57 protein-coding genes, 1 pseudogene and 1 riboswitch are annotated in these 57,671 nt (G+C 44.1%); of the genes and pseudogenes, 34 read left to right on the forward strand and 24 right to left on the reverse strand.

The genetic code is table 11. The features are described from left to right. Nucleotides 1–28 precede the first annotated feature (28 nt). On the reverse strand, nucleotides 29–1,717 hold the full coding sequence (locus CA598_RS12800) for a methyl-accepting chemotaxis protein (RefSeq protein WP_094876746.1): 1,689 nt from the start codon (nucleotides 1,715–1,717) through the stop codon (nucleotides 29–31). 343 nt (nucleotides 1,718–2,060) lie between these two features. Continuing rightward, nucleotides 2,061–2,106, forward strand: a riboswitch (PreQ1 riboswitch). 10 nt (nucleotides 2,107–2,116) lie between these two features. On the opposite strand from CA598_RS12800, the gene CA598_RS12805 reads away from it, so the two are divergent. From CA598_RS12805 to CA598_RS12850, 10 genes are all read left to right on the forward strand, one after another. Then, on the forward strand, nucleotides 2,117–2,830 hold the full coding sequence (locus CA598_RS12805) for a queuosine precursor transporter (protein WP_094876747.1): 714 nt from the start codon (nucleotides 2,117–2,119) through the stop codon (nucleotides 2,828–2,830). Between the two features lie 209 nt (nucleotides 2,831–3,039). Continuing rightward, nucleotides 3,040–4,521, forward strand: coding sequence for an AMP-binding protein (locus CA598_RS12810; RefSeq protein WP_094876748.1), 1,482 nt, complete (start codon nucleotides 3,040–3,042; stop codon nucleotides 4,519–4,521). Beyond that, on the forward strand, nucleotides 4,518–5,669 hold the full coding sequence (locus CA598_RS12815; RefSeq protein ID WP_094876749.1) for a thiolase family protein: 1,152 nt from the start codon (nucleotides 4,518–4,520) through the stop codon (nucleotides 5,667–5,669). The genes CA598_RS12810 and CA598_RS12815 overlap by 4 nt, the downstream gene beginning before the upstream one ends. Continuing rightward, nucleotides 5,666–6,067, forward strand: a complete 402-nt coding sequence (locus tag CA598_RS12820; protein ID WP_094876750.1) for an FAS1-like dehydratase domain-containing protein — start codon at nucleotides 5,666–5,668, stop codon at nucleotides 6,065–6,067. Before CA598_RS12815 ends, CA598_RS12820 begins: the two co-directional genes overlap by 4 nt. Then, a complete protein-coding gene (locus tag CA598_RS12825) occupies nucleotides 6,042–6,383 on the forward strand; it encodes a MaoC family dehydratase (protein ID WP_094876751.1) in 342 nt (113 codons plus the stop codon). The genes CA598_RS12820 and CA598_RS12825 overlap by 26 nt, the downstream gene beginning before the upstream one ends. A gap of 2 nt (nucleotides 6,384–6,385) precedes the next feature. After that, entirely contained in the window at nucleotides 6,386–7,207 is an 822-nt protein-coding gene (locus CA598_RS12830) for an SDR family oxidoreductase (RefSeq protein WP_094876752.1), read from the forward strand. Continuing rightward, complete coding sequence (locus CA598_RS12835; protein WP_094876753.1) at nucleotides 7,208–8,008, forward strand: energy-coupling factor transporter ATPase; 801 nt, start codon at nucleotides 7,208–7,210, stop codon at nucleotides 8,006–8,008. It abuts the gene before it with no gap. Beyond that, nucleotides 7,993–8,850: an ATP-binding cassette domain-containing protein gene (locus CA598_RS12840; RefSeq protein ID WP_094876754.1), complete on the forward strand. Its 858-nt coding sequence runs from the start codon at nucleotides 7,993–7,995 to the stop codon at nucleotides 8,848–8,850. The genes CA598_RS12835 and CA598_RS12840 overlap by 16 nt, the downstream gene beginning before the upstream one ends. After that, nucleotides 8,843–9,649 carry an energy-coupling factor transporter transmembrane component T family protein gene (locus CA598_RS12845; protein ID WP_094876755.1) on the forward strand — a complete coding sequence of 269 codons (807 nt, stop codon included), beginning with the start codon at nucleotides 8,843–8,845 and terminating at the stop codon, nucleotides 9,647–9,649. Before CA598_RS12840 ends, CA598_RS12845 begins: the two co-directional genes overlap by 8 nt. Before the next feature lie 6 nt (nucleotides 9,650–9,655). After that, entirely contained in the window at nucleotides 9,656–10,621 is a 966-nt protein-coding gene (locus CA598_RS12850; protein ID WP_094876787.1) for an NAD(P)H-dependent flavin oxidoreductase, read from the forward strand. A 54-nt stretch (nucleotides 10,622–10,675) separates the two neighbouring features. Here the strand turns inward: CA598_RS12850 and CA598_RS12855 are convergent, their stop codons facing one another. Next, nucleotides 10,676–11,455 (reverse strand): alpha/beta fold hydrolase, encoded by a 780-nt coding sequence (locus CA598_RS12855; protein WP_094876756.1) that lies wholly within the window; start codon nucleotides 11,453–11,455, stop codon nucleotides 10,676–10,678. Nucleotides 11,456–11,893: 438 nt separating this feature from the next. Between CA598_RS12855 and CA598_RS12860 the strand changes: the two genes are divergently transcribed. The 3 genes and pseudogenes from CA598_RS12860 to CA598_RS12870 all read left to right on the forward strand — a co-directional run bounded on the left by CA598_RS12860 (nucleotide 11,894) and on the right by CA598_RS12870 (nucleotide 17,059). Next, the gene (locus CA598_RS12860) at nucleotides 11,894–15,019 is read left to right on the forward strand and encodes a hybrid sensor histidine kinase/response regulator (RefSeq protein ID WP_179283665.1); all 3,126 of its coding nucleotides are present in this window, start codon (nucleotides 11,894–11,896) and stop codon (nucleotides 15,017–15,019) included. Nucleotides 15,020–15,050: 31 nt separating this feature from the next. Beyond that, a pseudogene (locus CA598_RS12865) lies at nucleotides 15,051–15,331 on the forward strand (DNA alkylation repair protein); the annotation flags it as partial. A gap of 54 nt (nucleotides 15,332–15,385) precedes the next feature. Then, complete coding sequence (locus CA598_RS12870) at nucleotides 15,386–17,059, forward strand: DUF6138 family protein (RefSeq protein WP_094876758.1); 1,674 nt, start codon at nucleotides 15,386–15,388, stop codon at nucleotides 17,057–17,059. A gap of 711 nt (nucleotides 17,060–17,770) precedes the next feature. Here CA598_RS12870 and CA598_RS12875 read toward each other — a convergent pair. Further along, nucleotides 17,771–18,865 (reverse strand): M24 family metallopeptidase, encoded by a 1,095-nt coding sequence (locus CA598_RS12875; RefSeq protein WP_094876759.1) that lies wholly within the window; start codon nucleotides 18,863–18,865, stop codon nucleotides 17,771–17,773. Nucleotides 18,866–19,157: 292 nt separating this feature from the next. Here CA598_RS12875 and CA598_RS12880 point away from each other — a divergent pair, with 292 nt between their 5' ends. Both CA598_RS12880 and CA598_RS12885 read left to right on the forward strand, forming a co-directional pair. Then, nucleotides 19,158–20,000, forward strand: coding sequence for an SDR family oxidoreductase (locus CA598_RS12880; protein ID WP_094876760.1), 843 nt, complete (start codon nucleotides 19,158–19,160; stop codon nucleotides 19,998–20,000). Nucleotides 20,001–20,025: 25 nt separating this feature from the next. Then, nucleotides 20,026–20,529, forward strand: a complete 504-nt coding sequence (locus tag CA598_RS12885) for a GNAT family N-acetyltransferase (RefSeq protein WP_094876761.1) — start codon at nucleotides 20,026–20,028, stop codon at nucleotides 20,527–20,529. Nucleotides 20,530–20,547: 18 nt separating this feature from the next. Here the strand turns inward: CA598_RS12885 and CA598_RS12890 are convergent, their stop codons facing one another. Beyond that, a complete protein-coding gene (locus CA598_RS12890) occupies nucleotides 20,548–20,892 on the reverse strand; it encodes a winged helix-turn-helix transcriptional regulator (RefSeq protein ID WP_094876762.1) in 345 nt (114 codons plus the stop codon). Nucleotides 20,893–20,983: 91 nt separating this feature from the next. On the opposite strand from CA598_RS12890, the gene CA598_RS12895 reads away from it, so the two are divergent. The 10 genes from CA598_RS12895 (at nucleotide 20,984) to CA598_RS12940 (ending at nucleotide 29,165) form a co-directional block, all read left to right on the forward strand. After that, complete coding sequence (locus CA598_RS12895; protein ID WP_373455824.1) at nucleotides 20,984–21,244, forward strand: YqkE family protein; 261 nt, start codon at nucleotides 20,984–20,986, stop codon at nucleotides 21,242–21,244. 233 nt (nucleotides 21,245–21,477) lie between these two features. Continuing rightward, nucleotides 21,478–22,425 carry an ABC transporter permease gene (locus CA598_RS12900; RefSeq protein WP_094876763.1) on the forward strand — a complete coding sequence of 316 codons (948 nt, stop codon included), beginning with the start codon at nucleotides 21,478–21,480 and terminating at the stop codon, nucleotides 22,423–22,425. A 2-nt stretch (nucleotides 22,426–22,427) separates the two neighbouring features. Further along, nucleotides 22,428–23,372, forward strand: a complete 945-nt coding sequence (locus tag CA598_RS12905; protein WP_094869908.1) for an iron chelate uptake ABC transporter family permease subunit — start codon at nucleotides 22,428–22,430, stop codon at nucleotides 23,370–23,372. Beyond that, nucleotides 23,366–24,121: an iron ABC transporter ATP-binding protein gene (locus CA598_RS12910; protein ID WP_094876764.1), complete on the forward strand. Its 756-nt coding sequence runs from the start codon at nucleotides 23,366–23,368 to the stop codon at nucleotides 24,119–24,121. Before CA598_RS12905 ends, CA598_RS12910 begins: the two co-directional genes overlap by 7 nt. A gap of 123 nt (nucleotides 24,122–24,244) precedes the next feature. After that, nucleotides 24,245–25,237, forward strand: a complete 993-nt coding sequence (locus tag CA598_RS12915) for a siderophore ABC transporter substrate-binding protein (RefSeq protein WP_280788796.1) — start codon at nucleotides 24,245–24,247, stop codon at nucleotides 25,235–25,237. Between the two features lie 160 nt (nucleotides 25,238–25,397). Beyond that, nucleotides 25,398–25,901: a sigma-70 family RNA polymerase sigma factor gene (locus CA598_RS12920; protein WP_094876765.1), complete on the forward strand. Its 504-nt coding sequence runs from the start codon at nucleotides 25,398–25,400 to the stop codon at nucleotides 25,899–25,901. Beyond that, on the forward strand, nucleotides 25,894–27,087 hold the full coding sequence (locus CA598_RS12925; protein WP_094876766.1) for an anti-sigma factor: 1,194 nt from the start codon (nucleotides 25,894–25,896) through the stop codon (nucleotides 27,085–27,087). The genes CA598_RS12920 and CA598_RS12925 overlap by 8 nt, the downstream gene beginning before the upstream one ends. A gap of 259 nt (nucleotides 27,088–27,346) precedes the next feature. Then, nucleotides 27,347–27,853, forward strand: coding sequence for a metallophosphoesterase family protein (locus CA598_RS12930; protein ID WP_094869912.1), 507 nt, complete (start codon nucleotides 27,347–27,349; stop codon nucleotides 27,851–27,853). 100 nt (nucleotides 27,854–27,953) lie between these two features. Next, nucleotides 27,954–28,418: a GNAT family N-acetyltransferase gene (locus CA598_RS12935; RefSeq protein ID WP_256990488.1), complete on the forward strand. Its 465-nt coding sequence runs from the start codon at nucleotides 27,954–27,956 to the stop codon at nucleotides 28,416–28,418. A 36-nt stretch (nucleotides 28,419–28,454) separates the two neighbouring features. Further along, entirely contained in the window at nucleotides 28,455–29,165 is a 711-nt protein-coding gene (locus CA598_RS12940) for an HAD family hydrolase (protein ID WP_094876767.1), read from the forward strand. Between the two features lie 72 nt (nucleotides 29,166–29,237). Here the strand turns inward: CA598_RS12940 and CA598_RS12945 are convergent, their stop codons facing one another. The 3 genes from CA598_RS12945 to CA598_RS12955 all read right to left on the reverse strand — a co-directional run bounded on the left by CA598_RS12945 (nucleotide 29,238) and on the right by CA598_RS12955 (nucleotide 32,463). Further along, the gene (locus CA598_RS12945; protein ID WP_094876768.1) at nucleotides 29,238–30,089 is read right to left on the reverse strand and encodes an RCC1 domain-containing protein; all 852 of its coding nucleotides are present in this window, start codon (nucleotides 30,087–30,089) and stop codon (nucleotides 29,238–29,240) included. 153 nt (nucleotides 30,090–30,242) lie between these two features. Further along, on the reverse strand, nucleotides 30,243–31,349 hold the full coding sequence (locus CA598_RS12950) for an FAD:protein FMN transferase (protein WP_094869916.1): 1,107 nt from the start codon (nucleotides 31,347–31,349) through the stop codon (nucleotides 30,243–30,245). Nucleotides 31,350–31,530: 181 nt separating this feature from the next. Further along, nucleotides 31,531–32,463, reverse strand: a complete 933-nt coding sequence (locus CA598_RS12955; protein ID WP_094876769.1) for a glycosyltransferase family 2 protein — start codon at nucleotides 32,461–32,463, stop codon at nucleotides 31,531–31,533. Nucleotides 32,464–32,735: 272 nt separating this feature from the next. Between CA598_RS12955 and CA598_RS12960 the strand changes: the two genes are divergently transcribed. Next, on the forward strand, nucleotides 32,736–33,458 hold the full coding sequence (locus CA598_RS12960) for a DsbA family oxidoreductase (RefSeq protein WP_094876770.1): 723 nt from the start codon (nucleotides 32,736–32,738) through the stop codon (nucleotides 33,456–33,458). 141 nt (nucleotides 33,459–33,599) lie between these two features. On the opposite strand, the gene CA598_RS12965 is transcribed toward CA598_RS12960, so the two are convergent. The 10 genes from CA598_RS12965 to CA598_RS13010 form a co-directional block, all read right to left on the reverse strand. Next, on the reverse strand, nucleotides 33,600–35,180 hold the full coding sequence (locus CA598_RS12965) for an oleate hydratase (RefSeq protein WP_094876771.1): 1,581 nt from the start codon (nucleotides 35,178–35,180) through the stop codon (nucleotides 33,600–33,602). Nucleotides 35,181–35,336: 156 nt separating this feature from the next. After that, nucleotides 35,337–35,906 carry a TetR-like C-terminal domain-containing protein gene (locus CA598_RS12970; protein WP_042125036.1) on the reverse strand — a complete coding sequence of 190 codons (570 nt, stop codon included), beginning with the start codon at nucleotides 35,904–35,906 and terminating at the stop codon, nucleotides 35,337–35,339. Nucleotides 35,907–35,926: 20 nt separating this feature from the next. Beyond that, the gene (locus tag CA598_RS12975; RefSeq protein WP_094876772.1) at nucleotides 35,927–36,322 is read right to left on the reverse strand and encodes a hypothetical protein; all 396 of its coding nucleotides are present in this window, start codon (nucleotides 36,320–36,322) and stop codon (nucleotides 35,927–35,929) included. 47 nt (nucleotides 36,323–36,369) lie between these two features. Next, entirely contained in the window at nucleotides 36,370–36,891 is a 522-nt protein-coding gene (locus CA598_RS12980; RefSeq protein WP_094876773.1) for a hypothetical protein, read from the reverse strand. Nucleotides 36,892–36,987: 96 nt separating this feature from the next. Then, on the reverse strand, nucleotides 36,988–37,407 hold the full coding sequence (locus tag CA598_RS12985; protein ID WP_094876774.1) for a GNAT family N-acetyltransferase: 420 nt from the start codon (nucleotides 37,405–37,407) through the stop codon (nucleotides 36,988–36,990). Nucleotides 37,408–37,516: 109 nt separating this feature from the next. After that, entirely contained in the window at nucleotides 37,517–38,497 is a 981-nt protein-coding gene (locus CA598_RS12990; protein ID WP_094876775.1) for an RluA family pseudouridine synthase, read from the reverse strand. Between the two features lie 93 nt (nucleotides 38,498–38,590). Beyond that, on the reverse strand, nucleotides 38,591–38,779 hold the full coding sequence (locus CA598_RS12995; RefSeq protein ID WP_094876776.1) for a CLC_0170 family protein: 189 nt from the start codon (nucleotides 38,777–38,779) through the stop codon (nucleotides 38,591–38,593). A gap of 24 nt (nucleotides 38,780–38,803) precedes the next feature. After that, on the reverse strand, nucleotides 38,804–40,027 hold the full coding sequence (locus CA598_RS13000; RefSeq protein WP_094876777.1) for a Ger(x)C family spore germination protein: 1,224 nt from the start codon (nucleotides 40,025–40,027) through the stop codon (nucleotides 38,804–38,806). Then, nucleotides 40,020–41,123, reverse strand: a complete 1,104-nt coding sequence (locus tag CA598_RS13005) for a GerAB/ArcD/ProY family transporter (RefSeq protein WP_094876778.1) — start codon at nucleotides 41,121–41,123, stop codon at nucleotides 40,020–40,022. Before CA598_RS13005 ends, CA598_RS13000 begins: the two co-directional genes overlap by 8 nt. Then, entirely contained in the window at nucleotides 41,116–42,729 is a 1,614-nt protein-coding gene (locus CA598_RS13010) for a spore germination protein (protein ID WP_256990489.1), read from the reverse strand. The genes CA598_RS13005 and CA598_RS13010 overlap by 8 nt, the downstream gene beginning before the upstream one ends. A 170-nt stretch (nucleotides 42,730–42,899) precedes the next feature. Here CA598_RS13010 and recQ point away from each other — a divergent pair, with 170 nt between their 5' ends. Then, nucleotides 42,900–44,735, forward strand: coding sequence for a DNA helicase RecQ (gene recQ, locus CA598_RS13015; protein ID WP_094869927.1), 1,836 nt, complete (start codon nucleotides 42,900–42,902; stop codon nucleotides 44,733–44,735). Between the two features lie 15 nt (nucleotides 44,736–44,750). Further along, complete coding sequence (locus CA598_RS13020) at nucleotides 44,751–46,658, forward strand: B12-binding domain-containing radical SAM protein (protein WP_094876779.1); 1,908 nt, start codon at nucleotides 44,751–44,753, stop codon at nucleotides 46,656–46,658. 293 nt (nucleotides 46,659–46,951) lie between these two features. On the opposite strand, the gene CA598_RS13025 is transcribed toward CA598_RS13020, so the two are convergent. From CA598_RS13025 to mnmL, 4 genes are read right to left on the reverse strand one after another with little or no spacing between them, the layout of a single operon-like run. Continuing rightward, a complete protein-coding gene (locus CA598_RS13025; protein WP_094869929.1) occupies nucleotides 46,952–47,902 on the reverse strand; it encodes an alpha/beta fold hydrolase in 951 nt (316 codons plus the stop codon). Between the two features lie 27 nt (nucleotides 47,903–47,929). After that, entirely contained in the window at nucleotides 47,930–48,898 is a 969-nt protein-coding gene (locus tag CA598_RS13030; protein WP_094869930.1) for a type I phosphomannose isomerase catalytic subunit, read from the reverse strand. A gap of 46 nt (nucleotides 48,899–48,944) precedes the next feature. Beyond that, the gene (gene mnmM, locus CA598_RS13035; protein ID WP_094876780.1) at nucleotides 48,945–49,547 is read right to left on the reverse strand and encodes a tRNA 5-(aminomethyl)-2-thiouridylate-methyltransferase MnmM; all 603 of its coding nucleotides are present in this window, start codon (nucleotides 49,545–49,547) and stop codon (nucleotides 48,945–48,947) included. Continuing rightward, entirely contained in the window at nucleotides 49,547–50,503 is a 957-nt protein-coding gene (gene mnmL / locus CA598_RS13040; protein WP_256990491.1) for a tRNA modification radical SAM protein MnmL/YtqA, read from the reverse strand. Before mnmL ends, mnmM begins: the two co-directional genes overlap by 1 nt. 322 nt (nucleotides 50,504–50,825) lie before the next feature. Between mnmL and CA598_RS32280 the strand changes: the two genes are divergently transcribed. Then, a complete protein-coding gene (locus CA598_RS32280; protein WP_179281578.1) occupies nucleotides 50,826–50,996 on the forward strand; it encodes a hypothetical protein in 171 nt (56 codons plus the stop codon). A gap of 212 nt (nucleotides 50,997–51,208) precedes the next feature. Further along, nucleotides 51,209–51,925: a tRNA (guanosine(46)-N7)-methyltransferase TrmB gene (gene trmB / locus CA598_RS13045; RefSeq protein ID WP_094869933.1), complete on the forward strand. Its 717-nt coding sequence runs from the start codon at nucleotides 51,209–51,211 to the stop codon at nucleotides 51,923–51,925. Between the two features lie 86 nt (nucleotides 51,926–52,011). Here the strand turns inward: trmB and CA598_RS13050 are convergent, their stop codons facing one another. Beyond that, on the reverse strand, nucleotides 52,012–53,127 hold the full coding sequence (locus CA598_RS13050) for an MGDG synthase family glycosyltransferase (RefSeq protein WP_094876781.1): 1,116 nt from the start codon (nucleotides 53,125–53,127) through the stop codon (nucleotides 52,012–52,014). A 49-nt stretch (nucleotides 53,128–53,176) separates the two neighbouring features. Continuing rightward, complete coding sequence (locus CA598_RS13055) at nucleotides 53,177–53,704, reverse strand: phosphatase PAP2 family protein (protein ID WP_094869935.1); 528 nt, start codon at nucleotides 53,702–53,704, stop codon at nucleotides 53,177–53,179. A gap of 403 nt (nucleotides 53,705–54,107) precedes the next feature. Here CA598_RS13055 and CA598_RS13060 point away from each other — a divergent pair, with 403 nt between their 5' ends. The 4 genes from CA598_RS13060 (at nucleotide 54,108) to rplT (ending at nucleotide 56,775) form a co-directional block, all read left to right on the forward strand. Further along, on the forward strand, nucleotides 54,108–55,346 hold the full coding sequence (locus CA598_RS13060) for a glycosyltransferase family 2 protein (RefSeq protein ID WP_094869936.1): 1,239 nt from the start codon (nucleotides 54,108–54,110) through the stop codon (nucleotides 55,344–55,346). Between the two features lie 279 nt (nucleotides 55,347–55,625). After that, nucleotides 55,626–56,123: a translation initiation factor IF-3 gene (infC, locus tag CA598_RS13065; RefSeq protein ID WP_042125071.1), complete on the forward strand. Its 498-nt coding sequence runs from the start codon at nucleotides 55,626–55,628 to the stop codon at nucleotides 56,121–56,123. A gap of 60 nt (nucleotides 56,124–56,183) precedes the next feature. Continuing rightward, the gene (gene rpmI, locus CA598_RS13070) at nucleotides 56,184–56,384 is read left to right on the forward strand and encodes a 50S ribosomal protein L35 (protein ID WP_036679507.1); all 201 of its coding nucleotides are present in this window, start codon (nucleotides 56,184–56,186) and stop codon (nucleotides 56,382–56,384) included. Nucleotides 56,385–56,415: 31 nt separating this feature from the next. Next, nucleotides 56,416–56,775, forward strand: a complete 360-nt coding sequence (rplT, locus tag CA598_RS13075) for a 50S ribosomal protein L20 (RefSeq protein ID WP_042125073.1) — start codon at nucleotides 56,416–56,418, stop codon at nucleotides 56,773–56,775. A 139-nt stretch (nucleotides 56,776–56,914) separates the two neighbouring features. Here rplT and CA598_RS13080 read toward each other — a convergent pair whose 3' ends face one another. Next, a complete protein-coding gene (locus CA598_RS13080) occupies nucleotides 56,915–57,457 on the reverse strand; it encodes an acyl-CoA thioesterase (protein WP_256989794.1) in 543 nt (180 codons plus the stop codon). Nucleotides 57,458–57,671 lie beyond the last annotated feature (214 nt).

The following is a 57,671-nucleotide window of genomic DNA, read 5'->3' on the forward strand; positions in this document are numbered from 1 at the left end:
GGGGGGGGGGGTTATATAAGCCTAAGCTTTAGATCTTAAATTGTTGCACAGCTTCCTGAAGCTTCTTAGCCTGCTCATATAGATGCTGCACGGTTACTGCATGTCCTTCAAGCTCTATACGTTGACGCTCCGAGTTCTCGGATAGTGTGTCCGCATTTTCTTGGGATCTTGAAGTAATTTGTGCGGTTTCCTCAACGGAAGCACTAACTTCTTCTGTACTTGCTGAGATTTGCTGCGTCGCCGCAGATACAGATTGAATATTCTGATTGATGCTTTGGATCAGAATCAGAAGGTGATTGAAGGCGTCGCCCGCTTCTGAGACCTTACCAACCCCGGAGGCTACCTCAGAATTCACATGGTTCATCTCAGTAACGGAGCGATTCATATCTTCCTGAAGTCCGAGTAGGAAATCACGAATCTGCTCATTCGCATTACGGGATTGTTCGGAAAGCTTGCGTACTTCTCCGGCAACAACGGCAAAGCCGCGTCCATGTTCTCCTGCACGTGCTGCTTCGATCGAAGCATTGAGCGACAGCATTTGGATTTGCTTCGTAATTTCAGTAATACTATGAACGACTTCTCCGATCATTACTGAACGTTCGTTCATAACCTGTAATTGCTCCAGCGACTGCAGGGAGGCGCGTTCAACATGGCGCATTTGCAGAACAGCGCTTTGGGCAATCTCATTACCGCCAATCGCTTCAGCGGAAGCTTCACTAATTTGCTCAGTGACTTCGGTGGCTGCTGAAGCAATATGCTGAATGCCGAAATTGATTTCTTCCATAGCTTTTGAATTATCTAGAGCGCTGCTCGCGATGGTTGTACTACCTCTTCCAATTTCTACAACAGAAGTACTAGAGTGGTCTGCCATTTCATTTAAGACCTCAACACGTTCTCTTAAAGAATTGGAATCGGTGACCACGGTGTTTGAGGTGACGAGTACATGTCCGATCATTTCTTTTAGGCGTAGGGTCATCGCTTGGAAGCTTCTGGATAGCTGAGCTACCTCATCACTGCCTTGAACCGTTAATTCCTCTGTGAAATCTCCCTCTGCAAGACGGGCACTGTAAGCTGCAAGTTTTGAGATAGGACGGGTTATCCGCATGCTCATAAACCAGGCGCCAGTTGACCCTATGATCAGCGTTAGCAGAGTGATCCCCGCGCTGGTCCACAGGATACTGTCTGTTTTTTCTTGAATAAAGCTTACATCACTGCTGATTCCGATAACCATCGTACTTCCGGGAATTCCGATATAAGCTGACTTATGTACACCATGCGAGTCCTTGTATGTATCGCTTAGTCCACTCTTTCCTTTAAGGGCTTGCTGCATTGCAGAGGATACCTTAACAATTTCCTCGGGCTTTAATTTTGCATCATGATCTACGGACAGAACCTCAGCTTCCTTGCCTTTTAAATTGAGTAGAAAAATAGTCTCAACCCCATGTTGCTTTCTCTTATCCTGAAAATAGAATTCAAGATTGGTGGCTGCTTGTTCGTTCTTCTTTAGTGCTTGCTGAGCATGCATTGTATTTATGTTCTTATATACGTCCTGAGCAGCTGCAGTTAGAATTTGATTGATTTGTGGCATGACATAGCTGTTGAAAATACTGGTGGATATAAAGTAGAAGCTGGTACTTAACAAAAGAGACGTGAGTAATAGAACTACAAATAATAAACGCGTAAATCTGCGACTGATCGACTGCTTGAAACGAAACATATTGTTCTCCCCCTTTTTATGGGCAGTGAAGCCCCATTTCTTTATATCCCTACCGACTGCTAGTGACTGGCAACCTGCAATATATTCCATAGTTATGTAATATATCAACTAAATGGATCGGGAATGAAGTGTTTGATACTATTCTATAGAATTAACCTCTGGATGAATAGTGAAAGTTTTAGTTTATAGAGCATATTTTTCTGAAAAAGATGAATTATTTCTGACACTTTTAATTTTAGTTAATAAAAATGGGTATAAATACCCATTTCATAAATTGTTTATTTTTATGGATTGTTTGACGACAGTGTGATAGAGTATTAATGTTTTGTTCCAAAACTTAATGTAAGCCGCGGTTCGTAACCATCCCGCGTAAACAAAACTAGGAGGAGTTTAAGTAATATGTTTAATTTGATGTGGGGAGTTTTATTTGTTATTGTCAATTTTGCTTTTTTTCTGCTCTGTTACCGCCTGTTCGGCAAAAGTGGAATGTATGCCTGGGTAGGTATCGCTACTGTAATTGCTAATATTCAGGTAGCTAAGACGATTGCTATGCCATTTGATATCGTGATGACACTCGGAAATACGATGTATGTCACTTTGTATATGACCAGCGATTTGCTTAATGAGAAATATGGAAGAGCAGAAGCACGAAAAGCGGTTTGGTTTGGTTTCTTCACCCTGCTTATGACGACAGTCATTATGCAGATGGTACTAGTATTTAAGCCACAAGAGACCGATATTGCTCAGTCTTCTTTGGAGACGATCTTTGGGCTGATGCCTCGACTAGCGTTGGGTAGTTTAACTGCTTATTTCATTAGTCAGTTCCTAGATGTTCGGTTGTATTCCTGGATTCGCAAATATTACAGCACCTCAAGTCAGCTGTGGATCCGTTCGAACGGTAGTACGATGGTTAGCTCTTTTGTGGATACACTAATCTTCTGCACCATTGCATTTGCTGGGTTGTATAACTGGAGTGTGTGGTTTGAAATTTTGCTTACAACGTATCTGGCGAAATTCTTACTAACCGCAGTCGGCACACCTATCTTATATATCGCCCGAACTTTTACTTTTGCTGAAGATGGGGCATTATCATCCGCTCAAAAGAAAAATTAAACACAATACAGCCAGCGCGTACCGATCATAATCGATGCGCGCTGTTTGATTTTTCCAGTCGTAAGAGGCTTAATCGTTCCATATAAATATGTACATAAAATTAATATAAAGCTAAAATAAGCTATCGTAGCCATTCCAATTGTATCCCATGCAATTCAGAGGTGTGCATAATCGGTAGACACAGAAATTACGAACAGGTGTGATGAAGGATGAATCTAGTAGTTCCTATACTGCGTCATGCAGCACAGCAGCCCGACAGTATTGCCTTAACCCATAACCAAGCGGGTCATACTTATGCAACATTAGTACAAGCGATGCGGAGAATTGCGAATGGTCTACAGCAAAAGGGTCTGAGACATGACAAAGTCGCTATTTTATCTACGAATCGCATTGAATTTGTTGAGGTTTTCTTGGGGGCTATTTATGCAGGCTGTGTTCCCATCCCTTTAGATCCCAAGTGGAGTGCAAACGAACTGCAGGTTATTATAGAGCAGTGCCAGCCGACAATGATTTTTGCCGAGCCGGAAGCTGCAAAGAATCTGGTCTTCAGGGAGCAAGCGATCCCAACAATGATTTTTACAAAAGATCGGACAGGCTCCTATGATCAGTGGCTGGATGCGCTGAAGCCAGAAGCTGAATTGGATGAGACGAATGAATTATTATTTATCGGCTTCACTTCAGGCACAACTGGACTGCCCAAAGGATATATGCGTACCCATTTATCGTGGTTAAAGAGCTTTGAGGTATCGAGTGCTGCCTTTAAATTGGACGCTATGAAGGATGTTTTAGCACCGGGTCCGTTTGTGCATTCGCTGTCCTTGTTCGCTGTAATGCAGAGTCTGTATGGCGGAGCAAACTTTCATATTACGCAAAAATTTAGCGCCACACAGGTGTTAGAGCTGTGCAAGCAGATTCCGGGTGTGGTGTTGTTTGTTGTACCGACAATGCTTGAATCCATGATGCGGCAGGCTGTTCCTGGGCAGACGCAGATTGATGCGATTATTAGCTCAGGTGCAAAGTGGTCGGAGTTGTCCAAAAAAAGGGGCATAGAAGTGTTCGCTGGAGCGCGTCTCTATGAATCCTATGGTTCCTCAGAAGCGAGTTATATTAGTTATTTGGATGTTCTGGAAGAGCATAATCCGAGCTCTGTAGGCAAGCCCTATCCCGGAGTACAAATTTCCATTCGTGATGAAGAGTTCCGTGAAGTCCCTGCGGGGGAGATTGGGCAGTTATATGTACGAAGTGATATGATATTTCTAGGCTATCATCAATTGCCGAACGAGACTGCAGCAGCTTTTCGAGACGGATGGCTTATTTTGGAAGATAATGTTTATCAGGATGAAGCGGGGTACTTATATCTGGCAGGTCGTTTGAAAAATAGAATTATCACCGGTGGGCTGAACGTTTATCCAGAGGAAATAGAGCGAGTGTTAGAGCATCTTCCTGAAATAGAAGAAGTAATGGTGCTCGGCGTCCCTGACGATTTTTGGGGAGAACAGTTGGCCGTGCTCGTGAAATGGAATGGTGAAAAGCACTTATCTATAGACGAAATAAAGAATTATTGTCGCCAGTATTTAGCAAGCTACAAATCGCCGAAGCAGCTGCTGACAGTTGAAGAGTTTATTTATACAAGCAGTGGCAAAATTGCCCGGCAAGCGATGAAAGACTATGTGAAAAGAGCGATGGTATGATAGAAGCAGTAATTGTTATGGCAAAACGTACACCGATTGGCAGGATGGGCGGCTTATTAAGTACATTTGAGCCGGAAGCATTACTGGCGCCGCTTATTCAGCATATTGTGGCAGAGACGAGCCTAGCTAAAGAGATGATCGATGATGTCATTATTGGAAATGTGGTCGGTCCGGGTGGAAATATTGCCCGGGTCGCTGCGCTTGAAGCTGGGCTTCCTGTTTCGGTTCCGGGCGTTACTGTGGATCGGCAGTGCGGTTCTGGGCTAGAGGCTATTAATATAGCAGCAAGGCTTATTCAAAGCGGTGCAGGTGAGATTTATTTAGCTGGCGGCGTTGAGAGCACGAGTCGTGCCCCTTGGAAAATGAATAAGCCCCAAACCTTGATGGGGGTTCCACAGCTATATACCCGTGCTCATTTTACACCAAGCGCTTACGGTGATCCGGATATGGGGATTGCTGCGGAAAATGTAGCGCGGAAGTACGGGATTTCACGAGAAGAGCAGGATCAATATGCCTTAAAAAGCCACCAAAAGGCTGTTCATGCTCAGCAAAGCGGCCGGTTTCAGCAGGAGATTGTACCTCTTCTGGTTGAGGGGGAGTGGGTGAACACCGACGAATGTCCAAGGGCCAATACGAGCTTGGATAAGCTGCGAATGCTCCCTTCAATTTTTGAAGAAAAAGGCACTGTCACCGCTGGAAATGCCTGTCCTATTAATGATGGTGCGGCGCTTGTATTAATGATGTCCCGTGAGAAATGTAGGGAACTCAAGCTTAACCCGATTCTGCGTATCGTGGATGCGCAAGCGGCAGGTGTAGATCCGAATTATTTAGGTATGGGGCCCATTCCAGCTGTACAAAAGGTATTACATCGTCAACAGCTGACCATAGCCGATTTAGATATCGTAGAGTTTAATGAAGCCTTTGCTTCGCAAGTGCTAGCCTCACTGAATGAGCTTCAGATCCCACAGGAAAAGGTCAATCGTGGAGGAGGCGCATTAGCTATCGGTCATCCATATGGGGCGTCCGGAGCTATTTTAATGACTCGCTTATGTGCTGAAATGCAGCATACGCCTTATAAAAGGGGACTTGCCACTTTGGGTATTGGCGGAGGTATCGGTTTGGCTACTCTTGTGGAGGCGGTAGAATGAACAGCATTCATCATCAGATTTATGTGACTGCGGAGTGGATATCGGATTATGCACATAGTATTGAGGCACCCGTGCAGACGTATAAGGGCAATCTGATTGCTCCTTCTACGATGCCTATTATTTTTTGGCAGGCCTTCGATATTCCTTGGCTTAGCAAGGGAGAGCCTTTGCTTCATGGCACTCAGAAATTCTCATATCAAGCACCGATTACGGCAGGGATGACGTTAGATTGTGAATTAGCATTAACGAGCAAGGCGCAAAAAGATGGCCGGCAGGGCCAACTGACCTTTTACACACATACGCTGGTTTGTAAATGTGAAGACGAGCTTATAGTCACCGCAGAAACAGTGTTAATTCGGGTAGGTGATGATCATGATGAGAAAATGTATAACGGCTGAGGCCATCCGGCTATATGCAGCAGCTTCCCAAGATCTGGCCGCGATTCATCTAGATGAGGATGCAGCAGCTAAGGCTGGATTTAAGCGGCCCATTGCGCAGGGGATGTATCTAATGGGATTAGCCCAATCCTTATATATCGAGGAGCATCAGGCACAGTGGATCACTCAGTATGAGATGAAATTTCATCAGCCTGTTGAGGTCGACAATGTTGTGATGTTTGATTATGCAGATGATGATGCTCTTGTGAAAGTGACCCTTACAACAGAAGCTGGCGATGTTATTGCTACGGGAGCTTTTTCAGTGAAAGAGGTGTAGTGATGAACAAAGTAGCCTTAATTACTGGAGCAACCAGAGGGATCGGGCGTAGTATTGCCGTGCAGCTCGGCAAGTCCGGTTATATAGTGGTTGTAAATGGTACAAAACAAGTCTTGATCGATGAAGTTGTCCACGAGATTCGACAGGCAGGTGGTGAAGCATTAGGCTACTCTGCTAATGTAGCAGATCCAGTCGCGGTCTCGGTAATGGTAGATGAGGTTATTGCTCAATACGGTCGTATTGAGGTGTTGATAGCGAACGCTGGAAATTTACAAGATCAGAAATGTCTACGGATGACGGATGAAGAATGGAAGGCTGTGCTGGATGTGCATTTAAATGGTGCCTATTACAGCATTCAACGTGTACTGCCACATATGCGCCAGACAGGTGGTGATATCCTGTTGATGACCTCAACGGCTGGATTAACAGGTTCTGTCGGTCAGGTGAATTATAGTGCAGCCAAGGCTGGAATACTCGGAATGATGTGGACTCTCGCAGCGGAGCTGAAGGGCGATGGAATTAGGGTCAATGCGATTTCACCAGCCGCGTTAACGGATATGACCAGACCTGTCATTGATCACTTGAAAGTGAAACATGCCAGCCGTAATGAACCGTTCCCGGAGTTCTGGCGAATAGGTGCTCCAGAGGATATTGCTTCTTTCGTAAATGCATTATTGAGCGAGAACGATGCGGATTTAACCGGTGAAATCTTTGCTGTGAATGGATCAAAAGTGACGAAATGGGAGAAGCCTGCACCTGCATTTTCTGAGAACAGCATCGGGGCATTTTTCGCTACGTGGCACCGTCAAAAGGGGAGTGAATAAATGCTTACCTTCGATCAAGTTCATTTTTATTATAAAAGGGATCAGCCTGTCCTAGAAGATATCAGCTTTACGATAAATGCAGGTGAGTTTGTGGCGATTGTTGGCGCGAATGGCTCTGGCAAATCCACCATTGCAAAGCTCATGGATGGTTTGTTGCTGCCTCGAAAAGGGTCGATACAGTTTAAGGGCCTAGATACCGCAAAGCCAGCTGAGCTTGCAGATATTCATCAGCAAATTGGCTTTGTTTTTCAGAATCCAGAGGATCAATTTATCACCACAACCGTTATGGATGAGGTGCTTTTTGGTTTGGAGAACCTTCGTGTGCCAAGGGAGGAAATGCGCAGCCGATTGGAGTATGCCTTGCAGGCTGTTCATATGGAGGATTATCTGGACGTGATGCCACATCAGCTCTCTGGAGGTCAGAAGCAACGTGTCGCTATTGCGGCTATATTGGCGATGCGCCCGCAAGTCATTATTTTCGACGAAGCCACCTCTATGCTTGATCCTCAGGGAAGGCAGCAGGTGCTTGCTATTATGCAAGAGCTGCATCGTCAAGGTCTGACCATTATTCAGATCACTCACCATATGGAGGAAGTGCTTTCAGCAGAACGATTATTACTCCTGCATCAAGGGCGACATGAGTATGATGGTGCTCCACTGGCCTTTTTTAAAATGATGCCTGTTGCGGACTATCAATTACAACTACCCTTTGCCGTGCGCGTACATGCATTGCTACATTCAGCAGCGCCGCCAACAGCAGATTGGAAGGGGAACATTCGATCACAATGGTCTACCAATTAGATAATTTAAGTGTAAACTATGCTGATCATATAGCTTTACACAATATTAACTGCACTATTACTGCGGGCAAATGGATTTCGATTATCGGTCCCACGGGCGCAGGAAAGTCTACCTTTGTCAAAGTGCTGAAGGGCTTGATTCCCAGCGTAAAAGGAGATTACTCCATTGATCATCAGCCTGCTCCCAGAGATGCCAAAGGACAATTAAAGGTGGTCCCGGAGCTGGGCTTCGTGTTTCAATATCCGGAGCATCAGCTATTCGAAACCACAGTGCAAAAGGAGCTTGCTTTTGCTCTGAATCTGCAGGGTGCTTCACGCCAGCAAATCACGGAGGCGATTGAAAGGATTTTACCGCAAGTGGGTCTGTCAGAGGGCATTCTCCCGTTAAATCCATTCCAACTAAGTGGTGGAGAAAAGCGCCGTGTGGCCATTGCCTCCGTGCTAATGACGAATCCTAAGCTGCTAATTTTGGATGAACCGACAGCTGGGCTAGATCCTGCTAGTCAAGTATCCTTGCTGAAGCTACTAAAGACTTGGCAGCAACAAAATCAGCGCACCATTCTCTTCGTTTCGCATCAGATGGAGGATGTTGCTGAGTACTCGGATGAGGTTTTGGTTTTCCATAAAGGTCAGCTGGAAGGACATTTTGACCCCAGAACACTATTTATAGAAAAGGAAGAATTATTGGTGGAGCTGGGCTTGTCCATACCTGAACCCGTACAGCTTTTGAAGCTAGTAGAGGAATTATCCGGTCAAAAAATTGAGATTGCTAGCTGTAAAGAGCAGGATATCTTCGATGCTGTTCTGCCCATTTGGCATTCGAGGGGGCGTCAACATGACTGATTCCGTAATTGTGGGTCAATATGTGGAGACGCATTCGATTTTCCATCGTTTAGATCCCCGTACAAAACTTGTTAGTATCATGATTCTCATGCTTAGCTTTCTGATGCTTGGAACAGGGCTTAGCTATGCAGTTGCAACCTTTTTTGTAATCGGAATTTTACTGCTGTCAAAGGTTCCTATTCAATTCTTTTGGCGAGGACTACGGCCGCTATTATTTATTTTGCTGTTTACCTTCATGTACAATGCCGTGTTCACCAAAGGAACGATTATCCTCTGGTCTTGGTCATTTATTGAGGTAACAGAAGAGGGACTGCGAACAGGATTACGTTTTGTTTGGCGTATTGTATTGCTCATCTTATTAGCCTCAGTATTAACGTTAACAACTAAACCGCTAGACTTAGCATATGGTCTTGAAAAGCTGCTTGCACCTCTATCCAAAATGGGGGTGCCCGTAGAACAATTCTCCTTAATGATAGTGATTGCGATCCGGTTTATTCCTACCATCAAGGAGGAGCTGGATCGTATTCTTCTCGCACAAAAGGCTAGGGGGTATGATCTTACAGCATTATCACTGCCTAAACGGATATTTGCTTATGTCCCGATTATTATTCCTTTGCTCTTCACGACGATTCAACGTGCTGAACAGCTAAGCTATGCGATTGATGCGCGTGCTTATGGAAATGGTAAAGGAAGAACTTCTTATAGGGTATTACAATTTCAGCAAATGGATTATCTGGCAGGGGGAATTGCTCTTTTATTTGCTGTGATTCTGCTGTGGTTAAAGATAGGAAAGGTATAGATGAATATGAAATGGAATACCCGTATTACGGAGTTATTGCAGATAGAGTATCCTATTATTCAAGGCGGGCTTGCTTATTTAGGTTATGCAGACCTTGCAGCTGCCGTTTCGAATGCCGGTGGATTGGGTCAGGTTACAGCGATGAGTCTTCCGAGCGCAGAGGCTTTATGTTCAGAAATAGAACGGGTTCGTACTTTGACCGACAATCCATTTGGCGTTAATTTTGCCATCGGTGTGCATGGTATCGGTTATGAAGATCGGGTGCAGGTCGCCATCGACGAGAAGGTTCCCGTGGTGAGTCTCACTGGTGGGAATCCGGCCCCTATACTGGAAATGCTACAGCACACTGATATTAAAACGCTCGTGCTCGTCTCTTCACGCAGACAAGCCCAAAAAGCTGAACAATTAGGTGCTTCTGCGGTTATTGTTGTTGGGCAGGAGGGAGGAGGCCACTTGGGGCGTGATGATGTAGGGACTATGGTACTCGTTCCTCAAGTAGTGGATGCGGTTGATATTCCTGTGATTGCTTCAGGCGGGATCGGGGATGGCCGCGGATGGATGGCGGCCCATGCACTGGGGGCTGAGGGAATTGAAATGGGCACACGATTCGTTGCTACGGTTGAATGTGTTCATGCAGCTGCTTCTTATAAAAAAGCCCTAGTAGAAAGCTCAGAGTCAGATACAGTCGTAATCAAACGCTCTATTGGAGCACCCGCGCGAGTGCTGCGTAGTGAGTACATAGATAAGATTCTCGACATTGAGCGTGTGACTCCGACCTATGAAGCCTTAAAAGAATATATTAGCGGTGCAGCCAACAAGCGCTGGATTTATGATGATGTCAAAGAAGAGGGCATTGGCTGGGCAGGCCAAGTGACAGGGATGATCCATGATATCCCTACAGTCTCGGAACTGATGGGCAGGATGGTCAAAGAGGCAGAGTCGATTCGCGGGATGTGGGGAACACAGGCGTGAGGATGCTTATCGGACTAAATTTATGGGGAGCGATGGTGTGGCTAATCCGAGGCGTTATGCAAAAGAAGATAATAATTGGTTGAATCTATCACGCTCCTCCAAAAAAGGGCAAAGGCCGCTGTATTGGAATGGAACTAATTGCGAATTTTTAATCAGCTTATTTGTTTCCTGAGCTTGGGTAAACGGAACGACTTTATCATGAATTCCATGAATAATTAATGTGGGCACATCGATCTGTCCAAGATCGTTGTAAACATTTTCGTCTCTTAGCGTGACCATAATGGCGGAAGTCGACCAATTCGCAACTTGTAAACCCATTAGAAAGAACCATTCGGATTTCGCTTCAGAAATGTACTGAAAGAAAAAAATTCCCGTTTGGTCTTGCAGCATTTTCGGACGGTCATTGTTTGTCTCTTCGATGATTTTATTCGTAAATTCTTTTGGAACACTTGATGGAGACGCAGCGTCGATCAGGACGAGTTTTGATACCCCGTACCCTTTATAACGAGCCATATAACGAATTGAGATCGCTCCTCCGGTAGAGTGTCCTGCAAGTGTTATGTTTTTTAGCTGTAACGCTTCGATGACTATACGAAGATCATCTGCTAATCTATCGAAACCGTAACCATCGAATGGTTTATCCGAATTGCCGTATCCTCTCCAGTCTATTCCGATACAACGATATCCGAGCTTCGGAAGGAAATTGAACTGATATTCGAACTGGTTATGGTTTAGCGGCCATCCATGAATAAAAAGTATCGTTTTATTTCCCTTCGGATTGATGTCATCTATAAATACTTTTACGCCCGGTTCCACAGTAACGAAGTATCCCAAGTGTATCACCTCATTTTTTTTAATGTATTTCCCCGTTAAGATATTCGCCCTAGGCAAGGTTAATGCCTAATTTCGGCGTCAAATTGGGTTAAGATAGTACGTAGAGATTTCTGAGGAATAGCTTGAGTGAAACAATTTCTTCAGATCATTGAGCTCAAGGGGTACGTTAGTGGAAAAACGGTTGCTTAGGCAGCCGTTTTTTTATTTGTTCAACTAACGGGCAGTTTAGTTGAAAAGAACATGCTATAGTTTTCTTGTGAACAACAAACTCGCGAAATTCCAAGTCGGTATTTCTATATAATAGACATCAAGATGTCTTTATCGTCTGTTTCTCCTATATTAACTGTGGTAAATTATGGAGAGTACTTATTTAAATGTCTTAGAAGAAAATGACTAGGGGAGAAATACTTCGTGGAAACTCACTCATCCAAATATCAAATGAAAAAGAGCTATATAATATTATTGCTAGTTTTCATATTAGTTATTTTAACCGGTTTTCGCATTTTATGGATGGAAGCGTTTCAATATCCCAAACAGGCGTCAATTCATAATGGGCAATTCGATTTACGCAATTGGAATGCAGAAGATGGCAGCATTCACTTACTTGATGGGGAATGGGAGTTTTATCCCTCGCAATGGTTGATAGATGGTAGTCGGCAACAATTGTTAGGCGATAATGCGCCAAGGCTCATTCAGGTACCGGGAGGATGGAGTGAAGTTTTGCATGCTGACAAGCCATCTCCATACGGGTATGGCTCTTATCGTTTGCTTCTTTATGTAGACCCGGCGAAGCATCTTAATTATAGTATTCGTGTACCCAGTGTACGCACTGCATCAGAATTATATGTAAACGGTCGATTACTTACTAAATCTGGACATGTGGCGACAACAAAGGATGAATATATTTCGAAGGACCTACCTTATTCTACAACCTTTACAGCAGATGACAACGGTGTAATCGAACTCGTGATTCAGGCGGCAAATTATGTGGATAGTCGAAGCGGGGGCATTGTCCGATCCATAAAATTCGGTTCAGAAGAAGCCATTGCCAAAGAGATGAAGGCTTCCATTTTTATGCAGTTTTTGGCAGCAATTATTTTTATTATGCATGCTGTCTATGCACTTATTTTGTATTTGATAGGAAATAAGGAAAAGAAGCTGCTTTATTTTAGTTTGCTTGCATTCTGTGTAACGATCACGAGTGTCTTTAGTACGGATGAGAAGTTGTTCCATCAGTTATTTTACATTGGAATTGATTGGGATTTTAGGCTGACTAATATTGCTTTCGTTATTGCAGCCTATGCTTTGCTCCAGTGTACGAATCATCGCGAGCTTCCGTATTGGCGTAGGATGTACCCTGTCTATAAAATAATGAATCTAGGGACTGCCGGCATCACGTTGTTTTTAAATCCAACTCAGGTGATCATGCTCTTCCCTATTTATTATGTATTAGGTGGTACTGCTGCAGTTATAACGCTGATTACGATGTTTAAAAAATTAATTAAAGATTTAAAGAGCAATCTTTTACTGCTTTTCTCTTTTCTTGCGTTGATGAACTATGCTCTTTGGTCGTTAATCTTGCTGGATAGCGGTTTGAGTCTTGTCTACTATCCGTTCGATATGATTATTGCGATAGCTTGTTTAGCCTCTGTATGGTTTAAAGATTATTTTATTATGCATGCGAACACGAAAGAGCTTGCGAAAACATTGCAAAGGATGAATGACCATAAAGATCAATTCCTAGCAAATACTTCTCATGAATTTAAAAATCCGCTTCATAGTATTCTTAATATGTCACAATCCGTTTTAAAACGGGAGCGGCATTTGTTGCAGGAAAGGAGTATCAAAGAGCTTGAAACGCTTTTATCTGTAGGACGTCGAATGACATTGATATTAGACGATTTGATTGATGTGATGAGTTTACGGGAAGGCAATCCGCGCATACACAAAAGAGTCATATATATTCAGCCAATTGTGACCGGAGTACTTGATATGCTGCAATTAAATGCAGATGTGAAGTCTGTAAAAATTGCAAATCAAATTCCTGAAGATTTTCCTCCAGTATATGCGGATGAGAACCGGGTTGTTCAAATCGTTTTCAATTTACTTCATAATGCTGTGAAATATACGAATGATGGGGTCATTTCGATTCAAGCTTTTGTAAAAGATGGACGAGCCTATATCGTTATTGCTGATACCGGGATCGGAATGGATGAGAACATGCTTAAGCGCCTATTCCGTCCGTACGAGCAAGCCAGCACGAATGAGACTATGATTGATGGTGGCTTTGGGTTGGGTTTAAGTATAAGCAAACAACTGGTTGAGCTTCATGGAGGTACGTTAGTAGTGTCCTCTGTTTTAGGAGAGGGCTCAAAATTCACATTTTCATTAAGGCTAGCAGGTTTGGACGCGGAGGAAGAGAATGATGTGACCAACTCATTTGAACCATTACAATCCATGCCGATTCAAGAAATAGCCTCCTCAGTGTATATGGAAAAAGTGAAAATTCCGCCAGCTACGAATCAAACAACTTTAATAGAAATGAATCGTGAACGTCCGATCCTATTAGTTGTTGATGATGATCCTGTCAACCTTCAAGTACTTGAAGCCATACTACCACCAGACGAATATGATTTAACAATGGTAACGAGCGGTAAAGAGGCATTAGCTGTACTGGACACTAAGGAATGGGATCTGGTCATCTCCGATATCATGATGCCACAGATGTCCGGTTATGAGCTGACACGAATGATTCGTGAGCGGTTTACACTCACGGAGCTCCCTGTATTGCTCCTTACCGCAAGAAGCCAACCGAAAGATATTCAGAGCGGCTTTATAGCGGGGGCAAACGATTATGTGACGAAGCCAGTGGAAGCAATAGAAATAAAATCGCGGATTGAGGCGTTAGCTACGATTAAACAATCCGTTCGAGAACAACTGCGATTAGAAGCTGCATGGCTGCAAGCGCAAATCCAGCCTCATTTTATATTTAATGCGTTGAATGCTGTAACAGCTTTAAGTGATATTAATTTGGATAAGATGCGTATTTTGCTCGATGAATTCAGCAATTTTCTGAGGAATAAATTTGAATTTCAAAACATGGATAGGCTTGTTTCGATAGAAGAGGAGTTAAGTCTAGTACGTTCTTATCTATATATTGAAAAGGTTCGGTTTGAAGAAAGGTTACAGGTTATTTGGGAGACAGATGACAGTGGAGACATAAAAGTCCCATTTCTTACGATCCAGCCTCTCGTTGAAAATGCGATAAGACATGGCATAATGAAGCGCAATCGTGGGGGAACGATTCTTATTCGGATTTCTGTCTATGAGACGCATGCAGAGATAACCGTTGAAGACGATGGGGACGGAATAGACGAAGTCCAATTGCAACGAATATTAGAAAGGAAAGCAGATAGTCGTTCAGGCGTCGGATTGATTAATACGGATCTGCGATTAAAACGGCACTTTGGAACAGGACTCCATATCACAAGTACGTTAGGTACAGGGACAAAGGTAACTTTTCATGTACATAACAGGTTGAATAGCGGGGATAAAGCTAGGTGATATTTATGTGATTTAATGAGGAGCAACTTGGCTGCTCTATGCTACAGGGAATTACGACGCTATTTACTATGCAGGAGTGATCACGGATCCTAAAGTAATGTCTTAGGCGGATTTTGAACGGTGGATTGAGGTAGCTTTTTTTATATGCTATCGGATTTTGTGGTAGCAGTGACTTTGGCAGAAACGGATATTGCGCAAGAAGTAGCCGATAAATGGATTGCAAGTGGTATAGAGCTGAAAATGTCGACGGGTTGGAATTGTTGCTGCTGGCTGCTCGGAAATCGCAAGGATAGTGAATTTTCCGAAGGGAAAAAACCGATATTTTGGATGCGATGAGCGAAGAAATATGTGGAAAGGCGGGAGACCATGAACGAACTACAGGAAGAAGCGCTGGAAGAGATGAAACTGGCAATTTATGAGTGGTTTGAGGAACAAGAGAAACGAAAGGACGTGGAGGGCGCTGTCAAGCGTACCACGCTGCAAGTGGGCATTTTTAACGACATTGTGCTGGATTATCGACCGGGTAGGACTAGCGTTGCCAGTTCGGATTTTAGAAGGAATGCTTCAGGGCGCAAGTCGATGAAGGCATCTCCTTTTACACAGGAGGAGGTCTTGCATGAGGTGCAGCCTCGGTTGACGAGCATCGTAAGGGAGAAGCTGGACAAGTTGCATACGTCGGCCTTTATCGACTACCGGTTTACCTTAAAGGGAAGATTCGCAACGGCAGACGGGCCCGTGAGATTAACGGTGTTTGAAATCGTATATGAAGAGAAAAAGCGGCAGCTTCTGGAGCGGGTTGAGTCCTATATCGAGCAAAAACTGGAGAAGGGCGCTTACCCGACAAAGCCGTTAGAAACTTTCTTTTTGACACGCCATCTGTTGGACCCGTATTTGTTCAACGAACCGGACGTCGGACGGACGATTGCTATATTTGACCGGATTCAGGCGTTGAATAAAGAACGGGCGCAAGCGCTGAGGGAGCATCGAAGCGATATCATTCGAGCTTTAACCCACTGGACCGAGGAAGTATTCCTGCCACGTCACTATGATGTTACCCTTTCCGAATACAGAACCAATGAAAATGGAATCAAGCCGGATAAGGCTCTCAAGCATATGGATGAGCCGAACCAGCCTATCGATCTGCTGTTGTACGGCGCTGTGATGATTCTTCGTTACGAGCCAAGTTACAGTAAAGCCAAGGGCATGACTTTTCTGGAGCTTGCGAGGCAGCTGGGCAGCGGCAAAGCCGGACGCATGTTGAAGGAAGGTAGCGACACCTTCGCGCGAGAAGACGTTCATCTGCGTGACGAGTTGACTGAATGCAAGGCTAACGATGTGTTTTCCATCATTACGGTCGTTATTCGTAAAGAAGAGGCTGGTGCGTACGAACGGGCGATTTCGTTCATTCTCTCCCTACTCCGGAAGGGTTTCCCAAAAAGCTACAAAATCAAGCTAAAATCCAGCGTGAGAGAGGCATTACCTATTAAAGGACTTGCCAAATCGGATACGCATCGTTTTTTCGCAAATGCACTGGCCTATTCCGAGCTGTATCCGTTATTGGAGGAATACGCTCGTGAGGCGATGGAAGAGTTTGTGTGGTACGAGGATACGGAAGGTGAGAAAAGCGTCATGCCGGGCAGTTATGCCGTATTCGGGCTGGGACTCGCGGACGAGCGCTATTTTCCGTTGGTAGAGACCTACATGGCCCTTGTAGACGAGGAGCATCAGTTGGTGCAGGACAAGTTCACAGCTGTTTTCGCCGAGACCCATGGCATAACCGAACGCTCGATGCCCGCCTTGATCGCTTGCCTGCGTTGCTCTCATGATTCGCTGAAGCTGAGGATTCAGCCTGAACTGGAAAGTGAAGACAAGCTATCGCTATTGGTGCAGCATGTCGAGGCTTTACCGAATTACGAGGCCGAACGAGTGCTGTATCCGATTTTGGGCAAGGCGGAGAAGCTGGCTGCATTGGCTCGAAAGGCGCAGGAACCGCGTAAGGAGCTGTTCCTTCGATTGCTAAAGGCAGCGGAACAAGCTTGACGATAGGGAGGCTATCCTGTGTGAAGATCATTTGCAAATTTGCATACCATGTCAAAAAACCTTGAGAAGACGATCGAAGTATTAAGAGCGTTAAGCGAAGGAGCATGCCGCGGCAGCTCCTTTTACTTTTTTCGCCGCTAGCCCCGTTACGGTGAACCTTACCATAAGTGACATGTGATAGATCTTTTGAAACAAGAAGCCGAAAACTTCTGAATTTTTGTAGAGATTTCAAACACGTTTATCATAATAAAAAATACACCTACAGCGATTGGGGATTAGAAAACTTATAACTGAGAGAGAATTCTGGAAAATACAACTGCAGTTGTTAGGAATGTATTTTAACACAAAGTTTTTGAACAAACGGGAAACATTAGTTCAATGACAATAGCAGCAGTCTACTTATTTTTCAAAAGCTGGCGATTCTTCAATTCAAAAACCACGCTAAATCAGCAGCTCCAGTCTGATACTTTATTTTCACTGAACAGCTCGTTTCTATTCAAGCGCTAATATAATGCGGAAATGGCAGATGAAATGTTGAAACTCACTTATAAAACAAGAGTTTGTAAGGTTGAAAGGGATTATAGATTTGAAAGGGTCTGAACAAGTCGAGTATGGTGCGGGAAAAAGAGAAAGCCCATCACAATAAGTTGAAAGGGATTCTTTTTCAACTTATTAGGGATGGGCTTTCTTTGATTTTAATATTTTTCTTTTCTACAAATGAAGAATAGTCAGTTCCTTAGGGAAGCTTGTTAAGGTCTCTGCACCTTCAGCAGTAATAATTAAATCATCTTCGATACGCACACCTGCTAGTCCAGGCACATAAATTCCTGGCTCAACGGTGAACACATTACCGATCTCGATAATGTCATCGTTCTGACCATGAAGTGACGGATATTCATGAACATCCATTCCCAGTCCGTGTCCGACACGGTGCAAGAAATACTCCCCGAATCCGGCTTCTTCAATCACATCACGCGCAGCTTTGTCGACAGAACCGAAGGGAGCTCCAGGATTGGAAGCGGCGATTCCAGCTTCGTTGGCAGCCAGCACGGTGTTATAGATCGTGATTAGCTTGTCGTCCACGGATTCAATAGCAAAGGTACGTGTAATATCAGAAGCATAACCATCAGCATACACCCCAATATCAAACATCAGGAAGTCGCCTGGCTGAATGACCCGGTTGCCTGGAACACCGTGAGGCAGGGCAGTTTTAGGACCAGAAAGCACCATAGTATCGAAGGAAGGGCCGGAAGCGCCAACCTTTTTCATTAGATATTCCAGTTCCGCTACTAAATCGTTTTCTGTAACGCCTGTTTTTACATGGGTAAGCACGCGGCGCAAAGCTTCCTCAACTAGCTCAGCGGCATGTTTCATGCGCTTAACTTCATCGGGGGTCTTTTTGGAGCGCATGCTGCGCAGCAATGGACCTATATCACTAAAACCTTCTGCTGGAACGGCTGCGGTTAGATGCTCAAAACGGGCTACTGAGAAATGTTCCTTCTCTATACCAAGAGTACCTAGCTTACTGCTGCCGAAACAATCTTTAAGCAGGTTATAAGGATTATCAGTGTCACTATGGGTTATGATTTTGGTGACCGAAGAAGCTGCTTGAGCCGCTTCTGCATCTAGTGCGGGTAGAATGAGCATTGGCTCTTCTCCGCGTATCAACAGCAGACCGAGAAAACGTTCATGCGGATCGCTGGCGAATCCGGTTAAGTAGTAGACATGTTTGGGATCTGTTACGAGCAGTGCATCAAGGCCTTCGCCCGCCATTTGCTGCTCTAGGCTTGTCAGAGCATTATTCATAGTTGGTGTTCCCCTTTCAACTTCACGATTAGAACTGCAATATTCCTATTATAGATCAAAAATAGACTAGACGCACGAGACGGACTACATCTATCGTTGGCTAATCCTAACATGCCTATTCGCAAGCATTCCGTAAACAATGATGCATATTGGATCACCTATACTTTTAAAACCTGACAAGAAGCTTTTCTTGAGCCTACTAGTTGGTGTAACATAATCTTTAATATACTTCTTGCAAGGTTAGGCGGAAGCTTATTGGGGTACGGTTGTTGAGAGAGGAGTGATTCTTGGAATGAGAGGTAAAATTGCACTTGTAACTGGAGCAAATTCCGGTATGGGGTTAGCGACGACAGTTGAACTGGCTCGCAAGGGAGCCAAAGTCATTATGGTATGCCGTAATCGCCAGCGTGGAGAGGAAGCACTGGCTGCCGCCAAGCAAAAGAGCCACTCCGAGGATATCGAGCTGATGTTGTGCGATCTGGCCTCGCTGGAGAGCATTCGCAGTTTTGCGGAGGAATTCACCCGGGAATATCCGATTCTAGATATACTCATCAATAACGCTGGGGTAGTCACGATTAAGCGTCAGCTTACGAAGAACGGCTTTGAGATGGATCTTGGTGTGAACCATTTGGGTCATTTTTTGCTAACGAATCTGTTACTGGAGCCTTTAAAAGCAGCAGAGCAAGGCCGTATCGTTGTGGTTGCTTCCGGTGCTTACAAAATAGGTGCACTTCACTATGAAGATCCAACCCTCGCACGCCGTTTCAATCCCGCAAAAGCTTATGCTCGATCCAAGTTAGCCAATATACTGTTCACGAAAGAGTTGGCAGCACGCCTGCAAGGGACAAGAGTAACGGTGAATTGCGTGCATCCAGGAGCAGTGGGCACAAATATAGGTGTTAACCGGGAGACAGGCTTCGGCAAGTCGATCCTTAAGCTGCTGTCATACTTCTTTTTAACTCCTGAACAAGGAGCCGATACTGCGATCTATTTGGCTACAGAACCGGATTTGCAAGAGGTAACCGGTCAATATTATTATCGACGAAAGAATCAGGAGCTGACTCCCAGAGCACAGAATAAACAAGAGGCGCAGCGGCTGTGGCGATGGAGCCAGGAGCAGGTAGGCCTGAGTTAATTAACACATTTGGAGGAATCAAGGGATGAATTGGGAGAATAGCAGGATTGAAGATGCAAAACCTACAGACTTAGCAGCTATTGTGGAGATTTATAACTCAACGATTGCTGGACGGATGGTAACTGCGGATCTGGAACCTATTACTGCTGCAGACAGAGAAAAATGGTTCAATGAACATAACAGCCATCATCGTCCTTTATGGGTACTTAGGCAGGGAGATGAGATTGCGGCATGGTTCAGCTTTCAATCCTTCTATGGTCGTCCAGCGTATAATGCAACAGCAGAAATTAGTGTATACGTGAGTGAAAAGTTCCGTGGTGGTGGAGCCGGTAGAATTCTTTTGAAAGAGGCCATTGAGAAAGCACCTAGTCTCGGCATTAAGAATCTAGTTGGTTTTGTGTTCGGACATAATGATCCGAGCCTTGGTTTGCTAGAAAAATTCGGTTTTAAGCAGTGGGGATTACTACCCGGTGTAGCAGAGTTGGATGGTATAGAACGTGATTTAGTGATTGTTGGACTTAAAATCTAATAACCGCAATTGAAACGCTTACATTTTAAGTGTTGAGCTTGCGCTATTGGTGTCACAATCAATCCATATTTTTGACCAACGCTGCAAATCTCGGATAACGTTCTCCAGGGCAAGTCCTTTATCCGTTAAGGAATATTGGATCCGCACAGGTGTCTCAGGGAATACTTCTCGAAGGACAATCCCTTCCAGTTCCAGCTCTTTAAGTCGTTCGGAGAGCAGTCTTCCACTGATGGGTAAGGCTGCTTCAATCACATTGAAACGTTGCGGTCCTTGGAGGAGCTGGTAGATAATTAAACCTGTCCAACGCCTGCCGATAATATCCATACTTTTTTGTAGCTGGGGACATAAATCAGTGGACTTCATATGGCTCACCTCTTAGTGAACATTATAAACGAAAAGACCATTAATTTAAACAAATTCCAATTTAATTCATTACTAGAAAGGGTGATTGACAGTGGCTAAAAAAAAGAAAATGCCTACCACTCCGCGTCCTGCTGCGACCGATGGACCAGCTACGCTAAAAGACCTGCTGAGCAGTGATGTTCTTGGAAAGCTGAAGGCGCAATCTGATGCGCTGAAAGCGGAAGAGAATGACCGCAAGGAAGCTGCTCGTAAAGTGGTGGAAGATCAGCGGAAAGCTGAGCAAAAGCGGCTTGAAAATGATTTTGCACATCTGTTGGAGAACAGTAATCAGGATTGGCATAAATATAAATAACTGATATAGCTAGCGGAAAAAAGATCATGAGATAAAGAGATGCCTATTAGGGTGTCTCTTTTTTAATGTTATTTATTAAATTCAATTGTTTTAAAATTTACTATACGAAAGGGTTGACCCTCAAAGTGGGCTTAGGTATAATCGAACATAGTGCAAATGAAAATCATTATCAATGCCGATACTATCATCTATTTCCCAAACGATTTAACTATTAAACAGATAAGGAACAACTCATGAAACTAAAATATTTGTCCCTACTTCTAATAGTCTTTTCATTTATATCTTTGTTTATAGGCGTAAAAGACATTTCACCTTTGGATCTTTTTTCGCTTACGGAATCTCAGATGCAGACTCTGCTAGTCAGCCGGATTCCACGCTTAGCTGCACTGATTATAGCTGGTGTAAGCATGAGTATTGCCGGATTAATTATGCAGCAATTATCACGAAATAAATTCGTTTCTCCAACTACAGCGGGCACGATGGATTCCGCGAAATTCGGTATTCTCGTGTCCCTGATGCTGTTCGCAGGGGCGACACCGATGCAGAAGCTGCTCGTTGCTTTTGTTTTTGCCCTACTGGGAACATTTATATTTATGAGAATCTTAGATCGGATCAAGTTCAAGGATAGTATTTTTATCCCGCTGGTCGGACTCATGTTCGGGAACATTGTAGGCTCGATTACTACATTTTTTGCTTACAAAAATGATTTGGTTCAGAATATCTCATCTTGGATGCTTGGCGATTTCTCAACGATTATTAAGGGACAGTACGAATTAATCTATCTCAGTATTCCCCTTGTCATTCTCGCGTATGTTTTCGCCAATAAGTTCACCGTAGCCGGTATGGGGGAGGATTTCTCTGTCAATCTCGGTATGAACTACAAAGCGGTTGTAAACGTAGGATTGGTGATTGTAGCGTTAATCTCTTCTGTTGTTATTTTAACCGTAGGTACGATTCCATTCCTGGGTCTTGTTGTACCTAACATAGTAACGCTATACATAGGCGATAACTTGAAAAAAAATCTGGCACATACAGCCATTCTCGGTGCGGTGTTCCTCCTGTTCTGTGATATTCTGGGCAGGCTCATTATATATCCATACGAAATATCCATCAGTCTCACGGTAGGCGTCATCGGAAGTGGTCTGTTTATCTACTTGCTGATGAGAAGAAAGGCGAATTAGTGATGAAGACGAAACTAACGATATTATCCTTAAGCGCTGTTGCTCTCATCGTCTTGTTTATGACCTATCATGTTATGGGAAATTGGGATTATGTTCTGCCCAGTCGGGGAAGAAAGCTGGCGGCCATTTTAATTACCGGAGCGGTGATAGCTGTCTCTACCATAGTTTTTCAGAGCATTACGAACAACCGGATTTTGACACCTAGTATTTTGGGGCTAGATTCTTTGTACATGTTGATCCAGACGTTCGGTGTATACGCCTTAGGCTCATCAAATATGACGTTTATGAATAAAAATGTGAATTTCTTGTTCTCAGCTTGCATCATGGTTCTGTTCTCAGGTGTGCTGTATAAGCTAATGTTCCGCAGAGAAGGTCAAAACATATACTTCCTGCTGCTCGTAGGACTTATCATGGGAACGATGTTCCAGAGTGCATCTTCTTTTATGGAAGTGCTCATTGATCCGAATGAATTCCTGATTCTACAAGGGAAAATGTTCGCCAGCTTCAACAACGTCAGCAGTGATCTACTGATATTGTCTACAGTTGTATTAGCGTTAACTACGCTGTATTTCATGAGATTTGTGAAGTATTTAGATGTTATTTCTTTAGGAAAAGATGAAGCCATTAACTTAGGGATCAATTATGACTATGTAGTCAAAAGACTGTTAGTTATTGTATCCATCTACGTTTCGATATCAACGGCTTTAGTAGGGCCGATCACTTTCTTGGGTTTACTAGTGGCCAATGTGGGGCATCAGTTGTTCCGTACGTATAAGCATTCCTATCTGATTCCCGGCACGATTTTGCTAAGTATTATTGCGCTTGTCGGGGGACAGTTTCTAGTTGAACGTGTGTTTGGATTCACTACTACGGTTAGTGTAATCATTAATTTTGCAGGTGGCGTCTACTTTGTCTATCTGCTGTTAAAGGAGAATAAGTCGTGGTAGAAGTTAAGCATGTAACCAAGCGTTATGGCGGAGTTACCGTTGTTGACGATGTGTCTTTATCCATTAAAAAGGGTGCAATCACCTCGTTTATCGGCCCTAACGGCGCTGGTAAAAGCACGTTGCTCTCCATGATCAGTAGACTTATCTCTAAAGACGCGGGGGAAGTACTGATCGAAGGGAAGGAAATTGGCAGCTGTAAGAGTAATGTGCTTGCTCGTAAAATATCGGTGCTAAAGCAGTCCAATCATATCAGCGTTCGTCTTACTGTGAAGGAACTTGTTTCTTTCGGAAGGTTCCCATATTCACAGGGAAAGCTCACACCTGAGGATCGGGCGTTCGTTGACGAAGCGATTGCTTATATGGACCTTCAAGAGATGCAGGATAAATATATTGATCAGCTAAGCGGTGGACAACGCCAGAGAGCATATATTGCAATGGTTATGGCCCAGGATACGGAGTATATTTTGCTCGATGAACCACTCAACAATCTGGATATGAAACATTCTGTACAAATTATGAAGGTGTTACGCCGATTGGTAGAAGAGAAGGGCAAGACGATTGTGCTCGTCATTCATGATATTAATTTCGCTTCTTGTTACTCTGACTACATTGTAGCGCTCAAGAATGGGCGGGTAGCTTCATCGGGTACGGTAGATGAAATTATTGATACAGCAGTGCTTAGGGATGTATATGACATGGATATCCCTATAGAAACAATAGGTGGTCGTAAAATTGGTGTCTATTTTTAAACAAGATGCCGCTTCCATTCGGAAATTATTATGACGTAACGCATGAAGTGAAAGGCGCCAGCTTCCTTGACGTATACGCGAATAATTCAAATAGCTTGACTATAAATTATAGGGGTGAATGTTTTGAAGAAGAACGTATCTTTACTAATCATGACAGTGTTTCTTGCCGTAATCTTGGCGGCCTGTGGCTCCAATAATGCAGCAACTTCAGATAATAATACAGCAGCGGCAGGCAATACAGAGGCTACTACTGCACCGAATACAGAATCCAAAGAGCTTACTATTAAGCATGAACTTGGAGAAATTACGATTAAGAGTAACCCGCAGAAAGTGGTTGTATTTGACTTCGGTACACTCGATACTTTGGATAAACTGGGCGTAGAGGTGACTGGAGTGCCTCAAAGTAATGTACCCTCTTATCTCTCTAAATATAGTGATGCCAAATATGAGAATGTCGGTGGTTTGAAAGAGCCTGACTTCGAAAAAATAAATAGTCTTTCTCCTGATCTGATCATCATTTCCGGCAGACAGCAAGATTCTTATGATGAATTCAGCAAAATTGCACCTACATTGTACGTTGCTGTAGATAATGCGAATTACATGGAATCTTTCACGAAAAATGTGAAGACGCTGGGCCAAATTTTTGGCAAGGAAGCTGAAGTAGAGACTGAACTTACTGCTATTAATGACTCCGTTAAAGCTCTGAATGAGAAAGCTAAAGCAGATGGTAAAAAATCTCTTATTATTCTCGCCAATGAAGGAAAAATCAGTGCGTATGGTTCTGGTTCCCGTTTCGGTATTATCCATGATGTATTCGGATTTGCACAAGCGGATGATAAAATCGAAGTATCCACTCATGGTCAAAGCGTATCTTATGAATATGTAGCCGACAAGAATCCGGATTATCTGTTCGTAGTAGATAGAGATGCGGCTGTGAAGAGTGACGGCAGCAAATCCGGTTCAGCGAAGGATGCAGTTGAGAACGATCTCGTGAAGAACACAAATGCTTTTAAAAACGGTAAAATCATTTATCTTGATCCTAACTACTGGTACTTGTCCGGTGGCGGTTTAATCTCTGTTAGCGAAATGCTCAAAGAAGTTGAAGTTGTTCTGTAAGCAGAGTAACTTGGGAAGGCCTGTTGGCAGGAGTAATACTCCTTGTCAGCAGGCTTTTTTTTGCTTTTTTCCATAGAATTACTGGTATATTCATACTAGTTGCTAAATTTAGCTGTAACTTTTTATGCGAGTATACGTGGTTAGGTTAAGGGGGGAGTGCATGAAGCGAAATTCACTGGATGAAATATATCAGATGTATGTGATGGATATTTACCGCTATTTGCGCTCCCTTAGTGGTGATCATCACGCGGCCGAAGATTTAATGCAGGAGACCTTTTACCGTGCTTATTTATATTTGGAGGATTGTAAAGACGAGAAGATTAAGCCATGGTTGTTCCGTGTCGCGTACAACGCCTTTATAGATTACAAGCGGAAGGAAGGGCGCAGCACCGTTCAGAGCGAGGAGTTTTTTAAACAGCTCGCCCATCCAGATACCACGGAAAGCACGCTGCTTCGGCAGGAACGTTGGGAAGAGATGAGAATTGCGATAGGTGAGCTACCGGACAATCAGAGGCATGCACTGCTACTACATGATTTTCATGGTCTTAGTTATCTGGAGGCATCGGACATTATGAATGTGGGTCTGTCCCAATATAAGATCTTAATCTTTCGAGCTAGACAGAAGCTGCGTGAAGCAGAGCGGAGGCGGAATGAACATGAGTGAGGCGTTCAAGGAGAAGTTAAGAAGGTATGGCGAAGGTACTCTTACAGACGAGGATAGGGATGAAGTGGAGCGCGAACTGGAGAAGATGGAAGCTTATCAGGCTTACCTGGATGAACTCATGGGTGAAGAAAAGCTCTCTTCAGGCGAGAAGAAGAATATAGAATTCGGAAAAGGTAAGAGAAACAAACCCGGCAAGGAAAAAAAGATCATCCGCCGCGGTAAATGGAGAGCCCGTATATCGAATACTTTAACGGTAATTTCTGCGTTCTTAATATTCTTGATTATTTGCAGTATTATCAGTGCGATATTTTATGGTACTGGGGAGAGAGTAGAGAAATACCGTGATGTTGTTTCTTCCGCTATCGCTGTTTCACAGCCGAATACGATCGTCCATTTGAGTAGTGATGCGGGTCCATTTTTTAGTATGAATCTGCAGGGTGGAATAATAAAACAAATTGGTGATGCACGGATTAATGTTGGAGATTATTCGATGAAGTTTCTATTAGGCTGGCCTAGAATCTATAGTTATTCATGGACATATGAACGCAGTGGGACAGGTAATTACTTTGTCTACCCCATTGAGAACCAGCTTGCAGAAAATAGAATGGATGACAGCAGTGAGTGGGAAAAACTAGAGAAGCTCCCTGAGGGTACGGTAGGAGAAGCCTATTTGTCTTTTGAGCAATTTTTTACGACAGATGAGCTGTTGAAGAATTTTCAGCATAAGAATCTTGAGCTTTTGTGGTTCGCAGCAGATACAGGTCCAAGGACACAAGAGCCATTAATAAATGATCCATTAGGATTTCCAAGTACGCCCATCTGGCATGCGGATGATATGAAGGTGACACAAGAATCAAAGAAAAAGTGGGGTTGGTTTGGAGGGGTGACTAGCCGCACGAGTGTTTCTCCATCTTTTAACTCATATGGGGATGGTGAGCTGCGTAATGCAAACTTCCTAAAGACATTACGCTTGTTGCAGGAGCATAAGTCCATCGCCAATAAGGTGATTCCGTTCATTGATCTGGATGATTCCATTAGGTATATAGAGAAGAATGGAGTTAAGCTCTATGGAGCTGTTGTAACCGGTCCGGTGAAAGAACTGCTCAAGTTGAAGGAAGAAACATGGATCAATAACATACATGTTGAGGAAGTAAGACTATGGAATTGGCGGGATAGAGAGAACTGAGTGAGGATGCCAAAGATCTAAGAAGGTAGTAAGTGTCAAGGATTGTCTGTTATGATTTAAATCTCAGCCGGATATGCCCTGTGGTGGTGGGGTATACCCGGCTTTGTTGACTAAAGAGACACTATTGAGCTAGCACGGGAGCGGAAGAAGTCACAGAACTTGCTTCTCGCTGAAGCAAATCGTACAATTATTTGAATAATAGATTTATGGATATGTGTGATAACCAACGTTGAGTATGATAGATTAGGAGCTGAGATCTATGAAAGTAGGAGTCGTATCTGATACACATATGTCAAGAATGGCTAAGTCTCTGCCTAAGGCACTGATTGCAGAGTTTCAACATGTGGATTTAATCTTGCATCTTGGTGATTGGGTGAGTATGGGAATCTATGATTTGCTGTCAGAACTAGCACCGGTAGAGGGGATTGCCGGAAATAATGATGGGGATGAGATCATTGCGCGTTTCGGAGAGCGCAAGATCATTACCCTTGAAGGAATCAGGATTGGCATGGTACATGGACATACGCCACATTCCCGTAAAGGAACGGATGGGAACGCACTGCTTGCTTTTGCGAATGATGAGGTGGACTGTATTCTCTTTGGTCATTCACATCAGCCCTTGCTAAGAGAGGAGAATGGTATCCTGCTATTTAATCCAGGTTCTCCTACAGATAAGCGGCGTGAGAAATTGTATTCTTTCGGAATTTTAGATATCGAAGCGGGTAAAGTTAGTGCCCGGCATGTGTTCTACGATTCAAAGGAATAAGGCTTGATTGTCCAAATCATTCGGCGTTCTCTCCATGGTGAACGGCTCGGTAACCCTTTACAATGAGGTTAAAACGGGCGAAGCCAGAAAGTGAGCGCTGATGATGAAGAATTATCGTATAGAACGAGTGGTTTGGGATGATTTAGAACGGCTCATCCCATTATTTGATGAGTATCGAGTATTTTATGGAGCAGCCTCAGATCAGGAAGGTGCACGAGCCTTCTTAGCCGACAGACTAAAGCTGAATGAATCTGTGATCCTTATGGTGGTTGAGGGGGAAGGTGATGAGAAACGCGCGTGGGGCTTCACACAGCTCTATCCTTCTTTTTCATCGGTTACGATGGAGCGCCTCTGGATACTAAATGATTTGTTCGTTACTGCTGAAATCCGTGGGCAAGGGCTAGGAGCTATGCTACTGGAAAGTGCTAGAGATTATGCGGTCTCTACGAATACGAAGGGCTTATCCCTGACAACGATGACGGAGAATGTGGGGGCGCAGCTGTTATATGAAGCGCATGGCTACATTCGGGATGATGAATTTTTTACCTATAACCTTTTTTTCTAAAGCAGCTAGAGAGAAAGACGAGTAAGGGGCGTTAAAGTGGAAACAAGTCATAAGTTAGCAATCTTTTTTGACCTCGATGATACGTTGTATGATCATCTGGTACCATTTAAAGAAGCGGTACGGGAAGTGCTCAGCCCAGATGAGAGTAGTCTGGACTTTGCGGAATTATTCTATAAAGTGAGACATCATAGCGATGTGTTGTGGCCGATGTATTTGCGCGGTGAGATTCCGCTTGAAGAGACGAGGGTGCGCCGGTTGGAGCTTGCTTTTGCCGAGTATGGTTTGCAGATTGATCGTGATCAAGCCACAGCGGTTCAAGCGGCATATATTGGACGTCAATATACGATTCAGATGATTGATGGCGTGCGTGAGCATCTTGAACGATTTATTGCGGACGGTCATAAGGTAGGCATTATTACGAATGGACCAAAGGATCATCAGATGAGTAAGATTCGTGGGCTAGGCTTAGATCAGATTATTCCCGAGGACATGATCTTTATTTCTGATGCTGTAGGTCTTGCTAAACCGGACCCGGAAATATTCATACACGTAAACAAAAAAACTGGTACTTTGGCGGACAATTCGCTTTATATAGGGGATACTTGGGCTAACGATGTAGTTGGAGCACTTGCGGCTGGATGGAAGGTTTGTTGGTACAATCCGAGAGGAAGACAACCAGCTACGGATCATAAGCCTAGTTATATTTTTACTAATTATAAGGAATTTGGGGAGCTTCCTTTGGTGTGAGAGAACAAGTACTCCAAAGATATTAGAAAGCCATGCGAGAGAAATCTGCGCATGGCTTTCATTATTTTATAACTAGTTTCCGGGGAGTTGGATGCCGCGCCACCCGCTTACATCGCATTGACCCTGTTCGTGATTACCCACAGCAACCACGGTACCGTCCGATTTAAGACCGATGGTATGAGTGCAACCTGCCGCTACGGCCACCATATCGCGCCAGTCACTTATATTGCATTCGCCGTACTTATTCCAACCCACAGCAACCACGGTACCATCTGATTTAAGACCGATGGTATGATGACTGCCTGCCGCTATAGCCACAATACCATGCCAGCCGTTTACATTGCATTGGCCTTCATGATTTCGACCCGCAGCAATCACCGTACCGTCCGATTTAAGACCGACTGTATGAAGGTAACCCGCCGCTATAGCTATTATGTCATGCCAATCATTTACATTGCGTTGGCCATACCGATTATTACCCACAATTGTCACCGTGCTGTCCGATTTAAGACCGACTGTATGCCAATCACCAGCCGCAACTGCTACTATATCACGCCAGTCACTTACATTGCATTGGCCTTCATTATTTCGACCTACAGCAACCACGGTACCATCCGATTTAAGCCCGACGGTACGACGCCAACCCGCGGCAACCCTCACAATATTAGTCCAGTCGCTTACATCGCATTGGTCATACTTATTCCAACCCACAGCTGCCACCGTACCATCTGATTTAAGCCCGACGGTATGAGCATTACCGATATGAGCATTACCCGCAGCAACCGCTATCATATCGCACCAGCTGCTTACATCGCATTGGCCATATTTATTATCACCCACAGCCGTCACCGTGCCGTCCGAATTAAGCAGGGCGGTATGACGATAACCCGCTGCAATGGAGGGTAGGGTTTTCACAAGGTTCATAAATTTCGCTCCTTAGTTGATGGTAGATGTGTACCATTGTAGGACAAATCCCCATTAAAACACAGTTCTTTCTTCTTCAAATCTTACGTTTGTCTATTAAAAAAGCTTGCTCCCTAGAAGCCAACTCGGCTCTAAGGGACAAGCTTTTTTCGTTTACTCTGCGAAGCTGTATGTTGGATCTGTAAGGTTCATTCTTTCTTTTATGCCTTTAGTAGCATAGATCTTGTTGTCGTCGGTAATAAAGAAAGCTTCAACACCTTCAGGTAAAGCTTCAAGATATTTCATACCCTCTTCAATTCCCATCAAGAATACCCCAGTAGATAAGGCATCTGCATCTGTTGCATTCGGGCTCATAATGGTAAGGCTTTTGAGACCGTTCTGTGAAGGATATCCTGTGCGTGGATCAAGGATATGATGGTAACGAACATTGTCCTGCATAAAATACCGTTCGTAAACACCAGAAGCATCGATGACCTCATCTGAGATTTTAATGGTTCCTAGCTGAGTACCACGGCTTTGATCTGGATCCTGCAATCCGATATTCCATTCCGTTCCGTTTGGCTTTTTACCGAGGGCAATAATACTGCTGCCTCCGAGGTTAATCATAGCGCTATTAAGACCTTGCTCTTTCAAATAATCAGCGATACGGTCTGCAGCATAACCTTTACCAATGCCGCCTAGATCTAACACCATATTTTCCTTCATTAGCTTTACAGTTTTCGCAGCTTCATCAATTTCAACGTCCTTGTAATTGGTTAGACTCTTGGCTTTATCAATATCTGCTTGGGGAGGAACTTTATCTCCGCCACTACCGATATTCCAAAGATCGATTAGCGGACCGATTGTAGGATCAAACAGCCCGTCCATTTCCTTTGCGTATTGTATGGATTGTTTAATTACATCCAGGGTTTCGTCAGAAACAACAACCGCTTCTTTTCCTGCTGCCTGATTGATTGCGTATGTCTCTCCACCTTCTTTGGTGCGGCTAAGCTCCATATCCATTCGCTCCAGCATGTGCTGGATATCGTCCATATTTTTCTGTTCTACAGTAGCACCAAACACTTTGATATTCACAACAGTGTCATAAATATAAAAGGTCTGAGAAAGAGATTTTTCCTCTCCTTTTCCGGATGTTGTTGCGCTACCCGTAGTTCCCGCTGTCTTATCGTCCTTATCTTTAGTAATTAGCCAAGCGCCGACAGCAATGACGACGATGACGATTACAACGAGGATCAGCGTCGTTTTTTTGTTCTTGAACATATTCCACCATCCATAAAGTTAGTTTCTAAAACAAATCACATTATTTATATCATACCCCAGATAACAAGTTGATGGAAATCAAATTCATGACATATTAAGGGATAAGTCGGTCAGCATAACAAAAAAAGCCCCGTATCCTGATTCGGAGCAGCGCTGTAGATTTAGAATAAAACGATGCTATTTAATCGAGCATATATTCACTGTATTTGTTCTTGCGAGGGTTTAATACGAAGAGGATACCTTTGGCATATCCGCTAACGGCTTTGAAATTCCGTTTTAGGGTTTCTTTAACCGTCAGACAAGACAATGTCCAGATCAAGGCAGCATAATTCATTAATGGAGCTTTTCGCAAGTTGAGTAGATAGTAGTGATTAATGGCTGTAGCTTGTGCTACAACGCCCGCTTTATCGCGAGAGCCTGGCGACTCATGATGGATGATTTTCATGGCGGGATTAATCACAAGCTTGCCATAGCGGCTGGCTAAATGGGATAGATAAATATCCTCGGCTATGGAATAGCTTGTCATCCATGGATAGGGCTTAATATCACGCAGTGCCGAGCGCCGGAAGGACATATTGCAGCCGTGAAAAAAATCAGTTTCAAATACCTGCTTCTTCTCTCCCCAAAGGAATTGCGAGCCTGCAAACATACTTGCCGACAATCTGCCTGGTGACCCGGACATTTGTCCGGTTAGCATACCGAATAGCCTGCTTGGCATGCTGCTATGTATACCTTTGGCTACACCACCTACACCAACAATAGAGTCGTCGGCTGTATAAGTATCTAACAATCGTCGAATATATAAGGGGTCATTTAATTCTGCATCGTCATCTAAATGGAGCACGATTTCTGCATGGATCAGCCCTAGCGCTTCGTAACGGGAAAGCCAGAGACCAGGCTTAGTTTTGCGATGATAATGGAGTTCAGCCTGTGGTAATCCTTGTAGTATTTCAGAATAATAAGCTAATCTGTCTTTAGGGATCTCACCGTCGTCCATAATCCATAGCTCGATAGAGATATCTTTAAGATTTGTCTGCTTGCCAATGGACTCTATGCACACCGTAAGGTCATTGATTCGGTTGCGAGTAGGAATCACTATAGATAGATCATGCATATCTTAATCTCCCTTCAGGACTTCTTTTGTCCGCTCACCTGAATGCAGTTATCCGGCGAAATGTGGTTACCTTGATTCTATCGTTCCTGAAGAAGAGCGTATATACCACTTTCGTATACTTTTAGTGCAGCTCAGGTCTAAATGAAATTATTTTAATAAAAGTTAAGTTTGTGTTTTTCGGTTTTTAACTATATAATAGTAAGCGACGAATATTTAGTTATCAATCTTATTAAGCAGTTACAAATGAACAATAATAATAGGAGGTTTTTTTCATGAGAATAGATATTTGGTCCGATTATGCGTGTCCATTTTGTTATATTGGTAAAAGACGTTTGGAGAATGCGCTGAGTCAGTTCCCGAACAGAGATCAAGTAGAGGTGGTATTCCGTAGTTTTCAACTGGATCCGCATGCAAAATTGAATGAGACTCAGAGTATTCATGAGATGCTGGCTTCCAAATACGGAATGACGATTGAAAAAGCAAAAGCAATGAACGCACAGCTGACTGAGCAAGCCCAAGATGTGGGATTGGATTTCCAATTCGATACGATGAAGCATACGAATACTTTTGATAGTCACCGCCTAAGTCACTTTGCAAGCTCCAAGGGAAAAGGGGCAGAAATGTCCGAACGTCTGCTACGTGCTTACTTTACGGATTCATTGAATCTTGGAGACCGCAGTGTACTTGCTACACTTGCTGCTGAGGTAGGGCTGGATGAGGCAGAAGTAACGGCAATGCTGGAGACGGATGCTTATACAGATGAAGTGAATGGTGATATCGAAGAAGGAAGCCGTCTGAATATTACCGGTGTACCATTCTTCGTGTTCAACAATAAATATGCGTTATCCGGTGCACAGCCAGGACCTGTATTTACAGAGGTATTGGATACCGTGTGGGCAGAAGAGCAAGCAGGGCCAACACTGCAAGTGGTGGGCAAAGGACAATCTGATGCATCCACAGATGATGGCTGCGCAGATGGATCTTGCAGCATATAAAGTTCAAATAGTGTGGAGAAGAAGAGATGGAGAAGTATCCATTTCTTCTTTTTTTAGTTCCGAAACGCTGCTCTGTTGTACACACTACAAAGACAAGCGCCCCCGGATAGATTCGGGAGCGCTTGTCTCTTTATGAGGTGTTTATCTAAAAGAAGTGATAAAGCTTGTGAACAACGTGCGGACATCGTACTGATGCTGATTAATTGGCTCGATAGGCCGATTAATACCAAGCAGTGTGTACACTGCAGTTCTTGCTGCTCGGATAGAGTATTCTTCGGTGAATACAACATCATCTGGAATTTCGCAATATTGTCCAACGAAGGCAAGGTTAGTGGAGCCTTCAGGAACTACTTTAGGTCGGTCACTGTTTAATCTAGGCATGAATTGTGAAGTGATATAAGGCATCATACATGGAATACAATTGGCGGTTGCCATAATCTCGTCCTTATGTTCTTCGAAATGAAGATGACCGATTAATTCTTCCATAATTTCTTCACCGGTACATTCGCTCATTTTCTTCTTCACGAAGTCGCCTACGTTGTCAGGGTACAAACCGTAACCCCAGAATACTTTTACATGGTCTGGTTGATTGCGGAAATGCGGTTGGAAAGCTAAGACAACGGACATTAACCAGCTCGAATCTTTAAAGGTAACCAATGCGCCAGTACCTGCACGATTACGAGTGAATTTCTCCATGAGATCGAAAAATTTGGAATCTTGGAAGGTCACGGTAAAGGATTCCCATTTCGAACCATCGACATGATCATCGAAGGATGATGGATTGCCAAGTCCAGGTTTTTTGGCGGCGATGTTCTCCCATAATTTCCACGAGCTTCCCTTGCCGTTGAGACGTGGGGCAGAGGTCATGGAACCTAGGCTGGAGCCTTCGGTCATAGAGCCGTTCGTGACGATTACGATATCGTCTTCATTTATGTTAATAACGTCGGCTACACCTTGGCGTAGGACGTTCATTTGGGTGACGGTAATGCCATCTCCATCTTTGAACTGCAGGTCGGTTACTGTACATTTCAGTGTAAAGTCTACGCCGAAGCCTTCAAGATATTTGTGCATAGGTAAGATGATAGAATCATACTGGTTATATGGAGTGCGGGTTACGCCTTCCAGGGTTTGAATTCTTGGGAACTCATGAACGAAGCGAATCATATATCGTTTAAGCTCTACAGCGCTATGCCAAGGTTGGAAGGCGAAAGTAGTAGCCCACATATACCAGAAGTTCGTAGTGAAAAAGTGTGGACCAAACCAGTCGTTAATCCGGGCTTTTCCCATTTTTTCTTCTGGTGTAATAATCAATTTACCCATCGCAAGCCGGTCAGCCATATCAAAGCCCATGGATAATACATCTTCCACCTCACCGTTGCGGTTTACGAGTCTAGCGTTAGCATGTGTTGGATTGGCGGTATCGAATTCTATAATCTCTTCTCTAACGGATTTCTCTGGATAGTCGAGGGAGGGAATCGACATGAGTAAATCCCATGTATTCTCATAGGTCTCATCGTTGAGCATCCGGCCACCGCGAATGACATAACCGTGCTCAGCGTCACCTGCGCCGTCGTTGCTGCCACCGAGAATCTTCATCTCTTCAATAATGTGAATGTTCTGTCCCGGAAAGTCACAGTCTCTGACCAGGTAAGCCGCGCCCGCTAAGGATGCAATTCCGCCACCGACAAAATAAACCTGTTTATTACCGTACTCTTTTTTCACAATGGTCGCCTCCAAGTTGTTGTTGAAATAATCACACTCTTAATGTAAATCAACTCCAATTTCGAAGGTATAATCAATCCTTTTAGAGTGTATGGTTTTTAGTCATTACGGTCCATATGTCTAGTTTTTAGACAAAAAAACCGTTGAACCCAAAGGTTACAACGGCTTATTCTCATATTTGTGCAAAGCTTTTAGAAAATTCCCCTCAATAAGTACACTTAGCTTCTCGATAATGTGATCAGGATGCTCTTTCATACCATCTCTCATCCACTGAATGACGAGGCCTGTGAACGCCAGTGTATAAAAGTTAGCAATAAAATGCTTATCTTCGTGGCTAACTTCCATCCCGGCGGACAGTTCGTTTATGACACCCATAATGAGGTCGTTCGTCACTTCGTATAGATACGCATCCAGATGATTTCTACCCAGTGAGTTCAAGGTGTTGCAGCAAAAGGTTTTATTTCGTTCGATATAGCAGAAAATTCTATAAAAACCGTCCGTCCACGTACTGTAGCTACGATACTGGGCGATGCTCTCTACAGCCTCGGTCTTATAGATCCAACCCAGTAAATCAAATATATCCTGAAAATGATAATAGAAGGTTTGTCTATTTAGTCCGCAATGGTCCACGAGCTGTTTGACTGTAATTTTATTGAGCGATGTATGTTCCATTAGTTCTTTTAAGGAATGAGACAATGCATTTTTGGTGAGAAAAGAATTGGACAACGTTCTATCATCTCCTCCATTCAAGCTTTTGGCCACTGCTTAACCAGTAGACGAATGCCTTCTGCCAACAAACCAAGTGCAAATCCGCCACATGTAAAAAAGAAAAAAGCTAGGAATCCCGCGAGATCCTCCCAACCGGACATCTCTCTATAGGTGTAGCTTAGCATAAGTACCGAACCGATAAGTATTCCTGTTGTAGTGATGAACCAGAGTAATCGAGCGCCGAGCCACCCTAAAGCATTGACGATACCAGATACGACAACAGAAAAAAGTGCGAAGCGAAGTAAGAGTGTGACATCCCAAGCGTGAGCCATCATTACAAATCTGTGCACTATGAAGAGCATCCATAGAACAACACCATAAACAGCCATCCAGATCAACCAGCGATTACTTTTGGCAGCAGGCAGGAATTTCATTTCTTGCTCACCTCTTTATCCAAAGTAAAAACGGTGTGCAGCAGGAATTATACGGAGAAAGATTCCAGCTCTTCTACACTTTGCAGAAGATGATTCAGCAGGTTCGGAATGTCGTCCATTTGCTCCTCAGTGATCTGTCTTTTGAATCGCAGCTCAATGCAGTTATTGTAGGTTTCACCTTCTTGACCATAAATGAAGCTTAATGACTGTACGGGCTGGAATTCAGGCCCCCAGATGGCTTTGAGAATACTCTCGATTGCCTGACATTCTGCGGGGATATCTTCAATTTCCATATAAAAACGTAACGAAAGATTGCAGCCGGGATCCATGTTAGGCACTTCCAATATTTCATCGCTAAGATCTTTCACAGAGGAAGTTAGGAAGACTTCGGCGGTTACGCTCCTGCCAGCAGTTAATTGGAAGGAGAGGCTGAACTCTCTGGACATCAAAGCCATATTGAGAAGGTCGGAACGATCCGTAACTACCAAAATTCCGTCCAGGTTATCATAGTCATAGATTTGGTTCTCAAAAGCAATTTTAATATTATCGAAAACAGTAGGATGGAACAATAATGGCACCTTCTTTGTTTATTAGTATTGTAACATGATCTAAATAGAAGTGAAAAAGATGCCCAAGGACCATATGGACCGGGCATCTTTTGTGTGTTACTCCATGACCTTGAACATGCCCGTCATACCGGGGGCGTGATTCTGAAAGCCGTATCGCTCATAAAAGGTATTATTGGCGTGTGATGCAAACAGTCCTACGAAAGCCCCTGTAAAAGAATGAGATCGAATATAGCGTAGTAGCTGCTCAATAATGACATTACCAATGCCTTGGCCCTGAAATTGGGGAAGCACGGCTACGTCCTGAATATAGAAATACATATGACCATCGCCGACGATCCGCCCCATACCGATAACCTTATCATCCTGTACAACGACCATCCCATACACCGAGTGAGCCAGAGAGGCTGCGGTCATTTCTGTATTCACGTTCCCCCAACCGACAGCTTCCCATAAGGAGGCATGCTCCTCAGTCGTGGGTAAACGTTCAAACCATTCATAATGATGTGCTGTTGTCATAGCTAATCACCCATTCTTTATTAAGTTATCATAGCGATTGTAGTGTAGTTGTAGTAAGCTCCACTGTAATCAGCCCCCTTAGGATGAGTGGGTATTCACTGTGATCTTGTTAGTTCGCAGGTGCAGGTGCGGTATATTTCAGGAATGTCTTCGGAATAGGGCTTTCGAAGGTCATTAACTCTCCTGTAGTAGGATGAATAAAAGAAAGTACACGAGCATGCAGACCGAGACGGCCCACCGTTTTGGTCTCTGCACCATACTTCTTGTCTCCTGCGATTGGATGCCCGATATCTGCCATATGAACACGAATCTGATTTTTGCGTCCAGTTTCAAGCTTTACCTCAAGCAACGAGAAGTGGCGGTTCGCCTGAATGAGCTTATAATGTGTGATCGCATGTAGACCGTCGCCTTCATGAGGACTGGAGTACATTTTCAGCGTAGAGGTTTCTTTTAGCCAAGAACTCACTGTACCTTCAGGTCTTTTGACGGCGCCTTCGACTAGTGCTACGTAAGAACGTTCTTTAACTGTATCCTTCCACGTAGTTTGCAGGGCTTGCTGGATCCGTTCGCTTTTGGCAAACATCATCACTCCAGAAGTATCGCGATCCAAGCGGTGTACAACAAAGATACGGTTCTTAGGATTGCTGGTGCGGACATGCTCCATAAGCTGGCGGTAAGCTGTCAATTCATTTTCTTCCGCAGTGGCAATGGATAGCAGTCCAGCATCCTTCTGAATAATGATTAGATCATCATCCTCATGCACAATGGTAAGTCCGATCATTTCAGCTGTTTGTACAGGCTTCTCTTGATCTATCGTCACAGTTTGACCCGAGTGTAATTGGAAATTATGTTGTGTGACGACCTTACCGTTCACAGATACTTGTCCGCGCGAAAGGATGGATTTAATCGCATTTCGTCCACGACCTGTGATGTGAGTAAGTAAGAAAGGCAACAGCTCAGAAGGTTCATTTACAGTAAAAGACTTGGGTGCTGCAGGTGCTTTAGCTTTATGATTAAGCTTACCAGTTGGCTTGCTATGGGAACGAGTACCTCTTTTGGTTGTTTCTTTAGAATTTTTTCTTGAGTTCATGACTGCATTCTCCGTCCTTTAATATTGTACTCCTCAATATACCATGGGCGGTTAAGAAATACTATGTGAAGGGCAGCAAGAAACGCATTCGATTTATAGATAGAATAGCTGAGCTAGTCCAATAAGCAGGAATAAGCTGAGATATATCCAACCTATCACATTAGCGTATTTCTTTTCCCGGTGCATAGCATTGACCGCATATATTTTAGTATCCACAGTAAGCAACAGAACACCGGAGATCAGCAGCGCAACAATTACAAAGGTTAGCTGGTGATAGAACATAGTAGAGCCTCCTATAAATATCATTTAATTTTCTTTCAGACCTACTCTCTCGATGTGCGTCTTCACATTAATCTCTATACTGAGATTGGAATACTGCTGCTCCCAGTCATGTTTGTCACGAATATGGGCTTTCCAGTAGGAGGGAGCATATGCGCGAATATATTCCCCCATGCCAAAGACATCAGAATGCGCTTGCTGCGTATCTTGGATAAGATCATTAAAGATACGTAGTACTCTCTTATCAAAAATGTCTTCAATCTTTTCTAAAGAACGGCTGGAATCGATATGGATATCACTACGTAAATGCTCATCTAAAGCCGCCTTTAAAGAGATGTTATAAATGATATGAGGTTTGCCCTCTTTGAACTGAACTTTCACTCTCGTGAAACGGTCGTTGACCTTGAGCATCACCGGACCGAATTCTTCCGCATTGAAAAGATCAGAATATCCCCCGGGATTAATCCCCTTCATGGCCATATATGCACCAATTTCTATAGGAATTGTCGAACCCACCATTAACCCGCCGCTAAAATAAGCTAGGCCTTTAATCATGATATTGTCTTCCTGGTGTAATGACACGTAGGGCAGATAACCACTTTCCCCCCATTTGGAATCAGCTGACCAGAATACACCTAAATAATTTGCGGGGAATTTTCCTGACGTTACCGCTTTTTCCATGGTGGAGAGGATGTAAAGGGTCGGCACTCGCTGCAGCGGAGGATTAATATCCATAAATTTAGCGGCCTCCCCTTCGGATACTAGCAGCCAGGTCCGGCGACGGACTTCTGGATTACGCCGTAAATAATCATTTAAGTCATCCATGCTTTTTCTTGCAACATCCTCACTTATAATAATCACTCGTAAATGAATCAGATACCTTGGATCGGAGATTTGCTGCTGTAAATTGTTCATGGCATCATCTAATGTGTATCCATATACTTCTACGACCCATACCGGATTTTGATTTCCGCCTCCGCCTTCACCCCCACTGCCTGGCCCGAGTGGAACTCTTCCTGGTACCGCAATTTGGGCGGTCACACGGATTTGGGGAAGGTTAATATTTGCGCTTTTTAGATGAGTGGTTTGATCATCATTTATTTTGCTGTCTGAAGGGACGGAATCAATGGATAACCCTAGCACCAATGCACGATCTTCAATTTCAAGCTGATCCCAGCAACCTGCGAGCAAGCCAGACAGGAGTGAGAGAATAAATATAAGGACTACTCGCTTGTAATTTTTTTTATTCATGTGAAATGGCTCCTTTATGCCGGATTAGAGAGACTAACCATAATAAAAGAGGATAGACGGTCAAAAAAACCAAACCGATTATGCCTGTAGTGCTGGCAAATGTATTGACCTGAAAAATATCTCTCGGCAAAAGTGAAAAAATGAAGATAAGTGGAAATGCGAAGCTGGAGATCAGACGGTGATCCTTGTGTCGCAACACTTGTTGCAGAGAGTATGCGGCTAAGTAGTAGTTCGTAAAGATAGTAGTAAATATAGAAATCACCCAAATAATAATAAAAAGAGCATCAAACCGTTCTAATAATCCTGCACCGATGGATATGGAGCGAGCTGCTTCCAGGGTGGGATAGGAAAGCAATTTGGTTTCTTGAGCTCCAAACATGCCTAAAGTGACCCAAACGATCATTACATAAATGAACCCGATGATACCAAGCGCAAAAGTGCCTGCTTTAAGGGCTTGTTGAGGTTTTTTCATTAGAGGAACCAATAGGATGATGACAAATGTGCCCTGATAAAGGGCGGCCGACGCAATTGTTCCTTTGGAAAAGCTTGAAAAGGTGGTGTAGTTTCCGGTGAGGGGAAGTAAGTTTAGAACATCAACATTTTTCATAGCTACCAATACAATTGCGACAACAGATAAAAGAATAAAAGGTAAATAAAAAACATGTACATAAGTGAATTTCACAATATTTCTACGAATTGATAAGGCAACCAGTAGGAGCATTAAAAGAATTACTGCTTCTAAAGGTGTCTTTTTAAAAACAACCGCAATACATACTTCTCCGAATTGGCGCATGGTAATCCCGGCAGAGAAAGCAAAAAACAAAGAAATAAGAATGGAGAAAATATCCGCGAGCCCAGTTCCGAGAAGGCGGCGGCTGAATACGAACAACGTTTCGTTCGGGAATTTTCGGCAGACAGCCGCTGTAAACCAGCAACCCAAAAAAGCAACAGGTACACCAGAAGCCGTTACGAGCGGTGCACCACTGTCTCCGGCTTCAGCCATATAACGAGGAATACTTAAGATTCCTATTCCTATAATCGTACTGACGATTACAGCCATGACTTGGATTGTTGATATGGGGCGGTTACTATTCATCAGCTTCACTTTTCTCCTTAAAAATCAGATCGGTATGCATTTTGGGGATATCCTTGGCAAGAAGATCAGGATCAGGTGTATTGAGAAAGCTTGGACGACTTCGCATCCACCATAAAGGTGCCCGAACGATACTATCCTTAAGATCCTTCCATACTGTAGGAACAAAGGGTGTCATGTAAGGAACACCAAAAGATTCCAGGAATAATAAGTGGTTAACAATAACAATCGTGCCAAGCATTACTCCGTACAAGCCGAAGCAGCCTGCCAATATGATCAATGGGAATCTAAGCATTCTTGAAGAGATAGCGGCATTGTAAGCGGGTGTGGCAAATGACCCTATGGTCGTTATAGCGACAACAACTACGGTAGTTGGACTCGCCAGACCTGCTGCTACGGCAGCCTGGCCAATGACAAGCACACCTACAATAGACAGAGCCCCGCCAATCATTTGCGGTAAGCGAATGGTTGCTTCACGCAGCACCTCCATGAAGACTTCCATAATCAGAACTTCCAATACGGCCGGAAAGGGTACACCAGCTCTTGCACCTGTTATAGCTACGGCGAACTCTGTAGGCAGCAGCTCAGGATTGAAAGAGATGATGGACACATATAAAGCTGGAAAGAAGAGGGAGAATAATAAGGCAATCAGGCGGATCATTCGTAGGAGGCTTCCTACGATAAAACGTTCCGTGTAATCATCCGTCGTCTGAAAGAATTGATTGAAAAGTGCCGGGACGATGAGGCAGAAAGGTGAGCCGTCTACAAGGATGATGACTCGTCCTTCTAATAAAGAGGCTATAGATTTATCCGGGCGTTCGGTTGGCTGAACCTGCGGAAAAGGGGACAGGGGATGATCTTCTATGAATTGCTCGATATAACCCGAATCAAGGATGCCATCTACATTTATAGCTGACAATCTCTTCATCACTTTTTGAACTAGTCCTGGATTAGCTATTCCTTCGATATAACAGACAGCTACTTTTGAGCGCGTCCGCACGCCAAGAGGAGCAGTTACAACACGAAAATCCGGCGTTTGCAGTCGGTAGCGAAGCAAGGAGAGATTGGATTGTAAATTCTCTATAAACCCATCACGCGAACCGCGTATGACTTGCTCAGTTTGAGGTTGCTCAATGCTACGATGCTCAATTTTACGCAGATTGAAATACAGGGCCTGATCCATGCCATCTACAATTAGAACTACATTTCCCTCCAACAGGATGGAGGCTAGAGCGTTTAGATCCTTAGTTCGGTTCCCTTGTGTTACTTGTACTGTCATACTCCAGATGTAATCAGGTAGATCCTTTAGATCTTCTGGAATTTCTGAGGGGGCGGAGGAAACATTCATTAATGGTTTTAAAACATAGTTCTGAATTTGATTCTGATCCACCACAGAAGAAAAAAAGATAATAGACGCATCATGTCTACCGTACACTTTGAAGTTACGGACTATGAGGTCGCTGTCTTCTCCAAAAACTTGTCGAATGAAGCTTACATTGTTCTTCATGCTGGAATCCAGTGGCTTTACCGGACGATTGTCCTGGGCAGAGGACTCTTTGTGTGCAGGCTTATGTTTAAAGGAGGTATATTTTTGTTTCCAATTTTGCACGGTCGCTCCACCTTTCTATGAAATCACTCTTCTTAAAGCTTGGCTTAAAAGAAGGCCTTTTATGTAAATATTTCAAAGGAAGAACATGGTGACCATAGTTAAGGAGTGTTGCTCAATACACTTTTGACCGCTAAACTAAAGATAGAAACGCTTAAGGGGTTATGAGAGATATGATGATGCAAACACCTACTATGGAACAGGCGCAGGCTGAGCTGCAAAAATATTACGGTTATCCGGATTTTCGGGATGGTCAGAAGAAGATTGTTCAGAACTTGCTGGAAGGGCGCGACACGCTGGGGATTCTTCCTACGGGAGGTGGGAAATCGATTTGCTATCAAGTTCCCGCACTGCTGCTTCCTGGGCTGACACTGGTGATCTCACCATTGATTTCACTGATGAAGGATCAGGTCGATGCATTAACCACGGCGGGTATTCCGGCAGCCTTTATTAATAGCACGTTAAGCGGGAAAGAAGTAAATGAGCGGATTCGTGCTGCCCGTCGCGGCGATTTGAAGCTGCTTTATGTTGCGCCCGAAAGGCTAGAGCTGGACTGGTTCCGACTGGAAATGGCTGAGCTGGCAATTTCCTGTGTAGCTGTGGATGAGGCACACTGTGTATCTCAGTGGGGGCATGATTTCCGCACAAGCTATTTGTCGGTGTCGCCATTTGTGAATGAGCTGCCAGAACGGCCAATCTTGGCTGCATTTACAGCGACGGCAACACCAGAGGTTATGGAGGACATGGTTCGGCTGCTGCGTCTGCGCGAGCCGGGTATTTTCATGACTGGACTCGGAAGAGATAATCTAGCGATGTCTGTGTTACGTGGGGAGAATAAGCGGGAATTCGTTATGGATTACACAGCGACGCATTCTCATCAGCCGGGTATTGTATATGCGGCTACACGCAAAGAAGTGGATGATCTATATCAAAGGCTGCAGGCTTCAGGAATAGCGGCAGGCCGCTATCATGCAGGTATGAATGATCAGGAGCGGGCAGATAGCCAGGAAGGCTTCCTATATGACGATATCCGGGTCATGGTGGCCACAAATGCTTTTGGGATGGGGATTGATAAATCCAATGTCCGGTATGTCATTCATTATAATATGCCGAAGAATATGGAAGCTTATGTTCAGGAAGCGGGTCGTGCGGGTCGTGACGGTGAGCCTAGTGAGTGTATCCTGCTCTTTAGTGCGCAGGATATTATGACACAGAAGTTCCTGATCGAGCAGAATCCGCAGGATACGGACCGTAAAGCTAACGAATATCGCAAGCTTCAGCAAATGATTGATTATTGTTATACTACCCGCTGCTTGCGCAGTGCCCAGCTGGATTACTTCGGTGAGGCGCATGAAGACAAGTTATGCGGCATTTGCAGCTCATGTACAGATGAACGAGAGCTTATAGATATGACCGTAGATGCGCAAAAGATATTCTCTTGCATCCACCGTATGCGGGAACGTTATGGAGTAGCATTAGTGGCTTCTGTGCTGAAAGGCTCTCGTAATCAGAAAGTGATGCAATATGGTTTTGACAAACTGCCGACCCATGGGGCATTGTCGAGCCGGACAGAGAAGGAAATCTCGGAGAGCATTAATGTGCTGATCTCAGAGGGATATCTGGTCTTGTCGGAAGGACAGTATCCAGTAGTACGGCTACAGCCTTTAGCTGCTGAGGTACTGCGTGGACAACGTGAGGTTACGCAGCGGGTGGCACGACCATCACGAGTAGGCGCGGCATCCGGCACGCGAGTTCGTAGTCGTGGGCATGACCTGTCACCTTCGGCGGTCAATGAGACCGTCTTTGAGCAGCTTCGTCTGATCCGGAGAGAGTTGGCGGGACGTGAGCATGTGCCCTCATATATCATTTTTAATGATGCTACGTTGCGTGAGATGAGTGTGGTTTGCCCGCAGACCGAAGCGGAAATGCTGAGAGTGAAGGGCGTAGGGGAAGTGAAATACCGGAAGTACGGTAAAGCATTCCTAGAGTTTTTTCAAAATGAAATGTAGAGAAGGTCGTGTAGCATGAAAATCATCCTAACCACATTAAACGCCAAATATATCCATACCTCACTGGCAATTCGTTTGCTTAAAGCCTACAGTGAGCATGAATTTAATGATATTCATTTAGTGGAGTACACCATCAAAGATCCCGTGATGAATATCGTGTCCGACTTGTTTCAGAAACGGCCAGATGTGATTGGCTTCTCTTGTTATATCTGGAATATCGAGGAGACGCTCAAGCTGATCGGAATTCTTAAGCAAGTGATGCCCGAGGTTACGATTGTTCTCGGAGGTCCGGAAGTTTCTTATGAGCCGCTGCATTGGATGAAGAGAGAAGCTGGCATTGATTTTATCGTCAACGGAGATGGAGAAGAGACCTTCCATCATCTGCTGCAGGAGCTGAGAGACGACCGTAAATTTCATTTTGTGTACGGAGCTGCTTATCGTAAGGGTGAGGAGATCATTGTAAATCCACCACGTCCCAAAAGCGATCTAAATACGCTGCCTACACCGCATCGTTTTCCAGAGGATATTCCAGATTTGAGCAAACGTATTGTTTATTTTGAGACAAGTCGTGGGTGCCCGTTTAACTGTCAATTTTGTTTATCCAGTATTGAGGTTGGCGTACGTTACTATGATATTGAACGAGTGAAGTCTGATTTACTCTATTTAATTGAAAATGGTGCCAAAATCATTAAATTTTTGGACCGCACCTTCAATATCAACCGCAACTATGCGATGGAAATGTTTCAATTCCTGATCGATAATCATCAAGGCTGTGTGTTCCAGTTTGAAATTACAGCAGATATCATGCGGCCAGAAGTTCTGGATTTCCTGTCGAACAATGCGCCACCGGGCATCTTTAGGTTCGAGATTGGTGTACAGTCTACGAACGATGAGACGAACGAGCTCGTTAAACGTCGCCAGAATTTCAAGAAGCTGTCTCGTACGGTAATGAAGATCAAGGAAAGTCGCAATATCGATCAGCATCTAGATTTGATCGCGGGGCTTCCTATGGAGGATTACACCACCTTCCGCAAAACGTTTAATGATGTATTCGTTATGGAGCCAGAAGAGCTGCAGCTTGGTTTCCTTAAAATGCTTCGCGGGACGGGTCTGCGTGCACAGGCGGCAAAATATGAGTATACGTATATGGAACATGCCCCTTACGAAATCCTTAGCAGTCATATGATGACCTTCTCGGATATTATCCGCTTGAAGCGGCTTGAGGATGTGCTGGAGAAATACTGGAACAGCCACCGGATGGACCATACGGCCAAATATTTGATCCGTCATGTGTTTGATTCGCCATTCGATTTCTTCCAGGAGTTCGGTGACTATTGGGAGGAGAGAGGCTGGCAAAAGATTGGGCATCAGCTGGAAGATCTCTTTATCCGTTTGCAGTCCTTCTTGATAGATCGTGGGACTCCATCTATGGATATTATTACGGGGCTAATGAAGCTTGATTATTTCCTAGGACACAAGTATAAGCCTCGCAAAATCTGGTGGGATTTCGTGCTGGATAAGTCGGATTGGTCGAGTTACTTGAGGGATATCGCTGCTAATCCGGGTCAAATCTCTGCACAGTTGGCAGAAGCCGGACTCAGTGAAAGAGAGCTGCAAAAATATACGGTGCTTGAAGTGCTACCGTTCTCGCTTGAAGCTGTACTGGAATCCATCAGCGGTCTACGGGCGGATGGGGGTTCAGAGGAAGAGGAAGAGGACAATGCTGTCGATGGGGCTGTACCTTCTCCTGAGTCATTAATAATGGGAGTTACAGAGCGTAGTTTAGAAGAGTCTGTCCAAACCACAAGCTCTGCTGTAGCCGTAGCTGAACCAACTTCCGTTCCCGAAGGTCGCACGCTGCTAATTGTAATGTATCAGCAGAACGAGAGCCAACGCGCTCAGTATTATACGTTACCTTTGTAATAGTTCCATATAGATCGCTCCTTTGGGGCGGTCTATTTTTGTTTTATATGCAAGGTTTACCTGCTAAATTTAGTGTTATTGGGCCCGTATGACCTTACATGTGTGATTTCTCCACAATTGTGAGTCCGAAAATGATGGTGGGGGAGTAATGGTTGCCTAAAAGCATCCATGTATCCGAAAAAGAGGGGAGGGGCTAGGATTAACGAGTGTGGTAAATTGCTCACAACCCAAAACGAAGAGCAGCGATCCCCAATAACGGGAGGATGGCTGCTCCGAAAAACCTCGTTTTTCTCTTAACTTGTAGTCGTAACCTCAGAAGGGAGATGCTGTTCTAGCCAGTTAAGCACATCGGCCGTAACCTGATCCCGGTTCACCTCATTAAGCATTTCATGCCTGCCACCTGGATAGAGCCGATACTCTACGTCCGATATCCCTCGCTTCTTGTACAGCTCCGCAAGACGAGGAATGCCTTGTCCGCTCATCCCTACAGGATCCTTATCCCCACCAAAGATATAAATGGGCTTACTTGTACATAATGTCCTAAGTGATTCCTCGGTATGGATCTCCCTTAGGAGGTGGAAAAACCCACGGAAAAAGCGTGTTGTACAAATAGCGCCACAGAATGGATCGGAAATGTACTTATCTACTTCCGCATCATCGCTGCTCAGCCAGTCATATGCTGTTCTTACGGGAGAAAAAGCACGGTTGTAACTGCCGAATACTAAGCTGTTTAGTAGTACACTGCGGTGATGTTCACCCTTTAACTTGAGCTGTGCACTAGCCAGAGATTCTCCAAGGCGCAGCATACCGCGAGGACCATTTGTACCGCTTAGGATAAATCCTGCATAGATTTCGTTACCCTCTTCACACATCAGCTTTTGAGCCAGAAAGGAACCCATACTATGAGCGAATAGAAAGATAGGCTTACCTTCATGTTTGGAGAGTGCTTTGGCTGCTACCTGGAGCAGATTGCGCCGCATCCAATAGAATCCGTCCTCCCCAACATCGCCAAGCAGATCGACTTGACCAGCGGTTTTACCATGTCCCCGGTGGTCATTAACATATACTGCATAACCTACTCCTGTTAAGGCTTCCGCAAAACGAGCATAACGGACAGCTGTTTCACACATACCGTGAGAAATTTGCACGATTCCTCTAACTGGCACATCGGATTCAGGTAACCATTCATAGACATGGATATTTACACCTATGGGATCCGTTAGGGTAAAACTATTTTCCTTCATGGTCCATTCCTCCTAAAGGTTCTCGACTTATGGTAAATAAGAGCGAAGCACAGTAGAATGACCTTCGATAGCGTAACGGCCGAGACTGGAAGGAATCAGATAGCATTCTCCTGCAGCATAAGGCTGGGAGCCGCCATCCCAAGTAAGATGTCCGCTGCCTTCACAGATGACTAGAATAGTGAAGCTGTCTTCTGTAGTGGTGAGGCCCCATGAACCATTTACGATTCCTTTTTCTACGATGAAATATGGCGAAGCGGCAAGTTGCAGCCACTCACCAGGTACTGCGTTATCTGTCTTCATTGAAGTAGCCCCAGCGCCTTCATAAGCTGTAACATTAAGTGAATCCTCAATATGAAGCTCACGTGGCTTTCCGTCCAGGCCTGGACGGTCATAGTCATAAATTCGGTATGTAGTGTCGGAATTTTGCTGGATCTCTGCTACAACGACACCAGCGCATAACGCATGAACGGTTCCGGCTGGAATATAGAAGGAGTCTCCTGCAGAGACAGATACTTCTTGAAGGCTATCCATAACAGTGCCTTTTTCCAGTGCTTCGCGCAATGTTTCACGATCCACGCCTTCTTTAAGACCATAGATGATTTTGGCACCTGGCTTAGCGTCTAACACGTACCACATCTCTGTTTTGCCCAGTTCACCTTGTGGCAATCCCTCATAATCATCTGTAGGGTGGACTTGAACGGAAAGATTGTCGTTGCAGTCCAGCAATTTGATTAGTAGAGGAAATCTTCCACCCGTTTCAGAAATCCCTTTGCTTCCGAACCATTCATGGCCGAACTGCTCACGAATTTGATCTAACCCTTGGCCGGCTAACTCTCCGTTTACTACTGAAGACGTTCCATTCGCGTGATCGGCGATCATCCAGCCTTCGCCAATATGTCCTTCTGGCAGATCTAGGCCGAATTTCTCCAGCGCGCGGCCTCCCCAGACACGTTCTTTAAACTCCGGTTGAAATTTCAAAGGATATGGTTGAGTCATTACTACATCTTCCTTCCCAAATATAAAATTGTTTGATGCTTACAGTTTAAGAGGGGATTCCTTTTTTCTTTTCAAGCGCAATCAAATAAGGTGAATCCGTGCGCTGAAGCTGACGATAAACAATGCTTTGTGCTACCTTTTGGGAAACAGCTGCTGCCCAAGATTCAACGGCATCGGCTTCTTTATCTCCGCCAGCATGGCCGGGATAAAGAACCGCCGTGATGATCCCGCCTGGACGCAGTAACTGGAGAGAAGCTTCCAAGGCTGCAATGGAGCTGCCCGGCTCAGTAATGATGTTCTTGTCGGCATCTCCTGAAGGCAAGTATCCTAGGTTGAACATTACAGCTCCAACGGTGCCATGCCAGTTCGCTGGAACAGCTTCAGCCATTTCTGCGTGACTACGTTCCAGCAAAGTGACGGTGGCGAGCGAGGGAGCTTCCTCTCTTGCAAGCCGCAGGCGCTCTTTAGCCAGCTTCAGCGCTGCAGCTTGAATGTCAAAGCCGTAGACTTCACCGCGAACTCCGACCATTTTGGCTAGAAAAAGCGTATCAGCACCAGTACCTACAGTGGCATCAATTGCACGCTCACCTATAGTTAGCCGCTCAGAGATTAATTTATGAGCAAAGCTTAGAACGGACATGAAGCCCATTAGCTTTTCCTCCAATACTTACCCTGCCAAGTATCGCGAGCAACAAGCTCAGCGTCAATGGCATTTAGCACTTCCCACTTTTTGAGACTCCACAACGGACCGACTAAGAGATCCCGAGGAGCGTCACCAGTCAAGCGATGTACAATCATCTCAGGGGGCAGAATTTCGAGTGAATCAACAATCAGCTTCACATACTCGTCCTGTTCCATGAACCGCAGCAGTCCGGCTTCGTACTGCTTCACCATGGGTGTTTTACGCATGAGATGTAGCAGGTGAATCTTAATTCCTTGGACATCCATACGAGCGACAGCAGATACCGTTTCCAGCATCATTTCATGCGTCTCCTGTGGGAGGCCGTGAATGATATGGGTACAGATACGAATGCCGTGACGCCGCAGCTTATCAACAGCCTCTAAATAACACTGGGTATCATGGGCCCGATTAATAAGCTCAGAAGTGGAGTCGTGTATAGTCTGAAGCCCCATTTCTACCCACAGATAGGTGCGCTCGTTTAGCTCTGCTAAATATTCGACAACATCATCTGGCAAACAGTCAGGCCGTGTAGCAATAGAAAGTCCAACGACACCGGGCTGCTGCAAAATCTCTTCGAAATATTCTCTAAGCTCTTCGACCGGAGCGTACGTATTCGTATAGGCCTGAAAATATCCGATGTATTTAGCGTTTGGCCATTTTAGATGCTGCTTATCACGGATATTATTAAATTGGGTGACGAGATTATCTCGGCGACTTCCTGCAAAATCACCAGAACCTCTGGCACTGCAAAATGTACAACCACCTTTAGCGATGGAGCCGTCACGGTTGGGACAGGTAAAGCCAGCATCAAGCATAACTTTGAATACCTTGGTGTTCAAATGTTCACGCATTTCGTAATTCCAGGTATGAAAACGTTTATCTCCCCAAAGCTGCGGAGGAGTAGTGTATTGAAGATTAGACACGAGGAGCTCCTTTCTGAAAATATAAACATGGATAAGTATCCTTATCCTTATATTTTTCTGAGACGGATGGCATCCTTTATAAAAGAACACGCAGCCGTTTCTTATAACCCAATACATTGTATCAAAAAACAGAGCTCGGCGTAACATTCACTCACGGTACTGGCATGAAAATAGGCCGAAAGTAAGGCGATTTCAACTTGAAAATGCTTACATAGTATGTTATATTCAGAGTGTGAAAAGCTGCTGTGGCATAAAGAAATTCAGCCAGGAGTTCATAATTTCGTGTCGTCCGATCCATAATAATAACCGTGAGGTGATAGCAATGAATTCTCAAACGGTATATGCTGAGGGTAAAGATTCGATTGAAGTCCACTTAACGCCAGATGAAGCCCTTGCACTAACAGGCGTGGAATTTAACGGCAACCCTAAGATCAAGACAGATGCACAGCGTAAAATTCGCAGCGCATTCGAAAAAAAGACATTTGCCAAATAGCTCAAACACAAAGTAGATCCTAATCTACCGGATAAGAATGAGCCTTAATACCAAATATACACAACGAAGGAATTCCCCTGGATAGCTCATTTAAGAGCTGAACCAGAGAATTCCTTTTTCTTTTTTACCCCAATCCCTTTACTTTTCGGGACAATTTCGGCACAATATTGCAAGTGACAGTTATCGTATAAGAGATAATCGGAGGAATACCTATGCGTTTACGCGGAAGAAAAGGAATACGTGAAAGTTTGGAAGAACAGACCGATCTAGTCATTCTAGACCCTCGGAGTTATAAAGGTGAGTGGTCCAAGCTGTTTGGAAATGATCATCCGATCCATGTGGAGTTCGGAATGGGCAAGGGACAGTTTATCAGTCAAATGAGCTTTAAATATCCCGATATTAATTTTATCGGCGTTGATATGTATGATGAGCTGATCCGCCGTGCTGGAGATAAGGCTAGAGCAGTATGGGAGCCGGCAGGTCATGAGACGCCGCCTAACCTGAAATTGGCACTCGCCAATATTGATTATGCAGAGGAAGTATTTACTCCAGGAGAACTGGAACGAATTTATCTTAACTTTAGTGATCCGTGGCCGAAGAGTAAGCATGCTCGTCGTCGTTTGACACACCCGCGTTTTCTTGACAAATATCGGGGGCTGCTAAGCGACTTAGGTGAAATTCATTTGAAAACAGATTCCCGAAGCCTATTTGAATTCTCATTAAATGCATTTGCGGACTTTGGTTTACAGATGAAAAATATCTCGTTAGACCTACATGCGGACGGGATCATAAATGAGGATCATATTATGACAGAATACGAGACGAAATTTGTCGGACGCGGCGTGAATATCCATCGTTGTGAGGCCATTGTAGGTGCGGAAGCGCTCAAGCAGTATCAAGCTACCCGTTTGGACAAATACCGGTTGTAGTTACAAAGCACTGCTCCTAAAGACATGCTTCAATAATAAAGCAGCAGCCTCCAAGTGGTTTGGAGGCTGCTGCTTTATTTTGTTAACTATTCCAATAATTCGATAATGCTCTGAGCACATTGCAATGGGTGGTAACGGGCGATTTCCTCGAGATGAAGTTTTCGCTTATTCTGCACATCCTCGTAGTTGTTTAAGAGACGCTCCATCCACATTACGACTACGTCTAAAGACTCAATCGGCTCTCCGAAACCTGCTGCGGTAAAATAACGGCAATTTTCCTCCTCCTGCCCGGGCAGAGGGTTATAGAAAAGCATCGGTATTCCTTTAGCGAGCCCTTCACTGCAGGTCATCCCACCCGGTTTTGTGACGAGCAGATCGGACACCTCCATCAGCTTGTCAATCTCACGCGTAAAACCGATCAAGGAAATATTAGGATGATTATAACGTGAGTCCTCTTTCATTTCCTGAAGAAGCTCTTCATTCTTGCCGAGACAGAAAACAATCTGAATCTTCTCACGCCATTCCGCCAGACAGGCATTTACAACCTGATCGTTCATGATCCCCCAGCCGCCGCCCATGACTAGTACTGTTGGCATAACCTTGAGATTGAATTGCTGTCGAATCTCCTGCTTTCCAGGGTGCTGCCAAAAGTTAGGATGTACGGGTATCCCTGTAACCTGAATTTTCGCAGCAGGAATGTTTCGCATACGCAATTTGGATTTAACCTCTGGTGTTGATACCAGATATCGGTCTACCTCTGGACTGATCCAGCTGGCATGTGCGTCATAATCCGTTATAACAGTTACGAGTGGCACCTTTAGGGTGGGATCCACTCGCTTAAGACGAGATACTACAGCACCCGGAATGAAGTGTGTGCAGACAATAACGTCAGGTTTCAACTGCATGACAACATTTTTGGTATGCGTATAAAATATACGATGCAGGGCAAGCGTGGTAAGACGATTAAATGATTTTTGGTGACGATAGACATACCCCATCAGCTTTGGCTGAGTCGTTACCGTCTTACGGTAAGCGGACAGAATAATGGGGGCCATTTTGGGATTTAGGAAGTTCCCAAGTTCTAGCACCTTCGTTTGTAAATTAGGTGACAGTTGGCGCAAACTGCTCGACAGCGCATAAGCTGCTTGAGTATGTCCTGCTCCAAAGCCTTCTGAAAGTATTAAAATTCTTTTTTTTTGCAATTTTGATTCACCTATTCTCAAAGGTTTTCCCGGTTTAACCATATATTCTTCAGATCCATAAGGCTATGGTGCCCGCTGCAACACTGGTTCCGATCACTAAGCCTGCAAAGACATCGGATGGATAATGTAATCCCAGATAAATGCGTGAAAACCCGACAATACAGGCCAGTGGCAGCAGAATAACGGTCAAGGCAGGAAATGCTACCATATATGGGACCGTTGAAGCAAAGATAGCTGTAGTATGACCAGAAGGAAAAGAATGATCCTTTAATGGATTACGAAATGTGTTCGTATCCGGTAACGCCAGATAAGGCCGCATGCGTGGATACAGTTTCTTGGCGACAGCAACGGGCAAATGGCTAACAGCTAGAGCCGTCATTGCTTGCAGGCTAGCGGTTCTCCATGGCTGAGGAGCAAGTACCCATATCAATATGTTGATAACAATTGTGCTTGTAGCTCCACCCAAATGAGTGAGATAGAAGAGCCAAAAGTTCAGAAAACGATTATGCATTCGTCCGTTGATCCACTTAAAAAGGTGCCGCTCCCAGAGATGTAGCTTCATGAATAAATGTCTCATATCTTGTCCCTCCGCCAGTCGGCTACCAATAACAGGTGCTTATGAGCAGTCCGTTCTTTTGCATTAGATCTGTCTTAATCATACTTTTTAAAGGTAGTCCATTTCAAGGAAAAGCTCAGTTTTGCTAGAAATTTGCTAGTTTTGACTTAGAGCCGCTAACGCCGTACAATGATTCAAGCGGACTAAACATGTTTAAAAGGGTAAGAGATAAATAAGGATCCGAAATAATGGAATCCATACAATTCTTTTAAACAACACATATAAAAATTGTGAAGTCTGCCTAGAATAAGAATACTCTTGGTCTATTGTTAAGGGATGCAACAAAAGGGTCAGAAGGAACGTCAAGCAAACTAGAGAGAAAAAAAAGAACACCGAGAGTGAAAAAAGGGGGCATCAAAAGGTCATGACAGACGCACTGTTTGTTACGCTCCAAGTGATTTTGGCAGCAATCGCAGTATATCAGTTTACCTTTTCGTTATTTGGTCTGCACAAGAAAAAGACAAAGACAAAGTATAAGCCAGAAAAAACATTTGCAGTACTTGTTGCTGCACATAACGAGGAAGAAGTCGTCGGCGCGTTAATGGAGAACCTGAAGCAGCTTAACTATCCTTCAGAACTGTTTGACGTATTTGTAATTTGTGACAATTGTACAGATGGTACAGCTCGTATTGTTCGAGAGCACGGAATGAATGCTTGTGTCCGTACGAACCCGAATCTACGTGGTAAAGGTTATGCCATTGAATGGATGCTCAAGGAGCTTTGGAGCATGCCGCGTCAATATGACGCAGTTGTAATGTTTGATGCCGATAACCTGGCACATACTGAATTCCTAATGGAGATGAATAATGATCTTTGTTCAGGAGCGCGTGTTATTCAAGGTTATATTGATACCAAGAATCCAGAAGATTCCTGGATTACTGCAGCGTATGGTGTCTCGTATTGGTATATTAACCGTTTGTGGCAACTTTCACGCCATAATTTGAATATGGCGAACTTCCTTGGCGGAACAGGAATGTGTTTCGAGACCAATCTCCTTAAAGAGATGGGCTGGGGAGCTACAAGCCTGGTTGAGGATCTGGAGTTTACGATGCGCAGTGCATCACACGGTGTATATCCTAAGTTCAACTATGACGCAAAGGTATTTGATGAGAAGCCTCTAACTTTCAAGGCCTCTTCAAGACAGCGTCTGCGCTGGATGCAAGGACACTTCACTGTAGCTCGTCGTTATTTTTTCCCATTACTTTGGCAAAGTATTAAAGAACGTAGCTTAACGAAGTTTGACCTTGCTCTTTACGGAGCAAATGTGTACATTGTTTTGCTCACTTTCTTGATGACGGCGGTAATGTGGGTAGATATGGCTCTCTTTAACGGCCCGAATATCGCTAATATTTACGGAAGCTTGCCAGTTTGGCTCGGTTTCCTTGCGATCGGTTTGAATCTGGTGACCTTTGGGATCGCGATGGCTTTGGAGAAGGTTAAATTTAAGAAGGTGTACGCTTATCTGGTGTTCTTCCCAATTTACCTCATCTCTTGGTATCCTATTACGTTCTATGCGTTCTTCACGCAGAACAACAAGCAGTGGAGCCATACCAAGCATACGCGTGTCGTAAGACTTGAAGAAGTGCAAAGCAAGCAGGTTTAAGACATTTCAGAATGTTGAATAAAAGAATTGACACTCCGTTTGGAGTGGTGTATAGTATTCAAGTACGCAAATCATAGGGATTGCAAGAAGAAGCACCTGCTTCTCACCTGACTGGCATATTCGCCGGCTGGTTTTGATCTCAATGCTTTATGAATGTTAATGTTCATGAACGTTGATCAAACACGGGGTGTCGGGTGTTACCGGCACCCCTTTTTTATGGAGTATGGCAGTAAAGTTGTTAAAAAGATCCGGAGGTGGAGAGTTATCAGTAAGGAACATATGATCAATGATGAAATTCGGGCCAAAGAGGTACGGTTGGTTGGTGCGGAAGGCGAACAAATCGGAATTAAACCGATCCGCGAAGCGTTGCAAATGGCGATCGATCTTAATCTAGATTTAGTCAATGTAGCACCGCAGGCTAAGCCGCCGGTATGCCGCATCATGGATTACGGCAAGTTCCGTTATGAAACGCAGAAGAAAGAGAAGGAAGCGCGTAAAAACCAGAAGATCGTTGATATCAAGGAAGTCTGGTTCCGTGCTAACATTGAGGAACATGATTATCAAACCAAGTTCCGCAATGTGATCAAGTTCTTGGGTGAAGGCGATAAAGTGAAGTGCTCCGTACGTTTCCGCGGACGTGAGATTACTCATGCGAATATCGGCCAGAAAATCCTCGAGCGTGTTAAAAACGAAGTGGCTGATATTTCTGTTGTTGAGCGCCAGCCTAAGCTGGAAGGCCGCAGCATGATTATGATTTTGGCTCCTAAAGCCCAATAAATATGGAGTCACTTGCTTATCTGCAATTTGGCGCCGCATAATATTCAAGGAGGAAACACCATGCCTAAGATGAAAACACATAGCAGCCTGAAAGGCCGCTTTAAAATTACCGGAACTGGTAAAGTAACACGTTACAAAGCTCACAAAAACCACTTGCTGTCCCACAAATCTAAACGCGCTAAGCGCGTTCTGAACGGTAATCCAGTAATGGCCCCTGGGGATGTAAGACGTTTGAAACAAGGATTGGCTAACTTGAAATAGTTTATCACACATTTTTGGGAGGTTTATTAATATGGCAAGAGTTAAGGGCGGATTTGTAGTTCGTCGTAGACATAAAAAAGTGTTGAAATTGGCAAAAGGTTATTTCGGTTCTAAACACCGCATTTTTAAAACAGCTAAAGAACAAGTAATGAAATCGATGGTTTACGCTTACCGTGACCGTCGTCAAACTAAACGTAACTTCCGCAGACTGTGGATCGTTCGTATTAATGCAGCAGCTCGTTTGAACGGTCTTTCTTACAGCAAACTTGTATACGGCCTGAAATTGGCTGGTGTAGAAGTTAACCGTAAGATGCTGGCTGATCTGGCTGTAAATGATCTTAACGCATTCAACTCCTTGGCTGGTATTGCTAAAGAGAAAATCAACGCGTAAGTGTTGTGACATAATAGAAAAGCACCGCCTGCGGGTTGCCCATGCAGCGGTGCTTTTTTGTGTGGTATGAAGTGTGCAGCATGGCGAGAGAATTCTCTGCCGCAATAAAAATGAGAATAAAACTCTGCTTTAGGCAGAGTTATTCCCAGTATTTTATTGTATTGAGCTCAGCAGCAAGTTTTTTACTGATGGTTCTTCTCACTTTGCGCAACTCAGAACGTTCATTTGCTGATTCGTTGATCAGTTTTTCTTCGTCGGTCTCTGGGATAATGGCAGGAACCGGAGTTGGAGTGCCATCCTCCTCGACTGCAACAAAGGTGAGAAATGAAGTGGCGGCGACGGCGCGCTCACCAGTGTATAAATTTTCTGAAATGATCTTTACAAATACCTCTATGCTTGTACGCCCAGTCCAAGAAACAAAGGATTCGAAGCATACGGAGTCTGTAGGTCGAATGGGTCTTAAGAAGTCAACAGAGTCTGTAGAGGCTGTGACGACATTGGCACGGCAATGGCGCATAGCTGAGATGGAGGCTACTTCGTCAATGCCGCTCATGAGCTTGCCGCCAAATAATGTCTTGTGATTATTAACATCATTAGGGAAAACACGTCCGGTTTTGAAAACGCGGGATTCACGGCAATATTTAAAAGCCGGCATCGTTTGTGGATTTTTTTCATCGGTCATATCTGATAACTTCCTTTCAATGCAAATACTAAGCAATCATAATAATAGAAAACACATAAGTGTGCAATAATATTTGTATTGTGTTGGAATACTATACAAAGATAAATAAGGTTTTCTAACATCATTCAAACATAATGATAACACGTCGTGTCATGGAAAGCGGTTACTTACGAAAAAGTACAAATAATTATTGACCTGAGGTCATTTATGGACT

The organism is Paenibacillus sp. VTT E-133291 (genome assembly GCF_002264395.1).
Lineage (GTDB): Bacteria > Bacillota > Bacilli > Paenibacillales > Paenibacillaceae > Paenibacillus_AQ > Paenibacillus_AQ nitricinens.

Coding starts and splice junctions, on each gene's coding strand:
- CA598_RS12800 (WP_094876746.1), bottom strand. CDS start 1,717: ATGTTTCGTTTCAAGCAGTCGATCAGTCGCAGATTTACGCGTTTATTA.
- CA598_RS12805 (WP_094876747.1), top strand. CDS start 2,117: ATGTTTAATTTGATGTGGGGAGTTTTATTTGTTATTGTCAATTTTGCT.
- CA598_RS12810 (WP_094876748.1), top strand. CDS start 3,040: ATGAATCTAGTAGTTCCTATACTGCGTCATGCAGCACAGCAGCCCGAC.
- CA598_RS12815 (WP_094876749.1), top strand. CDS start 4,518: ATGATAGAAGCAGTAATTGTTATGGCAAAACGTACACCGATTGGCAGG.
- CA598_RS12820 (WP_094876750.1), top strand. CDS start 5,666: ATGAACAGCATTCATCATCAGATTTATGTGACTGCGGAGTGGATATCG.
- CA598_RS12825 (WP_094876751.1), top strand. CDS start 6,042: ATGATGAGAAAATGTATAACGGCTGAGGCCATCCGGCTATATGCAGCA.
- CA598_RS12830 (WP_094876752.1), top strand. CDS start 6,386: ATGAACAAAGTAGCCTTAATTACTGGAGCAACCAGAGGGATCGGGCGT.
- CA598_RS12835 (WP_094876753.1), top strand. CDS start 7,208: ATGCTTACCTTCGATCAAGTTCATTTTTATTATAAAAGGGATCAGCCT.
- CA598_RS12840 (WP_094876754.1), top strand. CDS start 7,993: ATGGTCTACCAATTAGATAATTTAAGTGTAAACTATGCTGATCATATA.
- CA598_RS12845 (WP_094876755.1), top strand. CDS start 8,843: ATGACTGATTCCGTAATTGTGGGTCAATATGTGGAGACGCATTCGATT.
- CA598_RS12850 (WP_094876787.1), top strand. CDS start 9,656: ATGAAATGGAATACCCGTATTACGGAGTTATTGCAGATAGAGTATCCT.
- CA598_RS12860 (WP_179283665.1), top strand. CDS start 11,894: ATGAAAAAGAGCTATATAATATTATTGCTAGTTTTCATATTAGTTATT.
- CA598_RS12870 (WP_094876758.1), top strand. CDS start 15,386: ATGAACGAACTACAGGAAGAAGCGCTGGAAGAGATGAAACTGGCAATT.
- CA598_RS12875 (WP_094876759.1), bottom strand. CDS start 18,865: ATGAATAATGCTCTGACAAGCCTAGAGCAGCAAATGGCGGGCGAAGGC.
- CA598_RS12880 (WP_094876760.1), top strand. CDS start 19,158: ATGAGAGGTAAAATTGCACTTGTAACTGGAGCAAATTCCGGTATGGGG.
- CA598_RS12885 (WP_094876761.1), top strand. CDS start 20,026: ATGAATTGGGAGAATAGCAGGATTGAAGATGCAAAACCTACAGACTTA.
- CA598_RS12890 (WP_094876762.1), bottom strand. CDS start 20,892: ATGAAGTCCACTGATTTATGTCCCCAGCTACAAAAAAGTATGGATATT.
- CA598_RS12900 (WP_094876763.1), top strand. CDS start 21,478: ATGAAACTAAAATATTTGTCCCTACTTCTAATAGTCTTTTCATTTATA.
- CA598_RS12905 (WP_094869908.1), top strand. CDS start 22,428: ATGAAGACGAAACTAACGATATTATCCTTAAGCGCTGTTGCTCTCATC.
- CA598_RS12920 (WP_094876765.1), top strand. CDS start 25,398: ATGAAGCGAAATTCACTGGATGAAATATATCAGATGTATGTGATGGAT.
- CA598_RS12925 (WP_094876766.1), top strand. CDS start 25,894: ATGAGTGAGGCGTTCAAGGAGAAGTTAAGAAGGTATGGCGAAGGTACT.
- CA598_RS12930 (WP_094869912.1), top strand. CDS start 27,347: ATGAAAGTAGGAGTCGTATCTGATACACATATGTCAAGAATGGCTAAG.
- CA598_RS12935 (WP_256990488.1), top strand. CDS start 27,954: ATGATGAAGAATTATCGTATAGAACGAGTGGTTTGGGATGATTTAGAA.
- CA598_RS12945 (WP_094876768.1), bottom strand. CDS start 30,089: ATGAACCTTGTGAAAACCCTACCCTCCATTGCAGCGGGTTATCGTCAT.
- CA598_RS12950 (WP_094869916.1), bottom strand. CDS start 31,349: ATGTTCAAGAACAAAAAAACGACGCTGATCCTCGTTGTAATCGTCATC.
- CA598_RS12955 (WP_094876769.1), bottom strand. CDS start 32,463: ATGCATGATCTATCTATAGTGATTCCTACTCGCAACCGAATCAATGAC.
- CA598_RS12960 (WP_094876770.1), top strand. CDS start 32,736: ATGAGAATAGATATTTGGTCCGATTATGCGTGTCCATTTTGTTATATT.
- CA598_RS12975 (WP_094876772.1), bottom strand. CDS start 36,322: ATGAAATTCCTGCCTGCTGCCAAAAGTAATCGCTGGTTGATCTGGATG.
- CA598_RS12985 (WP_094876774.1), bottom strand. CDS start 37,407: ATGACAACAGCACATCATTATGAATGGTTTGAACGTTTACCCACGACT.
- CA598_RS12990 (WP_094876775.1), bottom strand. CDS start 38,497: ATGAACTCAAGAAAAAATTCTAAAGAAACAACCAAAAGAGGTACTCGT.
- CA598_RS12995 (WP_094876776.1), bottom strand. CDS start 38,779: ATGTTCTATCACCAGCTAACCTTTGTAATTGTTGCGCTGCTGATCTCC.
- CA598_RS13000 (WP_094876777.1), bottom strand. CDS start 40,027: ATGAATAAAAAAAATTACAAGCGAGTAGTCCTTATATTTATTCTCTCA.
- CA598_RS13005 (WP_094876778.1), bottom strand. CDS start 41,123: ATGAATAGTAACCGCCCCATATCAACAATCCAAGTCATGGCTGTAATC.
- recQ (WP_094869927.1), top strand. CDS start 42,900: ATGATGATGCAAACACCTACTATGGAACAGGCGCAGGCTGAGCTGCAA.
- CA598_RS13020 (WP_094876779.1), top strand. CDS start 44,751: ATGAAAATCATCCTAACCACATTAAACGCCAAATATATCCATACCTCA.
- CA598_RS13025 (WP_094869929.1), bottom strand. CDS start 47,902: ATGAAGGAAAATAGTTTTACCCTAACGGATCCCATAGGTGTAAATATC.
- CA598_RS13030 (WP_094869930.1), bottom strand. CDS start 48,898: ATGACTCAACCATATCCTTTGAAATTTCAACCGGAGTTTAAAGAACGT.
- mnmM (WP_094876780.1), bottom strand. CDS start 49,547: ATGGGCTTCATGTCCGTTCTAAGCTTTGCTCATAAATTAATCTCTGAG.
- CA598_RS32280 (WP_179281578.1), top strand. CDS start 50,826: ATGAATTCTCAAACGGTATATGCTGAGGGTAAAGATTCGATTGAAGTC.
- trmB (WP_094869933.1), top strand. CDS start 51,209: ATGCGTTTACGCGGAAGAAAAGGAATACGTGAAAGTTTGGAAGAACAG.
- CA598_RS13055 (WP_094869935.1), bottom strand. CDS start 53,704: ATGAGACATTTATTCATGAAGCTACATCTCTGGGAGCGGCACCTTTTT.
- CA598_RS13060 (WP_094869936.1), top strand. CDS start 54,108: ATGACAGACGCACTGTTTGTTACGCTCCAAGTGATTTTGGCAGCAATC.
- infC (WP_042125071.1), top strand. CDS start 55,626: ATGATCAATGATGAAATTCGGGCCAAAGAGGTACGGTTGGTTGGTGCG.
- rpmI (WP_036679507.1), top strand. CDS start 56,184: ATGCCTAAGATGAAAACACATAGCAGCCTGAAAGGCCGCTTTAAAATT.
- rplT (WP_042125073.1), top strand. CDS start 56,416: ATGGCAAGAGTTAAGGGCGGATTTGTAGTTCGTCGTAGACATAAAAAA.
- CA598_RS13080 (WP_256989794.1), bottom strand. CDS start 57,457: ATGACCGATGAAAAAAATCCACAAACGATGCCGGCTTTTAAATATTGC.